The 56,332-nt window shown below is 68.4% G+C and carries 54 protein-coding genes (2 of these 54 cut by a window edge); 28 read left to right on the top strand and 26 right to left on the bottom strand.

The window, feature by feature from the left end:
* The 3 genes from SB771_RS17455 to SB771_RS17445 all read right to left on the bottom strand — a co-directional run.
* Positions 1–983, bottom strand: the 5' portion of a protein-coding gene (locus SB771_RS17455) for an aldehyde dehydrogenase family protein (RefSeq protein WP_175658982.1). It extends 520 nt beyond the left edge of the window; the window shows 983 of its 1,503 coding nt (coding positions 1–983); it begins with the start codon at positions 981–983; its stop codon lies off the left edge, out of view.
* Positions 984–1,304: 321 nt separating this feature from the next.
* Complete coding sequence (locus tag SB771_RS17450) at positions 1,305–2,036, bottom strand: helix-turn-helix transcriptional regulator (RefSeq protein ID WP_175658981.1); 732 nt, start codon at positions 2,034–2,036, stop codon at positions 1,305–1,307.
* Positions 2,037–2,193: 157 nt separating this feature from the next.
* Entirely contained in the window at positions 2,194–3,069 is an 876-nt protein-coding gene (locus tag SB771_RS17445; RefSeq protein ID WP_011659158.1) for a neutral zinc metallopeptidase, read from the bottom strand.
* A 436-nt stretch (positions 3,070–3,505) separates the two neighbouring features.
* On the opposite strand from SB771_RS17445, the gene SB771_RS17440 reads away from it, so the two are divergent.
* The 5 genes from SB771_RS17440 to SB771_RS17420 all read left to right on the top strand — a co-directional run bounded on the left by SB771_RS17440 (position 3,506) and on the right by SB771_RS17420 (position 8,504).
* The gene (locus SB771_RS17440; protein ID WP_175658980.1) at positions 3,506–4,297 is read left to right on the top strand and encodes an SDR family NAD(P)-dependent oxidoreductase; all 792 of its coding nucleotides are present in this window, start codon (positions 3,506–3,508) and stop codon (positions 4,295–4,297) included.
* A 206-nt stretch (positions 4,298–4,503) separates the two neighbouring features.
* Positions 4,504–5,553: a LysR family transcriptional regulator gene (locus SB771_RS17435; RefSeq protein WP_175658979.1), complete on the top strand. Its 1,050-nt coding sequence runs from the start codon at positions 4,504–4,506 to the stop codon at positions 5,551–5,553.
* Between the two features lie 99 nt (positions 5,554–5,652).
* A complete protein-coding gene (locus tag SB771_RS17430; protein ID WP_175658978.1) occupies positions 5,653–6,330 on the top strand; it encodes a DUF4286 family protein in 678 nt (225 codons plus the stop codon).
* 90 nt (positions 6,331–6,420) lie between these two features.
* The gene (locus SB771_RS17425; protein ID WP_175658977.1) at positions 6,421–7,740 is read left to right on the top strand and encodes an MFS transporter; all 1,320 of its coding nucleotides are present in this window, start codon (positions 6,421–6,423) and stop codon (positions 7,738–7,740) included.
* 62 nt (positions 7,741–7,802) lie between these two features.
* On the top strand, positions 7,803–8,504 hold the full coding sequence (locus SB771_RS17420) for a DUF2848 domain-containing protein (RefSeq protein ID WP_175658976.1): 702 nt from the start codon (positions 7,803–7,805) through the stop codon (positions 8,502–8,504).
* Positions 8,505–8,580: 76 nt separating this feature from the next.
* Here the strand turns inward: SB771_RS17420 and SB771_RS17415 are convergent, their stop codons facing one another.
* A complete protein-coding gene (locus SB771_RS17415) occupies positions 8,581–9,561 on the bottom strand; it encodes an NAD-dependent epimerase/dehydratase family protein (protein ID WP_175658975.1) in 981 nt (326 codons plus the stop codon).
* 99 nt (positions 9,562–9,660) lie between these two features.
* Between SB771_RS17415 and SB771_RS17410 the strand changes: the two genes are divergently transcribed.
* Positions 9,661–10,560, top strand: a complete 900-nt coding sequence (locus SB771_RS17410) for a LysR family transcriptional regulator (protein ID WP_175658974.1) — start codon at positions 9,661–9,663, stop codon at positions 10,558–10,560.
* A gap of 37 nt (positions 10,561–10,597) precedes the next feature.
* Here SB771_RS17410 and SB771_RS17405 read toward each other — a convergent pair whose 3' ends face one another.
* Positions 10,598–11,470, bottom strand: coding sequence for a LysR family transcriptional regulator (locus SB771_RS17405; RefSeq protein ID WP_006755162.1), 873 nt, complete (start codon positions 11,468–11,470; stop codon positions 10,598–10,600).
* Between the two features lie 156 nt (positions 11,471–11,626).
* On the opposite strand from SB771_RS17405, the gene SB771_RS17400 reads away from it, so the two are divergent.
* Positions 11,627–13,087, top strand: a complete 1,461-nt coding sequence (locus SB771_RS17400) for an MFS transporter (protein ID WP_175658973.1) — start codon at positions 11,627–11,629, stop codon at positions 13,085–13,087.
* Positions 13,088–13,162: 75 nt separating this feature from the next.
* Here SB771_RS17400 and SB771_RS17395 read toward each other — a convergent pair whose 3' ends face one another.
* Entirely contained in the window at positions 13,163–13,360 is a 198-nt protein-coding gene (locus SB771_RS17395) for an oxidoreductase-like domain-containing protein (protein ID WP_041491497.1), read from the bottom strand.
* Between the two features lie 124 nt (positions 13,361–13,484).
* Between SB771_RS17395 and SB771_RS17390 the strand changes: the two genes are divergently transcribed.
* Positions 13,485–13,895 carry a RidA family protein gene (locus SB771_RS17390; protein WP_175658972.1) on the top strand — a complete coding sequence of 137 codons (411 nt, stop codon included), beginning with the start codon at positions 13,485–13,487 and terminating at the stop codon, positions 13,893–13,895.
* A gap of 32 nt (positions 13,896–13,927) precedes the next feature.
* On the opposite strand, the gene SB771_RS17385 is transcribed toward SB771_RS17390, so the two are convergent.
* On the bottom strand, positions 13,928–14,641 hold the full coding sequence (locus SB771_RS17385) for an SDR family NAD(P)-dependent oxidoreductase (protein ID WP_165753451.1): 714 nt from the start codon (positions 14,639–14,641) through the stop codon (positions 13,928–13,930).
* Positions 14,642–14,946: 305 nt separating this feature from the next.
* Between SB771_RS17385 and SB771_RS17380 the strand changes: the two genes are divergently transcribed.
* Complete coding sequence (locus SB771_RS17380) at positions 14,947–15,687, top strand: dihydrodipicolinate reductase C-terminal domain-containing protein (RefSeq protein WP_175658971.1); 741 nt, start codon at positions 14,947–14,949, stop codon at positions 15,685–15,687.
* 90 nt (positions 15,688–15,777) lie between these two features.
* Here SB771_RS17380 and SB771_RS17375 read toward each other — a convergent pair whose 3' ends face one another.
* On the bottom strand, positions 15,778–16,587 hold the full coding sequence (locus SB771_RS17375; RefSeq protein WP_175658970.1) for an SDR family oxidoreductase: 810 nt from the start codon (positions 16,585–16,587) through the stop codon (positions 15,778–15,780).
* Positions 16,584–17,417 (bottom strand): molybdenum cofactor biosynthesis F family protein, encoded by an 834-nt coding sequence (locus SB771_RS17370; RefSeq protein WP_175659736.1) that lies wholly within the window; start codon positions 17,415–17,417, stop codon positions 16,584–16,586. The genes SB771_RS17375 and SB771_RS17370 overlap by 4 nt, the downstream gene beginning before the upstream one ends.
* 170 nt (positions 17,418–17,587) lie before the next feature.
* On the opposite strand from SB771_RS17370, the gene SB771_RS17365 reads away from it, so the two are divergent.
* From SB771_RS17365 to SB771_RS17355, 3 genes are all read left to right on the top strand, one after another.
* The gene (locus SB771_RS17365; protein ID WP_175658969.1) at positions 17,588–18,382 is read left to right on the top strand and encodes a helix-turn-helix transcriptional regulator; all 795 of its coding nucleotides are present in this window, start codon (positions 17,588–17,590) and stop codon (positions 18,380–18,382) included.
* A gap of 323 nt (positions 18,383–18,705) precedes the next feature.
* Positions 18,706–19,665, top strand: coding sequence for a DMT family transporter (locus SB771_RS17360; protein ID WP_175658968.1), 960 nt, complete (start codon positions 18,706–18,708; stop codon positions 19,663–19,665).
* A 125-nt stretch (positions 19,666–19,790) separates the two neighbouring features.
* Positions 19,791–20,363, top strand: coding sequence for a permease (locus tag SB771_RS17355; RefSeq protein ID WP_175658967.1), 573 nt, complete (start codon positions 19,791–19,793; stop codon positions 20,361–20,363).
* A gap of 99 nt (positions 20,364–20,462) precedes the next feature.
* Here SB771_RS17355 and SB771_RS17350 read toward each other — a convergent pair whose 3' ends face one another.
* Positions 20,463–20,597 carry an entericidin A/B family lipoprotein gene (locus SB771_RS17350; protein ID WP_011659177.1) on the bottom strand — a complete coding sequence of 45 codons (135 nt, stop codon included), beginning with the start codon at positions 20,595–20,597 and terminating at the stop codon, positions 20,463–20,465.
* A gap of 235 nt (positions 20,598–20,832) precedes the next feature.
* Here SB771_RS17350 and SB771_RS17345 point away from each other — a divergent pair, with 235 nt between their 5' ends.
* Positions 20,833–22,128, top strand: coding sequence for an aspartate carbamoyltransferase (locus SB771_RS17345; RefSeq protein WP_011659178.1), 1,296 nt, complete (start codon positions 20,833–20,835; stop codon positions 22,126–22,128).
* Between the two features lie 136 nt (positions 22,129–22,264).
* On the opposite strand, the gene SB771_RS17340 is transcribed toward SB771_RS17345, so the two are convergent.
* A complete protein-coding gene (locus SB771_RS17340; protein ID WP_165753457.1) occupies positions 22,265–22,684 on the bottom strand; it encodes a type II toxin-antitoxin system VapC family toxin in 420 nt (139 codons plus the stop codon).
* Complete coding sequence (locus tag SB771_RS17335) at positions 22,681–22,920, bottom strand: FitA-like ribbon-helix-helix domain-containing protein (protein WP_175659735.1); 240 nt, start codon at positions 22,918–22,920, stop codon at positions 22,681–22,683. The genes SB771_RS17340 and SB771_RS17335 overlap by 4 nt, the downstream gene beginning before the upstream one ends.
* A gap of 322 nt (positions 22,921–23,242) precedes the next feature.
* Here SB771_RS17335 and SB771_RS17330 point away from each other — a divergent pair, with 322 nt between their 5' ends.
* The 7 genes from SB771_RS17330 to SB771_RS17300 all read left to right on the top strand — a co-directional run bounded on the left by SB771_RS17330 (position 23,243) and on the right by SB771_RS17300 (position 28,956).
* On the top strand, positions 23,243–25,486 hold the full coding sequence (locus SB771_RS17330; RefSeq protein ID WP_175658966.1) for a TonB-dependent receptor: 2,244 nt from the start codon (positions 23,243–23,245) through the stop codon (positions 25,484–25,486).
* 3 nt (positions 25,487–25,489) lie between these two features.
* Positions 25,490–26,245: a tetratricopeptide repeat protein gene (locus tag SB771_RS17325; protein ID WP_175658965.1), complete on the top strand. Its 756-nt coding sequence runs from the start codon at positions 25,490–25,492 to the stop codon at positions 26,243–26,245.
* Complete coding sequence (locus SB771_RS17320; protein WP_175658964.1) at positions 26,242–26,925, top strand: Fe2+-dependent dioxygenase; 684 nt, start codon at positions 26,242–26,244, stop codon at positions 26,923–26,925. Before SB771_RS17325 ends, SB771_RS17320 begins: the two co-directional genes overlap by 4 nt.
* A 101-nt stretch (positions 26,926–27,026) precedes the next feature.
* Positions 27,027–27,266 (top strand): type II toxin-antitoxin system Phd/YefM family antitoxin, encoded by a 240-nt coding sequence (locus SB771_RS17315; RefSeq protein ID WP_105830428.1) that lies wholly within the window; start codon positions 27,027–27,029, stop codon positions 27,264–27,266.
* Positions 27,263–27,658: a type II toxin-antitoxin system VapC family toxin gene (locus SB771_RS17310; protein WP_012366464.1), complete on the top strand. Its 396-nt coding sequence runs from the start codon at positions 27,263–27,265 to the stop codon at positions 27,656–27,658. The genes SB771_RS17315 and SB771_RS17310 overlap by 4 nt, the downstream gene beginning before the upstream one ends.
* Positions 27,659–28,026: 368 nt before the next feature.
* The gene (locus SB771_RS17305) at positions 28,027–28,611 is read left to right on the top strand and encodes an NTP transferase domain-containing protein (protein ID WP_175658963.1); all 585 of its coding nucleotides are present in this window, start codon (positions 28,027–28,029) and stop codon (positions 28,609–28,611) included.
* 201 nt (positions 28,612–28,812) lie between these two features.
* Positions 28,813–28,956, top strand: coding sequence for a hypothetical protein (locus SB771_RS17300; protein WP_006752960.1), 144 nt, complete (start codon positions 28,813–28,815; stop codon positions 28,954–28,956).
* A 132-nt stretch (positions 28,957–29,088) separates the two neighbouring features.
* On the opposite strand, the gene SB771_RS17295 is transcribed toward SB771_RS17300, so the two are convergent.
* The 8 genes from SB771_RS17295 to panE form a co-directional block, all read right to left on the bottom strand.
* Positions 29,089–29,847 carry an SDR family oxidoreductase gene (locus tag SB771_RS17295; protein WP_175658962.1) on the bottom strand — a complete coding sequence of 253 codons (759 nt, stop codon included), beginning with the start codon at positions 29,845–29,847 and terminating at the stop codon, positions 29,089–29,091.
* Complete coding sequence (locus SB771_RS17290) at positions 29,844–31,391, bottom strand: FGGY-family carbohydrate kinase (protein ID WP_175658961.1); 1,548 nt, start codon at positions 31,389–31,391, stop codon at positions 29,844–29,846. The genes SB771_RS17295 and SB771_RS17290 overlap by 4 nt, the downstream gene beginning before the upstream one ends.
* 31 nt (positions 31,392–31,422) lie before the next feature.
* Positions 31,423–32,511, bottom strand: a complete 1,089-nt coding sequence (locus tag SB771_RS17285; RefSeq protein WP_175658960.1) for an alcohol dehydrogenase catalytic domain-containing protein — start codon at positions 32,509–32,511, stop codon at positions 31,423–31,425.
* Between the two features lie 49 nt (positions 32,512–32,560).
* Positions 32,561–33,568 carry an ABC transporter permease gene (locus SB771_RS17280; RefSeq protein ID WP_175658959.1) on the bottom strand — a complete coding sequence of 336 codons (1,008 nt, stop codon included), beginning with the start codon at positions 33,566–33,568 and terminating at the stop codon, positions 32,561–32,563.
* A complete protein-coding gene (locus SB771_RS17275; RefSeq protein WP_175659734.1) occupies positions 33,555–35,075 on the bottom strand; it encodes a sugar ABC transporter ATP-binding protein in 1,521 nt (506 codons plus the stop codon). The genes SB771_RS17280 and SB771_RS17275 overlap by 14 nt, the downstream gene beginning before the upstream one ends.
* Positions 35,076–35,137: 62 nt before the next feature.
* On the bottom strand, positions 35,138–36,091 hold the full coding sequence (locus SB771_RS17270; RefSeq protein ID WP_165753467.1) for a substrate-binding domain-containing protein: 954 nt from the start codon (positions 36,089–36,091) through the stop codon (positions 35,138–35,140).
* A gap of 116 nt (positions 36,092–36,207) precedes the next feature.
* Positions 36,208–37,167, bottom strand: coding sequence for an AraC family transcriptional regulator (locus tag SB771_RS17265; RefSeq protein ID WP_175658958.1), 960 nt, complete (start codon positions 37,165–37,167; stop codon positions 36,208–36,210).
* Positions 37,168–37,416: 249 nt separating this feature from the next.
* Positions 37,417–38,364, bottom strand: a complete 948-nt coding sequence (gene panE, locus SB771_RS17260) for a 2-dehydropantoate 2-reductase (RefSeq protein ID WP_126225713.1) — start codon at positions 38,362–38,364, stop codon at positions 37,417–37,419.
* Between the two features lie 258 nt (positions 38,365–38,622).
* On the opposite strand from panE, the gene SB771_RS17255 reads away from it, so the two are divergent.
* Entirely contained in the window at positions 38,623–40,176 is a 1,554-nt protein-coding gene (locus tag SB771_RS17255; protein WP_175658957.1) for a methyl-accepting chemotaxis protein, read from the top strand.
* Positions 40,177–40,431: 255 nt separating this feature from the next.
* Here SB771_RS17255 and SB771_RS17250 read toward each other — a convergent pair whose 3' ends face one another.
* Entirely contained in the window at positions 40,432–41,109 is a 678-nt protein-coding gene (locus SB771_RS17250) for a response regulator transcription factor (protein ID WP_175658956.1), read from the bottom strand.
* A gap of 359 nt (positions 41,110–41,468) precedes the next feature.
* On the opposite strand from SB771_RS17250, the gene SB771_RS17245 reads away from it, so the two are divergent.
* Entirely contained in the window at positions 41,469–41,960 is a 492-nt protein-coding gene (locus SB771_RS17245) for a hypothetical protein (protein ID WP_011659197.1), read from the top strand.
* A gap of 349 nt (positions 41,961–42,309) precedes the next feature.
* On the opposite strand, the gene SB771_RS17240 is transcribed toward SB771_RS17245, so the two are convergent.
* Both SB771_RS17240 and SB771_RS17235 read right to left on the bottom strand, forming a co-directional pair.
* On the bottom strand, positions 42,310–43,683 hold the full coding sequence (locus SB771_RS17240) for a sigma-54 dependent transcriptional regulator (RefSeq protein WP_244096775.1): 1,374 nt from the start codon (positions 43,681–43,683) through the stop codon (positions 42,310–42,312).
* A gap of 1,007 nt (positions 43,684–44,690) precedes the next feature.
* The gene (locus tag SB771_RS17235; RefSeq protein WP_011659200.1) at positions 44,691–45,617 is read right to left on the bottom strand and encodes an AraC family transcriptional regulator; all 927 of its coding nucleotides are present in this window, start codon (positions 45,615–45,617) and stop codon (positions 44,691–44,693) included.
* Between the two features lie 181 nt (positions 45,618–45,798).
* Between SB771_RS17235 and SB771_RS17230 the strand changes: the two genes are divergently transcribed.
* The 6 genes from SB771_RS17230 (at position 45,799) to SB771_RS17205 (ending at position 52,490) form a co-directional block, all read left to right on the top strand.
* Positions 45,799–46,260 (top strand): (2Fe-2S)-binding protein, encoded by a 462-nt coding sequence (locus SB771_RS17230; RefSeq protein WP_012366480.1) that lies wholly within the window; start codon positions 45,799–45,801, stop codon positions 46,258–46,260.
* A gap of 2 nt (positions 46,261–46,262) precedes the next feature.
* Complete coding sequence (locus SB771_RS17225) at positions 46,263–48,473, top strand: xanthine dehydrogenase family protein molybdopterin-binding subunit (RefSeq protein ID WP_175658954.1); 2,211 nt, start codon at positions 46,263–46,265, stop codon at positions 48,471–48,473.
* A gap of 629 nt (positions 48,474–49,102) precedes the next feature.
* On the top strand, positions 49,103–49,501 hold the full coding sequence (locus tag SB771_RS17220) for a winged helix-turn-helix domain-containing protein (RefSeq protein ID WP_006754334.1): 399 nt from the start codon (positions 49,103–49,105) through the stop codon (positions 49,499–49,501).
* A gap of 365 nt (positions 49,502–49,866) precedes the next feature.
* Complete coding sequence (gene sctQ / locus SB771_RS17215; RefSeq protein WP_175658953.1) at positions 49,867–51,012, top strand: type III secretion system cytoplasmic ring protein SctQ; 1,146 nt, start codon at positions 49,867–49,869, stop codon at positions 51,010–51,012.
* 3 nt (positions 51,013–51,015) lie between these two features.
* Entirely contained in the window at positions 51,016–51,690 is a 675-nt protein-coding gene (gene sctR / locus SB771_RS17210; RefSeq protein ID WP_006755970.1) for a type III secretion system export apparatus subunit SctR, read from the top strand.
* Positions 51,687–52,490: a lytic transglycosylase domain-containing protein gene (locus tag SB771_RS17205; RefSeq protein ID WP_175658952.1), complete on the top strand. Its 804-nt coding sequence runs from the start codon at positions 51,687–51,689 to the stop codon at positions 52,488–52,490. The genes sctR and SB771_RS17205 overlap by 4 nt, the downstream gene beginning before the upstream one ends.
* Before the next feature lie 72 nt (positions 52,491–52,562).
* Here SB771_RS17205 and asnB read toward each other — a convergent pair whose 3' ends face one another.
* The 3 genes from asnB to sctT all read right to left on the bottom strand — a co-directional run.
* Positions 52,563–54,530, bottom strand: coding sequence for an asparagine synthase (glutamine-hydrolyzing) (gene asnB / locus SB771_RS17200; RefSeq protein WP_011659205.1), 1,968 nt, complete (start codon positions 54,528–54,530; stop codon positions 52,563–52,565).
* A gap of 245 nt (positions 54,531–54,775) precedes the next feature.
* Positions 54,776–55,807 carry an EscU/YscU/HrcU family type III secretion system export apparatus switch protein gene (locus SB771_RS17195; protein ID WP_175705321.1) on the bottom strand — a complete coding sequence of 344 codons (1,032 nt, stop codon included), beginning with the start codon at positions 55,805–55,807 and terminating at the stop codon, positions 54,776–54,778.
* Between the two features lie 24 nt (positions 55,808–55,831).
* Positions 55,832–56,332, bottom strand: the 3' portion of a protein-coding gene (gene sctT, locus SB771_RS17190; protein ID WP_006754499.1) for a type III secretion system export apparatus subunit SctT. It continues 309 nt past the right edge of the window; the window shows 501 of its 810 coding nt (coding positions 310–810); the start codon falls outside the window, past its right edge — the gene reads right to left on this strand; its stop codon occupies positions 55,832–55,834.

Raw genomic sequence — 56,332 nt, 5'->3', positions numbered from 1 at the left:
CCCGCGAGGCCGTCCGCGAGCTGCGCGAACTTGCTGCGGTGCACGTAGATGCGTGATGCGGCCGCGCACACTTGCCCCTGGTTGAAGAACGCGCCGGCGGCGACGCCGTCGAGCGCCTGCGCGACGTCGACGTCGTCGAGCATCACGATCGGATTCTTGCCGCCGAGTTCGAGCGAGAAGCGCGTCATGTTCTGCACGGCCGCCGCGCCGACCAGCTTGCCGGTCGCGGTCGAACCGGTGAACGAGATTTTCGCGATCGACGGGTGGCTCGACAGCGCGGCGCCGCACGTGCGGCCGCCGGTGACGACGTTGAACGCGCCGGGCGGCACGCCCGCGTCGCGGGCGAGTTCGGCGAGGCGCAGCGCGGTGAGCGGCGTTTCCGGCGACGGCTTGAGCACGATCGTGCAGCCGGCCGCGAGCGCCGGAATCAGCTTCCACACCGCGATCATCAGCGGGAAATTCCACGGCACGATCGCGGCGACCACGCCGACGGGCTCCTTGCGCGTATAGGCCGTATAGCGCGCGCCGGGCGGGAACGGGATCGATACGTCGAGCGTCTGGCCGGTGATCTTGGTCGCCCAGCCGGCCATGTAGCGCACGTATTCGACGCTCGCGCCGACCTCGATCGCGCGCGACACGTGGATCGACTTGCCCTGGTTCAGCGTTTCGAGCTGCGCGAGCGTCTCGGCGTCGGCTTCGATCAGGTCGGCGAGTTTCAGCAGGATGCGTTCGCGGTCCGCCGGGCGCAGGCCGCTCCACACGCGGGTGTCGAACGCGTGTTTCGCGCTCGCGACCGCGCGATCGACGTCGTGCGCGTCGGCATCCGCGACCGTCGCGAGCCGCTCGCCGGTGGCCGGGTCGTACACGTCGAGCCGCGCGGCCGAGTGCGCGGGCTGCATCGCGCCGTCGATGAAAAGGCCGAAGTCGCGTGCGACGAAGGTGCGCACGGTGTCGCTGACGGCGACGAAGTTCGTGGTGCTCATGGGCGTCTTCTCGATGTTTATCGTGGCTGGGCCGCGTGCGCGCGGGCATGCGGGCGTCGAACCACTGTATCGACGGGGGATCGCGCCCGGTGAGCGCAAATTGGCAGCGCGTGGGGGATCGAAACGCGTGGGGCTCGGGAATGGGGAAACGGCGGCGTGGGAATGCCGCGCTATCGTCGGATGAATTGTGCGGCGTGAAGGCGTGAAGGCGGAAGGTGGAACGCGGAGGCGAAAGCGAAAGCGAAAGCGGAAGCGGAAGCGGAAGCGGAAGCGGAAGCGGAAGCGGAAGCGGAAGCGGAAGCGGAAGCGGAAGCGGAAAAATTACAGGAACAGCGCCCCGACCAGCTCCGTGCGGTTCGACACGCCGAGCTTCCGGTACATGCGCATCAGATGCGTCTTGATGGTCGGCTGCCCGAGCGCGAGATCGCGTGCGATCTCCTTGTTCGAGCGGCCGTCGCGCACGAGGCGTGCGATCTGCTCTTCGCGGTAGGTCAGCCGCTCCTCGCAGTCGATGCGGTGGATCCCGCGCCGCGCACGCAGCAGCGGAGCGAGCGCCGCTTCGGCGACGGGCTGCAGCCGCGCCAGCGCGTCGACCTCGCCCGGCGCGAACCGGCCCGCCGTGCTGTTGCCTGCCGCGTCGCCTTTTCCGAAGCGCAGCAGCGAAAACGCGCCGACGGTGCGGCCCGCGTCGTCGCGCAGCCAGATCTCGACGACATCGGCGACATCGTGCTGCCGCAGGAAACGCGTCCAGTACGCGGACGCGGCACGTCTTTCGTCAGGCAATTGCGAAGCGAGCGTCACGACCGCGCGCGTGCCCGCCGCGCAGCGCGACGGATGCAGCGGATCGAGCATCCGGTAGCGCGCGAGGTACGTGCGATGCATCGACTCCGGCATCCCGAACAGCTCGAAATCGGCCGGCTCGCCGCTCAGGTCGAGCCGGTAGAACACAATCGCGGACGGGCTCGCGAATGCATCGAACGCAGCGACGCACGCATGCAGCGCGCGCTGCCAATCGGCGGCTTCGTGGTCGGCGGGAACGGATGGGGTCGGCATGATGGGAGCGGCCGGCGGCCGAACGCGTCGAAGTTCGGGCCAGCCTACCGGGGCCGAAATGGGCCGGTGAGCACAAATCGGCAAATCGTCCCGGTTCGGCTGGTGCAGCCGATTCGATCGGGACGATGCGCTCGCGCGACGGGGCGCGCGCCGACTTTCAATGCGCGTTCGAGGCGAACGTGTCGCAGGCGCTCACTTCACCGGCTTCCATCCCGCGCCGCAGCCAGTACATGCGCTGTTCGCTCGTGCCATGCGTGAAGCTTTCCGGCACGACGTAGCCCTGGCCTTGCTGCTGCAGCCGATCGTCGCCGATCGCGGCCGCCGCCTTCAGCCCCTCCTCGAAATCGCCGGGTTCCATCAGCCGCTGGTTCGCGCGCTCCGCGTTGTTCGCCCATACGCCGGCGAAGCAGTCGGCCTGCAGTTCCATCCGCACCGACAGCGCGTTCGAGCGCGCCTGGCTCGACCGGCGGCGCGCGGCATCGACCTTGTCGGAAATGCCGAGCAGGTTCTGCACGTGGTGGCCGACTTCGTGCGCGATCACGTAGGCCTGCGCGAAATCGCCGCCCGCGCCGAACCGCTTGCGCAATTCGTCATAGAAACCGAGATCGATATACACCTTGTGGTCGGCCGGACAGTAGAACGGCCCCATCGCGGTCTGGCCGGTGCCGCATGCGGTCGGCGTCGAGTTCGTGAACATCACGAGCTTCGGCGCCTCGTACTGCGCATGCAACTGGGTGTTGAACACGCCCGTCCACGTGCGCTCGATATTGCCGAGCACCTTGCGCGTGAACACCGCGCCGGGATCGTTCGCCGGCGCGCCCTGGTGCTGCGTGGGCGCGGGCTGCGCCTGCTGCTGCCGGCCCTGCAGCGCCGATGCGCCTTCGAGCACGACGCGGGGGTCGATCCCGAAGAAATACGATGCGGCCAGCGCCACCACGATCGTGCCGATGCCGATCGTCGCGCGCCCGCCGAACCCGCCGCCGCCGCGTCGATCCTCGACGTTCGCGCTTTCTGTTTCGTCGTCCAGCCTCATTGCCGGCTCCTCCCTGCTCTTGTCGATGGTCCGGCCGCGCGATGCGCAACCGGGCGATCCGCCGCCGCGACAGGCGCGATCGGCGAACGCGATGGATCCGTATTCGTATCTGGCGCACGCTCGCGCCGATATCGCCGCCTGCCGTTCCGCTTGCACGACGGAATCGGCCGGCGCGCCGCGCCGGTGCGCGGGCTCGCCCGCGCTACGCCCGTACTATTTTGCCGGGCTTTTGCGACTTATCGCAAAAATACGGAGGATAGAGCGATTCGGCGCCGACGATCGTCAGCCTTTGCAAAATGGCCGGGAACCTGCCGGCTGGCCCGGTGCCGCGCAATCCTCGGCCGTCCGGCCGATAGATGTTCATCCTTTCGGCGGATACCGGCGTGCGTCGACGCCACCTAAAGTGACCGGAAACGACACCCTTCCGGAGAATGACATGACGCACCCGCAACCCCGAACGATCGCGATCACCGGTGCAGGCACCGGCATCGGCGCCGCGTGCGCGCGCCGCTTCGCCGCCCGCGGCGAGCGCGTCGTGTTGATCGGACGACGCCGGCCACCGCTCGACGCGCTCGCCGCCGAGACGGGCGGGCTCGCCCTCGCCGGCGACGCCGCGAGCACGGCCGACTGGGCCTGCTTCCTGCCGGAGATCGCCGGACGGTTCGGCCCCGTCGACGCGCTCGTCGCGTGCGCGGGCGGCCACGGCCTCGGCCGCGCGGACGAAACCGACGACGCGCAATGGCGCGACGCGATGCACGCGAATCTCGACACCGCATTCGTCAGCGCACGCGCGTGCCTGCCCGACCTGATCGCGCAGCGCGGCAGCATCGTGCTGGTCGCGTCGATCGCCGCGCTCGCGGCCGGGCCGGGCGTGTGCGGCTATACGGTCGGCAAGCATGCGCTGCTCGGGCTCGCGCGGTCGCTCGCACGCGACTACGGGCCGCACGGCGTGCGTGCGAACGCGGTGTGCCCGGGCTGGGTCCGCACGCCGATGGCCGATGCGGAAATGGCGCCGCTGATGTCCGCGCATGGCGACACGCTCGACGGCGCGTATGCGCGCGTGAGCGCCGACGTGCCGCTGCGGCGCGCGGCCGATCCGGACGAAATCGCGGCCGTGTGCGCATTCCTCGCATCGCCCGACGCGTCGTTCGTGACGGGCGCGACGCTCGTCGCCGACGGCGGCGCGATGGTCGTCGATGTGCCGACGCTCGCGTTCGACAAGCTTTGACTTCGGGGGCGAAGCGTCCGCACGATGCGTTCCCGAATGCGAGCGCGCGACGTGCCCGTGCCGCACACGTCGTCTGGCACGGCCTCGCCCGCCCCCGGCCCTGCGCACGCGCTGCACGCGCCCCGCTCGTTTCCCGCCCCGGAAATCCGCTAACATCGACCGATCCCGCCGCCTTCGTGCGGCACCGCCTCACCGTTCGGAATTCGATGAACATCCGGTTTCTTGAAACCTTCGTCTGGCTCGCGAAGCTGGAGAACTTCCGGCTCACCGCCGAGAAACTGCACACGACGCAGGCGGCCGTGTCGAGCCGCATCGCGTCGCTCGAAGAGGCGTTCGACGTGCGGCTGTTCGACCGCAACACGCGCTCGGCCACGCTCACGCCCGCGGGCCGGCGCATGCTTGCGTACGCGGAGCGGATCGTGCGGCTCGACGGCGAGATGCGGCGCGACATCGACGCGGCGAGCGACGCGGGCCTGATCCGGATCGGCGTGATCGAGTCGATCGTGCACAGCTGTTTTCCGGCGCTGATGGCGCAATTGCGCGAGCGCTATCCGCGCCTCGACGTCGAGATCACGAGCGACACGACGCTGCACCTGATCCGCCTGCTCAGCACCGACGGCGTCGACCTGATCCTGCAGACCGACCCGGTGCCCGGCCCCGACTTCACGAACCTGCCGCTGTGCGAATTCCCGGTGCGCTGGGCGGCGAGCCCGCGTCTCGGGCTCGGCGGCGAACGGCTCGACGTCGCGCGGCTTGCCGCGTACCCGATCATCAGCTTCTCGCGCCACTCGGGGCCGCACGCGACGATCGAGCGGCTGTTCGCCGCCGTCGAGCGGCCGGCCAGCATCAACTGCATCACGTCGGTCGCCGCGATGATCCGGCTCGTCGCCGACGGTTTCGGCGTGGCCGCGCTGCCGCCCGCGATCATCGGGCGCGAACTGCAGGAAGGCGCACTCGAACTGCTCGACGTGGAACCCGAATTCCCCGCGCTGCCGCTCGTCGCGTCGTATCGCACGCAGGGCCAGCCGGTCGCCGCGCGCATCGCGGAGTTGGCGAGCGAAGTCGCGCGCGCAATGCCTGCCGCCGCGAGCCATGCGAAGCCGGTCGCATCGGCAAAGGCCGACGCCGAGGCCGATTCCGTCGGCAAGGCCGCCGCTGTCCGGCCCGCGACAAAAACCGGCACCGCGGCGGCAAAACGCACGCCGAAATCCACGCCGCCCGCTGCTGCGGCGAAACGCCGTCCGCGCCGCTCATAAGAAAACCTGTTCACCGCGAATTTGTTTTCTTGTTGGACGGGCGCGGCCCGTCTTCGGGACACTGCGGTTCCTGACACCCCCCGTCACGAGGAACCCGCAATGACCCGCCTTTCCCTTCCGCACGGCCAGCTCTGCGTCTGGACGGATATCGACCCCGCGCACGAAGCCGATTTCAACGCGTGGTACGACCGCGAGCACATGCAGGAGCGTGTCGCGATTCCCGGCTTCACGCATGCGCGGCGGTTTCGCGCGACCGACGGTGGCCCGCGCAAGTATCTCGCGCTGTACGTGACGGACACGCTCGACGTGTTCCGCGGCGACGCCTACCGGCGCGCGTTCACGCAGCAGACCGCATGGTCGCTCGCGAACTTCGAACGCATGACGGGCACGCAGCGGCGGGTCGGCGACCTGACGATCGAGGCCGGCGATGGCGAAGGCATGCATCTCGCGCTGTTCGTGCTGCCGCCCGAACGCATCGACGTGCCGCATCTGCGCGAGCGCTTCGACGTGGCGCTGCGCGAACCCGGCATCCATGCGGCACGCCTGTTCCGCACCGCGCCGGACCTGTCCGCGCCGATCGGCGCCGATGCGGCCGCGCGTCCGGCCGCCGACGCGCTCGTGCTGATCGAAGGCAGCGACGCCGCGGCCACGCGCCAGGTTGCCGCCGCCATCGCCGGTCACGACGACGTGCGCACCTTCGATCTGATGTGGCGCGCCGCCGCGCCGCTGCCGGTGGCACGCGCCGAAACGCAGCCGGCCGCCGCCCTGCCTGCCTGAACGCCGGCTTCGCCACCGGCCGCGGCGTCAGTCATCCGTACACGGCCGGCGCATCGGCCCGCACGCGTCACCCCCGTCATCCTTCACGACATGCCCGACACCATGAGCACTCTCGCCCAGCCCGCCGCCCACGCGCCCCGCCGTGTCCGCAACAGCCGACTCGCGTCCGCGAGCATGATCGGCACGTCGCTCGAGTGGTACGACTTCACGATCTACAACACGCTCGCCGCGCTCGTCTTCAACCACCTGTTCTTTCCGTCGGTCGACCCGCTGGCGGGCACGATCCTCGCGTTCTCGACCTATGCGGTCGGCTATGTGTCGCGCCCGCTCGGCGGCTTCGTGTTCGGCAACCTCGGCGACCGCATCGGCCGCCGCGCGGTGCTGATGCTCACGCTCGTGCTGATGGGCGTGACGACGGCACTGATGGGCGCGCTGCCGACCTATGCGCAGGCGGGCATCCTGAGCCCGATCCTGCTCGTCGCGCTGCGCTTCGTGCAGGGCGTCGCGCTCGGCGGCGAATGGGCCGGCGCGGTGCTGCTGTCGGTCGAGCACGGCGACCAGAAGCGGCGCGGGCTGTCCGCGTCGTGGACGCAAATGGGCCCGTCGTTCGGCACGCTGCTCGGCACCGGCTGCATCGCGCTCGTGACGCTGTCCACCACGTCGGGAGACTTCCTGTCGTGGGGCTGGCGCGTGCCGTTCGCGGCCAGCGCGCTGCTCGTCGTGTTCGGCTTCTGGCTGCGTCGCGGCGTCGACGAAACGCCGCAGTTCGAGCAGCTCGCCGAGTCGCACGCGACCGCCGAAGTCCCCGTCGCCGAAGTGCTGAAATGCCACTGGCGGCGCCTGCTGATCGCCGGCGGCTCGCGCATCGGCTCCGACGTGCTGTATGCGCTGATCGTCGTGTTCACGCTGACCTACGTGACGACCGTGCTGCACCTGTCGCGCCCCGTCGCGCTGACGGCGGTGATGGTCGGCACGGCGTGCAACGCGCTCGCGGTGCCGTTCTTCGGCGCGCTGTCGGACCGCTTCGGGCGCCGGCCGGTGTACCTCGCCGGCGCGATCGCCGGCATCGTGTGGGCGTTCGTGTTCTTCACGATGCTCGACACCGCGCGGCCGGGTGCGATCGTCGCGGCCGTCGCCATCGGCCTCGTGATCCACGCGGTGATGTACGGCCCGCAAGGCGCGTTCGTCACCGAGCAGTTCCCGACACGCGTCCGTTATGCGGGCTCGTCACTGGCGTACACGCTCGCCGGCATCGTCGGCGGCGGCTTCGCGCCGCTCGTGATCGCGACGCTGTTCCGCCAGACGGGGACGACGACGGCCGTGTCGCTGTACGTGACCGCGGCGCTCGTCGTGACGTCGATCGCGCTGCTCGCCGCGCGCGAGACCGCGCACCGTCCGCTCGCGGACTGAGCGCTACGGTCGACCACCTCATTCATTCGCCTCATTCATTCGCACTTCAAACGGATACCCGCATGCAAGCCCTGTCGTTCAACGTGATATCCCTGCAACACGCACCGGCACAGGTCGACGTCGAGATCGAACGCGTCGTGATCGCCGGCTGGGCAGGCCGCGATCCGGAAGCGATCCGCGCGCACATCGACGAACTCGCGGCGCTCGGCGTCGCGCCGCCGTCGACCACGCCGTGTTTCTATCGCGTGGCGTCCGCGCTGCTCACGCAGGCGCCGTCGATCGGCGTGCTCGGCGCGCGTTCGGGCGGCGAGATCGAGTGCGTGCTGATCGACAGCCCGGCCGGCACGCTGGTGACGGTCGGTTCCGATCATACGGATCGGGAAGTCGAGGCTTACGGCGTCGCGGTGTCGAAACAGGTATGCGCGAAGCCGCTCGGCCGCGATGCGTGGCGCCATGCGGACATCGCCGATCACTGGGACGCGATCGAGATGCGTTCGTGGCTGGTCGGGCCCGGCGACGAACGCGTCGCGTATCAGCATGGCACGCTCAGCGCGCTGCTCGCGCCGGATGTGCTGTGGCAGCGCTTCGACGACCGGCGCACGATGCCCGCACGCTGCGCGATGTTCGGCGGTACCGTCGCCGTGCACGGCACGATCGCGGCGATGGGCGACGGTGATGCGTTCGAGATGGAACTGCACGATCCGGTGCTCGGACGCAGCCTGCGGCACCGGTATGCAATCGAGGCGTTGCCGGTCGTGGCGTGACGAAGCGTGCCGAGTGCGCCGGCAATGAAGGGCATCAACCGCATGCGAGCCTGCCACTCGCCATCGCCGCCCGCCGTCATCGCAAGCACCCGAGCCCCGTCAGCGCCGCCTCCACCGCCGTATCGAGCGGCGTCACCGGCTCGCGGCCCAGTACCGCCGTCACACGCGCATTGTCCATCCGGAGCGGCTCGCGCCACAGATAACGCATCTCGATCATCTCGCGCATCGTCGTGACGAACGGCGCGGCCGCCCACACGAGCCACCACGGGAAACGCCGCACCGTCGGCCGCATCCCGTGCCGCTGCGCGACGCGGCGCACGGCCTGCGCCATCTGCGTGCCGTCCGCGTCCCAGTGACCGCCGAGATGAAAGCGCGCGAACGGCTCCAGCGTGTCGCGCCGCTCGATCAGTTCGACCATCGTGCGCGCGACGTCCGGCACGTACGCCCATTGATGGCCGACGCCCGGCCGGCCCGGCACGCTGATGGATGCAACCGGCCGCCCTGCCTTGACGAGCCCCTGCCCGAACCAGTTGTTGCCCGCGTGCGCGCCGAAGAAATCGCCGGCCCGCACGATGATCGTGCGCACGCCCTGCGCGGTCGCCGCCTGCAACCGCTGCTCCAGCTCAACCCGGATCGCGCCCTTGCGCGTCGTCGGATGCTGCGGAGCCTCTTCGCGCAATACCGGAAACGCGTCGGGACCGTAGTTGTAGATAGTCCCCGGCAGCACGACGGTCGCCTGCGCCGCCGTCGCCGCCGCGATCGTGTTGTCGATCATCGGCAGCACCTGCCCGCTCCAGTTCCGGTAGCCGGGCGGGTTCACCGCATGCACGATCACGCTGCAGCCGCGCGCCGCGCGGACCACCGTCTCGCGGTCGAGCGCGTCGCCGCGTATCCATGCAATCCCGTCGCGCTCCACCGTCGCGACGTCGAGCCCGCGCTTGAGCGCGCGCACCTGCCAGCCGGCATCGCGCAGCTGACGCGCGACCTCGCCGCCGATGCCACCGCTCGCGCCGAGCACGAGTGCCGTTCGTTGCGTCCCGCCTGCGTTCGCCGTCATTGCCGTTCTCCGTGTATGAACCGTTGACAGCACGCATTCTGGCGCCCGGCCGCCTAATAAGGAATTGCCGAACCTAATGGATCAGCTATACATTTATGCATGACCATCGATCTGAACTGGGAACGCTACCGCACCTTCCTGGCCGTGCTGACGGAAGGCTCGCTGTCGGGCGCGGCGCGCGCGCTCGGTATCACGCAGCCGACGGCCGGCCGCCACGTCGCTGCGCTCGAGGCCGCATTCGGCCAGACGCTGTTCACGCGCTCGCCGTCGGGGTTGCTGCCGACCGAGGCGGCCCTCGCGCTGCGCGGCCATGCCGAGGCGCTGCGCAGCGCGGCGGCCGCGTTCGAGCGGGCGGCCGCGAGCCATGGAGCGGGCGTGCGCGGCACCGTGCGGATCTCGGCCAGCGACGTGATCGCGGTCGAGGTGCTGCCGCCGATGCTCGCGCAGTTGCGGCGCGACCATCCGGGGCTCGTGATCGAACTGGTGCCGACCGACCGCATCCAGGATGTACTGAACCGCGAGGCCGACATCGCGGTGCGGATGGCGCCGCCCGCGCAGGACGCGCTCGTCGCGCGGCGCGTCGGCGAGATCGACATCGGGCTGTATGCGCGCGACGACTACCTGGCGCGCAACGGCACACCGTCGACCACCGGCGAACTCGCCCATCACGCGCTGATCGGTTTCGATACGGTCACGCCGTTCATCCGCTCGGCCGGGCGCGGGATGCCGTTGTGGAAGCGCGATGCGTTCGCGCTGCGCACCGACAGCAATCTCGCGCAACTCGCGATGATCCGCGCGGGCTACGGGATCGGCTTCTGCCAGAACGGGCTTGCGAAACGCGATGCGCGGCTCGTGCGCGTGCTGCCGGACGGGCCCACGATGAAACTGGAAACCTGGGTGGTCATGCACGATGATCTGCGCACGAGCCCGCGTTGCCGGGCCGTGTTCGATGCGCTGGCGAACGGGCTGCGCGCGTATGCCGACGGGACGGCCGACTAGGCCGTTCAACCCCGCCGCGCACGCCCCGCTTCACGCTTCACATCAGCAACTGCCGCGACAGCACCTCGCGCGCCTGCGTGACCGTCTCGCGCTCGCCGGGCATCGGCGGCGTCAGCGAGAACACCGCGTCGGGCAGCGCCGGCAGCCGGTATTTCGCGCCGAGCCGCACGAGGCCCTCGCCGATCGCCGACGCGCACAGGCAGCCGACACCGAGCCCCGCCGCGAGCATCGACTGCAGCCCCGCGACGCCCGACGCGCTGTGCACGAGCACGTACGGCGCGTGCTGCTCGTCGAGCGAGCGCACCGCGATCTGATGCATCATGCAGTCGTCCGGCAGCAGCACGAGCGGCAACGGCTCGGGCAACTGCTCGGCGAGCGCCGGCGACGCGACCCACGACAGCGGCTCGCGCCGCAGCACCCAGCGCGTGTCGGCCGACGCGGGCCGGAACGGACCGCTCGACAGGTTCATCACGACGCCGAGGTCGATCTGCCCGCGCGCATGCGCGGCTTCGATCTCCGCACTCTTCATCGCGCTCACGTGCAGGCTCAGTTGCGGGTAGCACTCCCGCAGCCGCGCGAGCAGGCCCGCGACTTCGTGCGTGCGGTAGTAGTCGGTGATCGCGACGCGCAACTCGCCCTTGATCGCCTGTCCGCGCAGCTCGTCGAACGCGGCCTCGTTCAGCGCGACGATGCGCCGTGCATGCTGCAACAGGCGCGTGCCGGCCGGCGTCGGCTCGACGCCGCGCTTGCTGCGCACGAACAGCGGCACGCCGGCGCGCGATTCGAGCTTGCGAACCTGCTCGCTGACCGTCGACTGCGACAGGTGCAGCAGCGGCGCGGCGGCCGTCAGGCTGCCGGCGTCCGCCACCGCCGCGAATGTGCGTAACTGATCCAGGTCGAAACCGCGCATCGCTCTCTCCATCCATCTGATAACCCGATGGATGCTACCACCAATTCCCGCTTTTCCGAATCCTCGACCGTCCCCAGAATATCGGTTCACCGGGAGCCTGAGTTTCCTTTTCGACGGGATTCAGGAGGCAGCCCTCATTCTTTCGGACTTGCGTTTATGAGCGACAACACCCTTGCCCCTTGCACCCCGGCCGGGGCGGCCGCCGCGGCACCGCCGCGCAGCCATCACGGCTGGGCGCTCGTGGTCCTGCTGGTCGGCGCCATTCTGCCGCCGCTCGACTACTTCATCGTGAATCTCGCGCTGCCGGCCATCCGCGACGGCATCGGTGCGCGCCCGGCCGAGCTGCAGCTCGTCGTGTCGGCCTACGCGTGCGCGAACGCGGTCGTGCAGATCACCGGCGGGCGGCTGGGCGACCTGTACGGCCGTAAGCGGATGTTCATGGTCGGGATGGCCGGCTTCGTCGTCGCGTCGGCGCTGTGCGGGCTCGCCGGCAGCGGAGCGGTGCTGGTCGGCGGCCGCGTGTTGCAGGGCCTGTTCGCCGCGATTCTCGCGCCGCAGGTGCTCGCGACGATTCGCAGCGTGTTTACGCCGCAGGAGCAGGTGCGCGTGATGGGCTTCTACGGTTTCGTGTTCGGGCTCGCGGCCGTGATCGGCCAGCTCGGCGGCGGTGCGCTGATCAGCCTGCATCCGTTCGGGCTCGGCTGGCGCGCGATCTTCCTGGTCAATGTGCCGATCGGCATCCTCGCGCTGCTCGGCAGCTGGCGCTTCATCCCCGAGAGTCGGCCGCCGCGCGGCCAGCGCATCGACGTGCCCGGCACGGTACTGCTGTCGCTGTTCCTGCTGATGCTCGTCTATCCGCTCACGCACGGGCGCGAGGCGGGCTGGCCGCTGTGGATGGTCGCGTGCATCGTTGGCGCGCTGCCGATGCTCGGCGCGCTGCTGGCGGTCGAAGCGCGCCGGCTCGCCGGCGGCCGCGATGCGCTGCTCGACGTGCGCCTGCTGCGCAATCCGGTGGTCGCGCTCGGGCTCACGCTCGCGTTCCTGTTTTATATGCTGAGCGCGTTCTTCCTGAGCTACGGGATCTATCTGCAGGGCTGCCTGAACTGGTCGCCGCTTGCGTCGGGGCTCGCGATCCTGCCGCTCGGCATCGGCTTCCTCGCCAGCCCGTTGCTGATGCCGCGCCTCGTCGCCCGGTTCGGCGGTTATCGCGTGCTCACGCTCGGCTTCGCGCTGCTCACCGTCGGCGTCGCGACCGCCGCCGCGCTCGCCGGCGAACATGCGCCCGGCGCGGGCTTCTATGCGGGCATCGCGGCGATCGGCGTCGGCCAAGGGCTCGTGCTGCCGTCGGTCGTGCGGATCGTGCTCGCGGAAGTCGATGCGGCGCGCGCCGGGGTCGCGTCCGGCATGGTCACCGCGATGCTGCAGATCGGCGCGGCCGTCGGTGCGGCGACGCTCGGCGGGTTATTCTTCGCGCGGCTCGGCGCGCAGCCGGCGGCGCTCGACTACGTGCAGGGATTCAGGACGGCGATGTGGGCGCTGACGGTCGTGCTGCTCGGGTGCGTCGCGCTGTCGGCCGCGTTGGGGCCGATGCATCGGCGGGCGCATGCCGGCGCGTGACGGCGGCGGGCGCGTCGCCCATCGCCGGCGGCAACACGGAAACGGTGCATGCGCGACCGCTCGCCGGCATCGGGCTCACGGGTGATGCTTGCGCGACGCGTGGCGCGCTTCCCATTCGGCCAGTTCGACGCGATAGCGCGCCAGCGCTTCGTCGTACAGGTCGAAAACGCACGGCGAGCAGCCGCTGTTGCAGCAGTCTTCCAGTTCAGGTTGTTCGGGCGGGGTGGGACGCGGATCGTCGTCCGGCGTATCCGCGGTGGCAGGCTTGGTCACGTCGTCATTCGGTCACATGATGCTGAACGAACAGTATACGGTGATGGACTGCGACATGCAGGCACCCCGCCCCGCACGGGACCCTGCGTTCGCGCGTCGACGACCGACCAACAGGAGCCGCGTCATGGCCGAAGCAGTGAATCCGCCGGAACTCTGGGCGCCGTTCGGCGCGTTCTCGATGGCCGTGGTCCAGGGTGACGGCCGGATCGTCCACCTGAAGGGACAGGTCGCACTCGATAAGGACGGACACGTCGTCGGTGCCGCCGACATGCGCGCTCAGGTCCGGCAAACGCTCGGCAACATTCGCGACGTGCTCGCCGCGATGGGCGGACAGATGCAGGATGTGATCTCGCTGGTTCACTACGCGACCGACATCGACGCGTTCCTGCAGGCCGGCGACATCCGCGAGACGTTCTTCGCCGAACCCTATCCGGTGACGACGACCGTCCAGGTCGAACGTCTGTACCGCCCCGACCTGCTGATCGAAATCGCGGCGATCGCGGAAATTCCGCGCGCGCGATTCCGCATGCGTTGACGTCGTGCGCGGGCGCGACAGCCTGCCACCCGCTACGCCACGCGCCCGCTCACCGGAATCGAGGCGCCGGTGATCGCCTGCGCATCGGTCGACAGCAGGAACCCGATCGTCGCCGCGAGCTGTTCGGGACGGACCCAGCGCGAGAAGTCCGCGTCGGGCATGTCCGCACGGTTCGGCGGCGTGTCGATGATGCTCGGCAGCAGCGCGTTCACGGTCACGCCGCGATCGAGCAACTCCGCCGCCAGCGCCTCGGTGAGCCGGGCGACGCCCGCCTTCGCCGCCGCATACGCGCCCATTCCCGCGCCGGCCTTGAATGCCGCGCCGGCCCCGATGTTGACGATACGGCCGGCCGGACTCGCCACCAGATACGGCAGCGCGGCCTTCGACGCGTTCAGCGCCGTCTTCACGTTCAGTTCGTACATGCGGTCCCACGTGGCTGCGTCGCCGTCGGCGATCGTCTGCCAAGTGAACGCGCCCGCGATGTTCAGCAGCGCGTCGACCCGGCCGAATTCGCGATTCACGGTGTCGAGCGCGCGCGCGGCCGCCTGCGGATCGACGAGGTCGATACCGCCGATGCGCAGCGCATCGGCCGGCACGCCGGGCAACGCCTGCGCGTCCGGCGCCGCGCCCCGGCCGATCAGCGCGACGCGGGCGCCGCGTTGGCCGAGCCATGCGGCCGTGGCGACGCCGAGATGACCGAATCCGCCGGTGATCGCGACTGCCTTGCCGTTCAGGTCGTGTTCCATCGATGTGCTCTCCTTGGGTCCAGGGATGATTGATGATGCGTAGTTAGGGGGCAATGCCGGACGCGCCCGGCCCGGCCGGCGTTTCGACAGCGTAGCGCCGTTCACGCATGCGTGGGCACTACGACGCATGCTTGGATACGGGCCACGTCAGCGAGCCGACACGCCGGCACTGCATGCATGCGCCGCACTCGGGCGGCATAATGCCCGATCACGGTCCGCCGCGCGATGAATCATGATCGCGCCGGCCCGTTGAGCGGCCTGCGCCGTTTCCGTATCGAAACCCCGAACCTCAACCCGTCTATCCCATGCAAGTAATCGTCGTTGGCACCGGCAAGCTGGCAACCGAACTGCTCGGCTCGCACCGGCTCGATCCGTCAACCTGTCACGTGATCGCCTGGTCCGAACATGCACGCACCGAGCTGCAACGTAGCGATGACGCCGGACGTAGCGACGCCCGACGTATCGACGCCCGGCGTATCGACGCCCAATCGATCGTCGTACACGCCGGGTCCGGCCGCGAACTGCCCGCCGCGATCGCATTCTGCCAGGCAACCGGTTCGCCGCTCGTCGAGCTGTCCACCGGATCCGACCTCGAAACCGGATCGCACGAATTTCCCATCGTGCTCTGTCCGAATACGAACATCCTGATGCTCAAGTTCATGAGCATGCTGGAAACCAGCGGCCATCTGTTTCGCGACTGCCGCATCAGCGTGACGGAGTCGCACCAGGCCAGCAAGACATCCGTGCCCGGCACCGCGGTCGGCATCGGTCAATCGCTCGGCATTCCAGCGCAGGACATCCGCTCCGTACGCGACCCGAACGAGCAGCGCGACGCCTTGCAGATTCCCGACGATCAGCTCGGCCGCCACGCGTTCCACCGGATCCGCATCGAGGACGACGCGTGCAGCCTGCAGTTCGAATCCCGCGTGTACGGCGCGGCGCCTTACGCGGACGGCGTGTCGCGGATCGTCGAGGCCGTCCGGCAGCACGCGCTCGAACCTCGCCGGTATTCGATCGTCGAGTTCATTCACAACGGCTGGCTGTAGACGCTGCACGCGCGACGACGTGCAGGCCGACCACCGACGCGCCTGCCGGCCCGCGCGACGGCCGCAATCGCGCCATCGTCGACGCTCGCGTTACGCGTCCCCCAGCACGACCCCGCTCTCGGGCAACGTCGCGCCGCCATCGACGACGATCGTCTGCCCGGTGATGTACGCCGCGTCGGCCGACGCGAGAAACAGCATCGCATTCGCGATGTCCTCCGGCTCGCCCATCCGCGCGAGCGGAATGTCGCGCGCGATCTGGGCGGCGACCGACGCATCGCCGAGATTGCCGGCCGCCGGCGTGCGGATCATTCCCGGCTCGACGCCGTTGACCGTCACGTTGCGGCGCGCGAGTTCAAGCGCCGCCGCGCGGATGAAGCCGTTCACGCCGGCCTTCGACGCCGCGTAGTGCGCGAGCCCCGGATAGACGACGCGCGGCCCAGTCACCGACGACGTGGTGAGCAGCCGCCCCGCCCCCACGCGCTCGAACGCCGGCAGCGCGGCCTGCGCGAGCCAGAACAGCGCCGACAGGTTGACCGACAGCGTCTGCGCGAGCGTCGGCTCGTCGATCTGCGCAAACGGCGTGAGCGGAAAATACGCGGCGTTGTGGACGACGACGTCGAGCCGGCCGCCATCGCGTTCGACCGCCGCGACGAGTGCACAGAGTTCATCGCGACTCGCGGCGTCGACGCGATACGCGCGCGCCTCGCCGCCCATGCAGACGAGCGCGTCTGCCTGCGCGGCAGCCGCATCGGCGTTGAGATCGGCGAGCGCGACGAACGCATCGGATTGCGCGAAACGACGCGCGATCGCGGCGCCGATTCCCTGCGCGGCGCCCGTGACCAGCACGACTCGTCCGCTGAAATCGGCACGCAGGCGGCCGCTGCCCGGCACGGGGTTCATCGCTGCGCCCCGCCGCCGAGCGGATGCACGGTTTCGTTCAGTACCTGCGCATGCGCGCCGACCGGGAAGTTCGACAGCGTGCCGAAATCGCCGCCCTGATAGCCGAAGATCTTGCCGTCGGTCTTGCGTTGCGCGAGGTCGATCAGCACGACGCCGAGCGTCGGCACCACCTTCTCGCGCCACACGAACAGATACAGTTCATCGGCGATCCTGAAGTAATGGCAGCGGTCCACGTCGGCGAGCCCGTCTTCGACGCCCTGCAGGCATTGCCATGCGTAGAAGTTCTCGTTCAGGTAGATGTGCTCGTAGCATTCGGTCGGGCTGTAGCGATACATCGTCCGCTTGCCGATCAGTTCGCGCGTGGGGCCGTGCAGCGGGCCCGGCTGCGCGTGGCCGCCGAGCGTGCCGTGCCGGAACGCCGCGTCGACGCCCGTGAGCTGCAGCCCGCGGGCGACGCGCGTGAACGCGTCGATATGCGTGTCGGCCTCGGTCGGCAGCGTGCCGACCACCGACGTCCACACGCCGTTGCCGACGTCGATCACGAGGCTGACCGACGTCGCGCGTGCTGCCGGATCGATGTAATCGACGAAGTACAGCGCGTCGCGCAACCGCGTCACGCGGCACGGTGCGCGGCCGCCCGTATCGGTCGCCGCGTCGCGCCATTGCAGCGCGCCCGCCTCGAACGTATAGACGCGCCATGCGCCGGCTGCGTCGCCGAGGGCCAGCGAGCGCCCGGCGAGTGCGTTCACGGGTGCGAGGATGTTAGCGTCCGGCGCGAAACCGTCCGCGAGCGCGCCAACCTGAATGAATACCGGATCCTGTCGTTCCACCTGCCGTCTCCCGCGCAGCTTCAGGCCCGGCGGGCCATGTACGCTGCTCATGTGCACATGGTGCGGGCTGCGCGCGCCGCGCGGTATCGGCCAAAAGGATGAAGGGCGCGCGGCGCCGGAACGCGCTAGAGTGCACGTGACCCGCGCCGCTGCCGGCGCAAGGAGCGTACATGCATCGCATCACCCACTACCGACGGACCGACGAAGGAATCGAGGCGATCAGCCTCGAGTCCGATCGCGCGTTTCCGCGGCACGCGCATGACGAATTCGGGGTCGGCGTGATCGTCAGCGGCGCGCATCGGTCGTGGAGCGGCCGCGGGCACGTCGACGCGCTGGCCGGCGACGCGATCATGGTCAATCCGGGCGAAATGCACGACGGGATGCCGATCGATGCGGGCACGGGCCGGCGCTGGCGGATGCTGTACCTCGCGCCCGCGCTGGTGGCGGCGGTCGCGAGCGAAGAAGGTCTTGAAGGCGTCGAGCTCACGCATCCGGCCGTGCGCGACGCACGGCTCGCCGCAGCCTTCGGCCGGTTGCATGCGCGGATCGTCGCGGGGGAAATACTGCCGCTCGCCCGCGACGAGGCCCTCGTGACGCTGGTTGCCGGGCTGCTCGCGCGGCATTCGAACCGCGCGCTGCCGGCCGCCGGCGTCGCGCCGGCGATCCGCATGGCCCGCGAGCGGCTCGATGCGGCGCCCGCCGCACCCGTTTCGCTTGCCGAACTGGCCGGCCTGAGCGGCGTGAGCCGTTTCCAACTGCTGCGCGGGTTCGCGCGCGAGCTCGGCATCACGCCGCACGCGTATCTGCTGCAATCGCGCACGCGACTGGCTCGTGCGCTGCTTGCAAGCGGCCGTCCGATCGCGGATGCCGCGGCCGAAGCCGGATTCGCCGACCAGAGCCATCTGACGCGCGCATTCGCGCGCCAGTTCGGCATCACGCCGGGGCGATTCATGCAGGCCGGCTGACGGGGTTGGTTGTCCCGAGGGAACGGTTACGGGGCGATGCTGGCTGCGGCGCGGCGCGGCACGGCATGGCACGGCACGATGCGGCGCGGCACGGCACGGCCCGGCCCGGCATGGCATGGCATGGCATGGCATGGCATGGCACGATGCAACGCGGCACGGATAGCTCCCATTTCGCGGCATTCCCCAGCGGCAGCGCTCGATGTCTGCGTGACCGCCCACCGCGAGACCGTAGACGCAGCCCCCCACCCCGCGCCCTCCCCCCCGCCAGCCTCCCTGCAATTTCGTTCAAGACGCCCGCGCCACCGCACGGCACGATGCGGCGCATGAAGACACGACTGATCGGCTATCTCTATCTCGCCGCCGCGATGGCGGGCGTCGGCAGCACCGTCATCGCGAGCCGTCTCGCGGCCGGCGGCCTGCCGCCGTTCGCGGCCACCGCGCTGCGCTTCGTGATCGCGACCCCGCTGCTGTACGCGCTGATGCGGGCGCAGCGAATGCGATGGCCGCGTATCTGCGCGCGCGACGCCGTCCTGCTGGTGGTCCAGGCGGCGGCGGGCGGAGTCGGCTATACCGTGCTGCTGATCAGCGGCACGAAGCTGTCGTCGCCGATCGATGCCGGCGTGATGCTCGGCACGCTGCCGGCGATGTCGACGCTGATCGCGGCGCTCGTGCTGCGCGAGCGGCAGACGCCGCGCGACTGGGGCGCGGCCGCGCTCGCCACCGCCGGCGTGCTGTTCGTCACGTTCGCGCCCGGCCAGGCCATGCCGTCGCTGCGGACGCTCGCCGGCGACGCGCTGGTGCTGGCCGCCGTCGCATGCGAAGCCGTGTTCATCCTTCTCAACCGGCGGCTGTCGACGCCGTTGCCGCCGCTCGCGCTGTCGACGGCGATGTCGGGCCTCGGCTTCATGCTCGCGCTGGTGCCGGCCGCGTTCGAATGGCACGCGCTGGCGACCGGCTGGACGGTCGGCGCGGTATCGGCGATCGCGTACTACGCGCTGATCCCGACCGTGCTCGGCTATCTCTGCTGGTATGCGGGCTCGGCCCGCACGAGCGGCACCGAAGCCGCGCTGTTCACGGCGGTCGCGCCGGTCTCGGCCGTGCTGTTCGCCGTCGCGCTGTTCGGCGAGACGCTCGGCGGCACGCGGCTGCTCGGCATCGCGCTGGTCGTCACGGGGATGCTGGTCGGTGCGACGCGGCGACGTGAACCGCCACCACGCGAAACGGACGCCCGGTCGACGTTGCCGACGGGGCCGGCGGCATCCACGTCGACCGCCAGCGATTGATCCGCACGAGCGACGACTGTAGGAATGTGTCCGCGCGCGGCAAAACCGTTGCGCACCGTCGCGCAAGATGCAATATTCGCGGGGCCGGGCCATTTGACAACCATCGAACAATAATTCGCATCGCCATGAACAAGAAGGAAGCCAGAACGAGAATCGCCGCGCTGCTGTCCGCGGGCGCAAGGAAGGCCGACGTGCTGGCCGAGCTGGCCGGACAGGGCCTAAAGGATCAAGTACTCGCACGCCTGATCGCGTCGCGGCCCGACCCCGAGCTGTGCAAAAAGAACAAGGTGCACACCTGGATCCTGATCGGGCTCGGCATCGCGCAGTTGGTGATCAGCCTCGCACTCGGCTATTTCATCGCGGCCGCCGCCAGCGAATCCGGCGACACCGGCATGCTCGGCAACGGCCTTGCGGTGCTGTTCCTCGTGCTGACCGTGCCGCTGTCGCTGCTGTTCATCTGGGGCTTCGCGACCCATCGCGTCGGCGCGTATCACGCGTTCATCGCGCTTTCGCTGCTGCAGCTGCCGAAGACCATCGCCGATCTCGCACACGATCCGTCGTCGGCGCTGCCGAGCCTCGGGGTGACGGTCATCCTGATGGGCTACGTCTGGTTCGTCCGCAACCGGATGTTCCCCGACTTCGGCTGGTTCACGCCCCGCAAGATCGACGGCCGCTACGCATTCGTGGAAAGCGCCTGACGCCGCGTCCGCCCGCATCGCAAACCACGAAAAAAGGCGCCGGGCCGCCCCGCAATCGCGGGACGGCCCGGCGCCTTCTGCATTCCGGAACCCGGTGGCTTACTTCGCCTTTTCAGCCGAGTCGCTGATCGCCTGGCCACCCTTCGAAATGTCCTGCCCCACACCCGCAACGGTATTGCAACCGGCGAGCGCGGCAGTCACCACCAGCAGCACTGCAGCAATCGTACGCGTCATTCTCATTCTCCTTCGAATCAACAAGCCCGACCGGGCGAATCGTATGCGGCGTGGCGCCCTGCGGCGCGCAGGACACGGGGCCTGACCTGATTATACGGAGACGGCCGCCGCACGCCAGTAGTGGCTCCAGCCGCTGTCATGCGGGCCACACAGCGGTAGCGCGCAGATTTTCCTTGACTTCGCCGGCTCGCAAACTAATATACGCACCGCGTACATTTTCCATCAGGTGCTGCCGATGACCGTTCCCCAGCAAGCCTTCCTGCGCGACGCGATGCGCCGCCTCAACATGACCCGCGAGGCGTTCGCGAATCGCATCGGCGTAAGCCGTCGCGCGCTCGATACGTGGCTATTACCCGACGACTCGCAGGAATCGCGCGGAATGCCCGAGATCGTCGAGCGCTTCGTATCGGAAATCGTCGAACGCTCGGCCCCGGACGGTGGCGAATATACGCAAAGCGTAGACAAACAAGGGCTCTCGAAGCAATTCCTGTTCGAAGGCAAGCCGCAGCTGATCTCGGTAGACCAGTTCTCGCGCGATTCCGTCGAAGCGCTGTTCCGCGTCGCCGACGTGATGCAGCCGATCGCGCGCCGCCACAAGATTTCGCGCGTGCTCGAAGGCGCCGTGCTCGGCAATCTGTTCTTCGAAGCCAGCACGCGCACCCGCGTGTCGTTCGGCGCGGCCTTCTGCCGGCTGGGCGGCTCGGTATGCGACACGACCGGCTTCACGTTCTCGTCGATGGCCAAGGGCGAATCGATCTACGACACGAGCCGCGTGATGGCCGGCTATGTCGATGCACTCGTGATCCGCCACCCGGAGAAAGGCTCGGTTGCCGAATTCGCCCGCGCGACCAACCTGCCGGTGATCAACGGCGGCGACGGCCCGGGCGAACATCCGAGCCAGGCGCTGCTGGACCTCTATACGATCCAGCGCGAATTCTCGCGACTCGGCAAGATCGTCGACGGCGCGCACATCGCGCTCGTCGGCGACCTGAAATACGGCCGCACTGTGCACTCGCTCGTCAAGCTGCTCGCGCTGTACCGCGGGCTGAAGTTCACGCTCGTATCGCCACCGACGCTCGAAATGCCGGCGTACATCATCGAGCAGATCGCGACGAACGGCCACGCGATCGAGCAGACCAACGACCTCGCGGCCGGGCTGCGCGGCGCGGATGTCGTCTACGCGACGCGGATCCAGAAGGAGCGCTTCACCGACGAGTCGTTCGAAGGCTATACGCCGGATTTCCAGATCAACCAGGCACTCGTCGATTCCGTGTGCAAACCCGACACGCTGATCATGCACCCGCTGCCGCGCGACAGCCGGCCCGGCGCGAACGACCTGTCGGTCGACCTGAACCGCGACCCGCGTCTCGCGATTTTCCGGCAGACCGACAACGGCATTCCGGTGCGGATGGCGATCTTCGCGGTGCTGCTCGGTGTCGAGAATCTCGTCCAGCACTCGATGCGCGACGCGACATGGCGCCCGCCGGCGTACCTTGGGCCGGAGGATGCGGTGTTTCACGGGATCGATTGAACCTCAACCAATGCCGCGCGGCCGCCCTTGATCGCTTCAATTCAGGGGCCGCGCGCCGACATGACGCACGACGCGCCGCCTTGCACGGCGCGTTTTCATTTTCGGCGCGGGTAATGCGCGAGCGGCCGGCACGGCGTTACCCGGCCCACGGATCGATCACGCGCAAGCCCGCCGCTTCGAACGGCGCGACGTCACGCGTCGCCACGATCAAGCCGTTCGCCGCGGCTGTTGCAGCGATAAATCCATCGGCAGACGCCATCGCGTTGCCCGTGGCCCGAGCCTTCGCGCGAAGGCTCGCATAGGCTTTACTGGCCGCATCGTCGAACGGCAGGATCCGGCCGCGAAACAGCGGCACGACGCGCTGCTCGATGCTTTGGTGCAGCCAGTCCCGCCTTCGCCCTTCCGGCAACGCGGCCACGCCGAAACGCATTTCCGCGAGACTGATCGCGGCAAGAAACAGCGTCTCGACATTCTGCGCATCGAGCCATTCGATCACGGCCGCACTCGGCTCGCGCCGCAGCGGCTCGGAAATGACGTTGGTATCGACGAGGATCATTCGAAGCTCATTGGATCGGTTGGCGAGCTCTCGCGCGGATTCTCGAAATCGACACCGCCCGCCTCCCGCCCGATTTCGGCCAGCAGCGACCCCAGCTTCGCCCGCCCGGTGGGCCGAACGGCTTCCTCGAGGATGGCGCGCACCTCCGCTTCGGTACTCCGACCATGTTGCGCCGCACGGATGCGAAGCGCTCGATGCACCTCGTCGGGCAAATTTCGAACGGTAATCACCGGCATGATGCACCCCGCCACAATTGCTTTCAATGCAGTCATGTTATCACCTTGCTGTCACGATGGACGAATGAAAAATGCAACCACTGTAGCCCGGTCGACATGCCCTGCACATTCGGCCATTCGGCCATCTTCCCCGCCCAGCAAACCCCGCCGGCCTCCGTGACATTCGTCAACGTTCTCCCCGCAAATGCGAACAAGAACGCTTCTCATTCACCTGAAAATTACATAGAATGCCCGGCTGAAAACAAATCGTAATAATTCCGGGCAGCATGCACGTTTGCGTAACGCGCCGTTCCCGGGCCACACCGCGAGGTCGAAGCGCACCATGAAGTCCCGTCCTGACGAGTTGAAGCTCGGCAAATTCACCACCCTGTGCAGCGTGCTCGCCGCGAGCCCCGCGTTCGCCGACGGCACGCCGCCGCCCGCCCCGGTCAGCACCGAAGGCCACCTCGCACCGATCGAGATCCAGGGCAAGACCGAGCACAGCTACAAGGCCGACTTTTCCGCCTCCGCGAAATTCACCGCGCCGCTCGTCGACACGCCGAAGTCGGTGACCGTGATCCCACAGGAACTGATTCAGAACAGCGGTGCGGCGACGCTGACCGAAGCGCTGCGCACCGTGCCCGGCATCACGTTCGGCGCGGGCGAAGGCGGCAACCCGCTCGGCGATCGTCCGTTCATCCGCGGCTACGACTCGCAGGGCAGCATGTTCGTCGACGGGATGCGCGACACGGGCGCGACCACCCGCGAGATCTTCAACACCGAGCGCGTCGAGATCACCAAGGGTTCCGACGGCGCGTACGGCGGCCGCGGCGGCGCGGGCGGCAGCATCAACCTGATCACCAAGGCCCCGCACCTCGGCACGACGGCCGCCGCGAGCGCGGGCCTCGGCACCGACCGCTATCGCCGCTTCACGGCCGACGGCAACTGGCAGTTCGCCGATCACGCCGCGTTCCGCCTGAACCTGATGAGCCACAACAACGACGTCGCCGGCCGCGACGTCGTCAACAACGAGCGCTGGGGCGTCGCGCCGTCGATCGCCTTCGGTCTCGGCACGCCGACGCGCGTGACCGCGAGCTACTACCACCTGTCGACCGACGACATGCCCGACGGCGGCATTCCGTACTTCTACACGACGTCGAACAAGCCCGCGAACGTCGACACGATCTATCCGGCGCCCGTCGACCGCCACAACTTCTACGGCCTGATCGACCGCGACTTCCGCAAGACCACGTCCGACATCAGCACGATCAGGATCGAGCACGACATCACGCCGGGGCTGACGGTGCGCAACACCACGCGCTATACGGAATCGACGCAGGACTACATCTGGACGCAGCCCGACGACAGCCAGGGTAACGTGGTGAACGGCAAGGTCTGGCGCCGCAACAACAACCGCGACAGCTCGATCAACAGCCTCGCGAACCTGACCGAATTGTTCGGCGAATTCCGTACCGGCCCGTTCAAGCACAGTTTCACGACCGGCATCGAACTGTCGCGCGAATGGGGCAAGCGCGATTCGTACACGGTGGAGACCGACACCGGCAAGATCTGCCAGAAGGGCATCGGCGCCGCATCGGGCTACAACTGCACGAGCCTCTGGTCGCCGAACCCGAACGATCCGTGGGCCGGCTCGGTCACGCGCAACAACGATTACGCGCATGCGCGCACCACGACGAAATCGATCTACGGCTTCGACACGATCGAGATCACGCCGCGCTGGCAGGTGAACGCCGGCGTGCGCGTCGACGACTACTCGACCCGCTTTACCGACACCAAGGCCAACGGCGGCAAGACCTACACGCGCGACGACACGCTCTTCAACTGGCAGGCCGGCCTCGTGTTCAAGCCCGCGCAAAACGGCAGCATCTACGCGTCGTATGCGACGTCGTCGACGCCGGCCGGCATGCTGCTCGGCGAAGGCAGCGAAACGCAGTCGCTCACGCCGGGCCGCGGCGGCGTCGGGCCGAACGCCGACCAGATGGCGCCCGAAAAGAACCGCAGCATCGAGCTCGGCACGAAGTGGAACGTGCTGAACGACCAGCTCGCGCTCACCGCCGCGCTGTTCCAGATCGATACGACGAATGCGCGCGTGACGCTGCCGAACAACCAGTACGCGATGGTCGGCAACAAGCGCGTGCAGGGTCTCGAGCTTGGCGTCGCCGGGCAGATCACGAAGCAATGGCAGGTGTTCGGCGGCTACACGTACATGAAAAGCGAGTTGCGCGACAACGGCAAGGACGCCGCGAACGACGGCCACCGCTTCCCGAACACCCCGAAGCACAGCCTGACGATGTGGTCGAACTACGACGTGACGCCGAAGTTCACCGTCGGCGGCGGCGCGTTCTACATGTCGGAAGTGTTCGGCGATCCGGCGAACCTGCGCGCGGTGCCGTCGTACTGGCGCTTCGACGCGATGGCACAGTACCGGATCAACAAGAAGCTCGACCTGCAGTTGAACGTCAACAACCTGTTCAACCGCACGTACTTCGATCAGGCGTATCCGGCGCACTACGCGTCGATCGCGCCGGGCCGCTCGGCGTTCATCACGCTGAACGCGCGCTACTGATCGATGGAAGCCGTCTCGCTGAAGGCGCTCGCGTCGGTGTCGCCGCGGGCGTTCGCCGACATCCTGGCCGGGCCGCCCGAGCGCGCCGCCGCGTGGGTCGCGGCGGCGGCCGAGCACGGGATCGTCGACGCGCAGGCCGTCTACGGACAGTATCTGCTCGACGGACACGGCGTCGCGCGCGATCCGGGCGCCGCGTTCGGCTGGTTCGGGCATGCGGCGCGGGCCGGCCATCCGATGGCGATGAACATGCTCGGGCGCTGCTACGAGTTCGGCTGGGGCACGGCCGCGTGCGCGCCGGTGGCCGTGTATTGGTACCGGCTCGCCGCACAGGCAGGGCTCGACTGGGGCATGTACAACTACGCGACGGCGCTCGCGCTCGGCAACGGCATCGACGAGAACCGCGCCGACGCGCTCGACTGGTTTCGCCGCGCGGCCGCGCTCGGCCATGCGAAGTCGATCAACCTGATCGGCGGCTTCTACGAGGATGGCTGGGTCGTGCCCGCCGATGTCGACACCGCGTTAGATCACTATCGCCGCGCCGCCGAGGCCGGCGACTTCCGCGGCCAGTTCAACTATGCGCGGCTGCTCGCCGAGCGCGGGCGCATCGACGACGCACTCGTCTGGCTCGCGCGCGTGCCGGCCACCGCTACGCCGGCGTTCGTCGCGAAGATGCGTGCGTATCTTGCGTCGTCGCCGCTCGCGGCGTTGCGCGCGGCGGCGCGGCGGCTGCCGTCTCACGGCATGGAATTCGAATCATGATGCTTCATATCCCCGGCGTGCTGACCAACGCACAGGTCGCTCAATGCCGCGAGCTGCTCGATGCTGCCCACTGGGTCGACGGCAATGCGACGTCCGGCGCGCAGTCGGCGCTCGCGAAACGCAACCGGCAGTTGCCGGAAGGATCGCCGGTCGCACGTGCGGTCGGTGATGCGATCCAGGATGCGCTCGCGCGCCATGCGCTGTTCTTTTCCGCAGCGTTGCCGCTGAAGGTGTTTCCGCCGCTGTTCAATCGTTATGCAGGCGGCGAGACGTTCGGCACGCATGTGGACAACGCGATCCGGCTGCTGCGCGGCACGGATTTCCGCGTGCGCAGCGATCTGTCGGCGACGCTGTTTCTCGAGGAGCCCGATGCGTACGACGGCGGCGAGCTGTGCGTGGAAGATACGTACGGCGTGCATCGCGCGAAGCTGCCGGCCGGCGATCTCGTGCTGTATCCGGCGTCGAGCCTGCATCACGTGACGCCTGTTACCCGTGGCGAACGCGTTGCGTCGTTCTTCTGGATTCAGAGCATGGTGCGCGACGATGGGGACCGCACGCTGCTGTTTCAGCTCGATACGCAGATTCAGGCGTTGTCTGCGGAAAAAGGCGCGAAGGATCCGGTGGTCATTGCGTTGACGGGGATTTATCACAACCTGTTGCGGAAGTGGGCGGATGCGTAGGGGGTAATGCGTTCGCGCTGTCGATCGCGTCCCGCCCGTCGCTTGCATCAGGTCGCCACGCCGTTCTAAAATGACCATCGTCAAATGACCATGCTCATATCATGATGCCGCACGCTCCCGTATCGAAATCCGAATTCAAGGCTCGCGCACTCGAATACTTCCGGCTCGTCGAGGCGTCGGGCGAGAGCCTCATCGTCACCGACCACGGCAAGCCGACGCTCGAAATCCGGCCGTACCACGCGCCCGAAGCCCAGCCATTGGACATATTGCGCGGCTCGGTCATGCGCTACGACAATCCTCTCGATCCGATTGCGGAAGATGATTGGGAGGCGTCGCGGTGATCGTGCTGGATACGCATGCATTGGTGTGGTGGGTGGCGGGCGATCCGTCGCTCAGCAAGAAGGCCCGCAGCGCGATCGATCGCGCGCGCGGCGAGGGCGCGCTCGCGGCTTCCGCGATCTCCGCATGGGAAATCGCGATGCTCGTGCGCAACGAACGCCTCGCGCTGACGATGGACGTCGATGCGTGGCTCGCGACGGTCGCGCAAATCGACGGCATGCGCTTCGTGCCCGTCGATGCCGACATCGCCGCGAAGTCCACCGCCCTGCCCGGCACGTTTCACAAGGATCCGGCCGACCGCATGATCGTCGCCACCGCGCGGCGGCTCGGCGCGCCGCTCGTCACCCGGGACGAAAAGATTCGTGCGTATGCGCACGTGAAGACGCTTTGGTGACCGTCATCCACCCGTCGGCCGAATCACGACACCGACGGAGCCGGTCTGCGGTCGACAAGCGATTCGTCTGACCGAACCGATCGCGACGCTCGCGCGAAACCGTCAGCTACCGATCGACACGCCGCCCCATACCGGTTCACGCATTACCCATGCGAAGGGTGGCATTGGCAGCGCTACGACCGCCATTGCGTCGTGATGCAAAGCGAATCGCTCGCCCTATCCAGCCCTGTCGAGAAAACCCCGCTCGACAAAACAGCCCGCGGACATTCTTTCCGGCGGCAATGCGCACGTTGTCGGTAACATCGGCACTTGCCGATCCCCGCCCACTCCCGCACAATCGGCCCACCTGCCTTCCTCCCCCCGCGCCGATGTCCTATGCGTCACTCGCCACCGGCGTCCTGCTCGCCGGCGGTCTCGGTCAACGCTTCGATCCAAGCGGTCTGCACAGCAAGCTGCTCGCGCTGCTTCCCGACGGCACGCCGGTTGCGGTCGCGGCCGCCCGTCGTCTCGCGGCTGCCACGGCGGACGTGATCGCCGTCGTGCGCCCCGGCGCCGAAAAACTCGCGATTCTGCTGAACGAAGCCGGCTGCCAGGTCGTCTACGCGCCCGACGCGATGCGCGGCATGGGCGCGAGCCTCGCGGTCGGTGTCCGCACGACGCCCGAAGCGACCGGCTGGCTGGTCGCGCTCGGCGATATGCCGTGGATCGCGGCGTCCACCTACGAAGTGCTCACTCGCGCGCTCGACGCCGACGACGCGTCGATCGTCGCCCCCATGCATCGTGGCGTGCGCGGCCATCCGGTCGGTTTCGCCGCGCACCATTACGATGCACTCGCCGCGCTCGACGGCGATACGGGCGCCCGCGCGCTGTTCGCCAGCGCGCCGGTGAACCTGCTCGACGTCGACGATCCCGGCATCCTGCGCGACGTCGATACGCCGGCGGATCTGCGCTGAGACCGGCGCGCGCCGGCCGCGCAGCGCATTGCCCATACGTGCCACCGCGAGATCCGGGCGCGATACCTGCAGACACTCGACTATCGCCGGCAATCGGGATGCCGCCGTGAGAATCCCGCTGCAAACGCTCGCCCGATTGCCTATAACGAAGACGAGGCGCGCCCGCCGCGCCACCGTCGTCACGCATTGCACGAGCGCTCCATGGACCACACGACCCCGATGCCCGAGCCCCCGGCCGATCCGAACCGCGATCCGGAAGACGACCCGTTGTCGCCACCGCCGCCGGGACATCCGCACGACAACCCGCAGCAGCCCGACGGGCCGCCGAGCAAGGATCCGGTGTAGGCGGCATCGACCCGCGCAGCGCATTCGGCCGCATCATGTCATGCGGCCTGTGCCGGCATGCGCGACGACGTGCGACGACATCGCGACGACGAACGGCAACCCCTCTGTCGCCCAGCGTCACCCGAGCGCCCGCTACCGCGCCGTATACCCGCCATCGATCGCCAGCGACACCCCGCTGATCATCGACGCCGCGTCGCTCAGCAGGAACAGGATCGGCTCGACCACTTCGTCCGGCTCCGCGAAGCGCCCGAGCGGAATCGCCGCGAGCATCGGCGCGCGCTTTTCCGGTTCGCTCCACGCGAATTGCGCCATCGGCGTCAGCGTGACGGTCGGGTTCACACTGTTCACACGAATCCCGTGCGCGCCGAGTTCGATGCACAGCACACGCGTAATCGCGTCAAGCGCCGCCTTCGACGCGCAATAGCTCAGATGCTCGGGCAAGCCGACGAGCGCGGCCTGGCTCGATACGTTGACGATGCTGCCCCGCGCACGCACGGCGCCGCGCCCGTCGCGCGCGATCATCTTCCGCGCGACGGCCCGTGCGACGAGCGCAGCGCCACGCGCATTGACGGCCATCACGCGATCGAAGTGCTCGGCGCTGATCTCGAGCGCCGGCTCGAGCGATGCGATGCCCGCGCAATTGACGAGCGCATCGAACGCGTCGTACGCGGCAAGCGCCGCATCGATCGCCTGTTCATCGCCGCCGATATCGACGCGCAAGGTCTCGCAGGCAATTTCGCCCGCCAGCACGTCGAGCGCGGCCGCATCGCGCCCCGCCGCGACGACCCGTGCGCCCGCATGCGCCAGCGCAATCGCGCATGCGCGCCCGATCCCGCTCGACGCGCCGGTGACGAGCACCCGTGAACCGCTGAAATCGAATCGCATCTTCATGATGACGTGCGCAGTGCGTGCATGATCGGTTTGAGTGCCGGATACAGCGCCGTATAGAGCGCGAAACGCGCCGCATACGCATTCGCGCGCGCCGCATCGGGCCGTGCGCGTTCGACGAGCGTGACCCAGCCGCCCTGCGCGTCGTCGTGCGACACGAGCCCCACCCCGACGCCCGCGAGCAGCGCCGCACCCATCGCGGCTTCGACTTCCTGCTCGATCGTCCATACCGGAAAACCCGTCACGTCCGCGATGATCTGCATCCACAGCGCCGAATGCGCGGCCCCGCCGACGACGATCAACCGGTCGTCCAGCGCCACCGTGCCGCGCCGGCCGGCCTCGATGTTGTGCCGCAGCGCGAACGCGACGCCTTCGAGCACGGCGCGATACAGGTGCGCACGCGTATGCGCGAGACTCAGCCCGACGAACGCGCCGCTCGCCTGCGCATCCCACACGGGGCTGCGTTCGCCCATCAGGTACGGCAGGAACAGCACGCCATCCGCGCCGGGCGGCACGCTCTCGGCCGCCTGCTCGAGCAGCACGTGCGGATCGCCGTGCGGCAGCAACCGCGCCGCATCGATCTCCGCGTGACAGAACTGGTCGCGAAACCACGCGACCGACGCGCCGGCCGTGATCGCGCCACCGAACACGTAAAGGTCGCGCTGCCCGTTGAACACGTGCGGCATGCTGACGAGCCCGTGCCGCGCATCGACGTGCTGGTTCACGTAGCCCCAGCACATGCTGGTACCGATCATCGCGACATGCTGCCCGCCGCGCGTCGCGCCGGCCGCGAAGGTCGCGACGGCCGCGTCGACACCGCCCGCGACGACCGGCGTGCCGGCCGGCAAGCCGAGCTGCTCCGTCCATTGCGACAGCAGCCCGCCGACGATATCGGTCGACTGGACCAGCCGCTCGGGCATCATCGTCGCGGGGATGCCGAGCATGTCGAGCGCGTCGTCGGACCACTCGCGGCGCGCGACGTCATACACGCCGCCGATGTTGCCGGCCGAACTGTGATCGACCGCGACCTCGCCGGTCAGCAGGTAGATCACGTAGGCATTCGGCGGCAGGAAGTAGCGCACGTTCGCCCACACGTCCGGGCGCTGTTCGCGCAGCCACAGCATCTTGGTGAACCCGTAGTAGCTGTCGACGCCGTTGCCGGTGATCGCGCGCAGCCGCTCGACGTTCACGTTGGCGTTCACCCAGTCGACTTCCGCGGTCGCGCGCCGGTCCATCCAGATCAGGCACGGATGGAGCGGCCGCATGTCGCTGTCGACCGGCACGCCGGAGCCGCCGTACAGGCTGCTCACGCACACTGCGCGGATCGCATCGGCCGGCACGCCGTGCGCGCGCGCGCCGCTCACGCAGCCCGCGATGCAGTCGAGCACCGCGTCGAACCACACCTGCGGCCACTGCTCGGCCCACAGCGGGCGCGGCGTATCGGGCTGGTAGGCGGCCGAGCGCCGCGCGACGATCGTGCCGTGCCGGTCGACAAGCAGCGCCTTGGTACTCTGCGTGCCGATGTCGACGCCTATGACGTATTCCATGATGTCTCCGGTGAGGCGCACGCGCCGGCCTTCAACGGGCCGGCTTCAGCAGCACCTTGATCGATTCGGGCGATTTCGCGACGCGGATCGCGTCGTCCCAGTCCTCCAGCGCGAAGCCGTGCGTGACGATGCCCTTCGACGTGACGAGCCCGCGCGCGAGCAGATCGATCGCGATCGGATAACAGTACGGCCCCAGGTGCGCGCCGCGCACGTCGAGCTCCTTGCGATCGCCGATGATCGACCAGTCGGCGGTCGTGTCCTCGCCGAATACGCTGAATTCGACGAAGCGGCCGAGCTTGCGGATCAGTTCCAGCCCCTGGTTCACGCCGACCGGCGCGCCGGTCGTCTCGATGTACACGTCGCAGCCGTAGCCGTCGGTCAGCGCGCGGACGATCTCGCGCGCATCGTCGCGCGTCGGGTTGATCGTCACGTCGGCGCCGTATTGCCGCGCGAGGTCGAGCCGTTCGTCGAGCAGGTCGATCACGACGAGCTTCTTCGGCGTCTTCAGGTGCGCGACCTGCGTCATCATCAGTCCGAGCGGGCCTGCGCCGGCAATCACGACGACATCGTCGAGCTGGATGTCGCCCCGGTTCACGGTATGGATCGCGCACGACAGCGGCTCGATGATCGCGGCATCCTCCAGCGACACGCCGAGCGGAATCTTGTGAACGATCGCGGTCGGTGGAATGCGCATGTACTCGGCCATCCCGCCGTCGGCAACTTCGCGCTGGAAACCGAAGATGTTGTGCACCTCGCACATCCAGTACTGGCCCGACTTGCAGTAGCGGCACTTGCCGCACGGCACGATCTGCTCGGCGATCACGCGGTCGCCCAGCGCGACGCCGAAATGCTCCGCCGCGCCGTCGCCGAGCGCTTCCACGTAGCCGAAGAATTCATGGCCGGGAATCACAGGCGCCTTCACCCAAGGGTTCGGGCCGCCCCAGAACATCTTCGCGCCGGTATAGCACTTGCAGTCGCTCGCGCAGATCCCGCACGCGGCGATGCGGATCACGAGTTCGTTCGCGCCCGCATGCGGCTTCGCGACCTGTTCGACGCGGTAATCCTCGGGGCCGTGGCAAACCACCGCGGTCATGTGCGGCTGGGCTTCGGGTGTCGTCATGAGTTGTCTCTTCCGTTAGTGATGATTCGGATTTCTGATGAATATCCGGTTACCGCGATCGTTCGCGGCTGATATAGATCGCGAGCAGGATGATTCCGCCCTTGATCACGTTCTGCACATACGGGTTCACGCCGATCATGTTCAGTCCGTTGTTGAGCACGCCGAGCAGCAGCGCACCGACGAGCGTGCCGAGAATCGCGCCGCGTCCGCCCGAGATCGACGTGCCGCCCATCACGACGGCCGCGATCGCATCGAGTTCGAAGCCCACGCCCGCGTTCGGCTGGCCGCTCATCAGGCGTCCGGTCAGCACGATCGCCGCGAGCGCGGACGTGAGCCCGGCCAGCGTATAGACGATCAGCTTCACGCGCGCAACGCGCACGCCGGTCAGCCGCGTCGCCTGCTCGTTGCCGCCGATCGCATACACATAGCGGCCGAACGGCATCCGATCGAGCAGCAGCCACGCGATCGCATAGACGATCAGCATGATCAGCACGGGCGCCTGGATACCGAGCACCTTGCCGCTGCCGAAGAACGCGACCCAGTCGGGCAGCCCGTCGATCGGATAGCCGCCCGTATAGATGAGCGCGAGGCCGCGCGCGATGCCCATCGTCGCGAGCGTGACGATGATCGGCGGCATCCCCGCGAACGCGACGAACACGCCGTTCAGGAAGCCGAACCCGAAGCCCACCGCGATACCGATCGCGAGCGCGGCGACGGCGTTGACGCCGGCCACCATCAGCCCGGCCGCGAGCGTGCCGGACAACGCCATCACCGAGCCGACTGACAGGTCGATCCCGCCCGTGAGAATCACGCAGGTCATGCCGACCGCGATGATTGCGTTGATCGAGACCTGGCGCAGCACGTTTTCCAGGTTCGCCGCGGACAGGAAGCTCGGGCTCGCGATCATCATCGCGATGCACACGACGATCAGCCCGACGAGCGGATAGAACAGCGTCGAGCGCCGCAACTGCGTCCACATCGCGCGCGGCGGCGGCGCATCGACGGCAGCCGCCGCGAGCGTCGTGGAAGGCGTGGAAGAAGATTCATGCAGGTTCATGGGTCGCTCCTCGCGTGCCGGCCGTGGCATGGGTCATGACCGTATCGGGATCGATCTCGTCGCCTTCGAGCGTCGCCTCGATGCGGCCCTGCCGGAACACGGCGACGCGATCGCACATGCCGACGATCTCCGGCAGTTCGGACGAGATCATGATGATGGCGTAGCCGCGCGCGGTGAGTTCGCGCATCAGCCCGTAGATTTCCGCTTTGGCGCCGACGTCGATGCCGCGCGTCGGCTCGTCGAAGATCAGCACGCTCGCGTGATGGTTCAGCCAGCGCGCGATCACGACCTTCTGCTGGTTGCCGCCGGACAGCGTGGCCACCTCGGTATGGATCGACGGCGCCTTCACGCCGACGCGCCGCATTACGTCGTGCGTCGTGCGGGCCTCGCCGCGGCGGTCGATCAGCCAGCGCATCGACCGGTACTTGCCGAGGTTGTTCAACGAGATGTTGTCGCGAATCGAAAACGACGTGACGAGCCCTTCCGTCTTGCGGCTTTCCGGCAGGATGCCGATGCCCGCGCGCAGCGCGTCGGCCGGATCGGCAAGCTTCGCCGGCGTGCCGCGCACGCGCACCGTCTTGCGATGCGCGCGCGTCGCACCGATCACCGCGAGCGCGGTCTCGGTGCGGCCCGAGCCGACGAGGCCGGCGAAACCGAGGATCTCGCCCGCATGCAGCGCGAAGCGGTTCACCGGGCCGTCGCGTTCGATCTGCAGCGCGTCGACTTCGAGCACGGCCGGCGCATCGGCCGCCCGCACCGGCTTCGGCGGAAAGCTGCTCTCGAGCCGGCGGCCGACCATCATCCGGACCAGCTGCTCGACGTCCGTGCGCGCGACGTCGGTCGTCGCGACATACTGGCCATCGCGCAACACCGTGATGCGATCGCACACGGCGAAGATTTCGTCGAGATGGTGCGAGATGAAGATCATCGCGACGCCCTGCCGCTTCAGCTCGCGCATGATCGCGAACAGATGTTCGGCCTCGGCCGGCGTGAGCGTGGCGGTCGGCTCGTCGAGGATCAGGATGCGCGCATCGAGCGACAGCGCCTTGCCGATCTCGACGAATTGCTGCTGCGCGACCGACAGCGTGCGCAACGGCGCATCGAGATCGATCGACACGCCGAGCCGCGCGAAGATGCCGGCCGCCGCGCGGCGCATCCGCGCGCGGTCGCGCACGCCCCAGCGCGTACGCAGCTCACGGCCGAGGAACAGGTTGTCGACGGCATCGAGGTGCGGAATCAGGCTGAATTCCTGGAACACGATGCCGACACCGGCCGCGACCGCGTCGTGATAATTCGTGAAATGCCGCGCGGTGCCGTCGATCTCGATCGTGCCCGCATCCGGCTGATGGATCCCGCAGAGGATCTTCATCAGCGTCGACTTGCCGGCGCCGTTCTCGCCGAGCAGCGCGTGAATCTCGCCGCGCGCGATCTCGAGATGAATGTCCGACAGCGCCTTCACGCCCGGAAAGCTTTTCGTGATGTGGCTGAGCTTCAGTATCGTGTCCATCGGCTTCTCCATGCGAAGGGCGCCGGCCGCGCCGCCGCCCTTCACGTCGCGTCGCACGTCGCTCACCAGCTGAATCCCTTCGCGTTGCCGCGATCGACGACCTTCACGTCGACCGGAATCGCCTTCGGCACCGTCGCGCCCCACTTGCGCGCGATCGCGATGCCGAGCGCGATGCGCACCTGGTCGGCCGGAAACTGCGCGGTCGTCTCGATGAACTTCGAGTTCGGCTTCTGGATCGCGGCGATCGCCTCGGGCGCGCCGTCGACGCTCGTCAGCTTGATGTCCTTGCCGGAACCCTCGATCGCAGCCAGCGCGCCCATCGAGCCGCCGTCGTTCACGCTGAAGATGCCCTTCAGGTTCGGATGCGCGGAGATCATGTTTTCGGTCACCGACAGCGCGGTCGCGCGCTCCTGCTTGCCGTTCTGCGTGTCGACGAGCTTCACGTTCGGGAATTTCGCGAGCCCGGCCTTGCAGCCGCGCACGCGTTCGAGAATCGGCACGACCGGAATGCCGTCGAGGATCGCCACCTCGCCGCTGCCGCCGATCGCCTTCGCGAGGTATTCGCACGACATCACGCCGGCGTCGTAGTTCTTCGAGCCGACGAACGAATCGACCGGGCCGTTCGCGTTCGCATCGACGGCCACGACCACCGCGCCGGCCTTCTTCGCCTGCGTGATCGCGGACTGGATGCCGGTCGAGTCGGTCGGGTTCACGAGCAGGATGTCGATCTTCTTCTGCAGCATGTCCTCGACGTCGCTCACCTGCTTGCTGACGTCGTGATGCGCGTCGGTGACGACGACCTGCGCGCCGATCGATGCGGCCGCATCGTTCAGCGCCTTCTGCATCGTCACGAAATACGGGTTGTTCAGCTCCTGGAACGTCATGCCGATGCGCAGCGGCGCGGCATGCGCGACGGCCGGCAGCACGGCCGCGACGGCGAGCGTGACGAGGGCCGCGAGGCGGGCGCCGCGGCGCGGGGAAGAAGCGGGCAATGCGGTAGGCGATGCGTGCGTCATGACGGTGTCTCCGGTTGTGTGTGCAGCTTTTTCGTGGGTGAGCGAGCCCCTCGCGACGCGAACGGCGCGATTGGCTGGGTAAAACGGCGAGAAAAGGTCGGGCGAGCGCCCGGCGATCATCCGGGCTGCGGTACGAGCCCGGGCGCGATGGGTGTCACCACGCGCGGCGGCATCGGGTTGCCGGTGGGCGCGGCGTGCAGCGCGAGTTCGCGGCTGCGCGCGTTCAGGCGCTGGAGCGCGCGAAACTCGGACGGCGCCATCCCCTTCACCGCGCGGAACTGGCGGTTGAAGTTGGACACGTTGTTGAAGCCGGCCTGGAAGCAGATGTCGGTGATGTTCGCGTCGTCGGCGAGCAGCATCTGGCACGCGGATTCGATGCGCAGGCGGTTCACGTACTGGACGAACGGCATGCCCGTATGACGGTGGAACGCGCGCGAGAACGCGCTGACGCTCTGCCCGGTCAGTTGCGCGAGATCCGATTCGCGCAGCTCCGACGCGAGGTTCTTGCCGATGTACGACAGCGCGTGGCTGAGCCGCGTGGGCGTCACGTGCGCCTGGTCGTAGGCGGGGCTCGCGAGCAGCGTGCGTTGCGCCGCGCCGCACAGCCGCTCGAGGATCGTCATGAACAGCGCGATGCGGCGCATGCCGCGCGCGCCCAGCAGCTCGTCGAACAGCGGCGCGATCGCCGCGCTCGTGGCGTCATCGAAGCCGACGCCGCGCCGCGCGTCGTCGAGCAGCGCCTGCGCGTCGCGGCATTCGGGAAACGCGTCCATGCAGCGCCGCACGAACGACGGATCGAACTGGATCACCAGGTTGCGGCGCTCGACGGTTTCGCCTTCCGCCATGTCGCTGACCCAGTTGTGCGGCAGGTTCGGGCCGAGCAGCACGAGATGGCCCGGGCCGAACGAGCCGATATGGTCGCCGACGAAATACTTGCCGCGCGTCGCGACGATCAGGTGCAGTTCGAATTCGGGATGAAAATGCCAGCGGATCGTGCGATACGGATAGCCGTGCGACCAGACCTTGAACGACTCGTCGCGTCGCACTTCGACCACTTCCAGATCGGGGTGCATCATCCTGGCGTCTCCATTCCCATGTGTCGCTGGCCGGGCCGTTCTGCATCGCGACCGGTCGCATGGAAAGCAATGTAGGTCGATCGCGCGCGCGGCTCCACCAACTTTACGCCTGATTTTCGATACTTTTTTGCGGTTTGCGGCCGCAAACGGCGCCGGACGGCAAAATTGTGCAGCGCGCAATGTGTGCCGGCCGGCGGCGGCAACGAACCGCCGCCGTGCGGATCCGGCAATGCGGCTCGACGCCGACGGCTACCGCGACGACGCAGCCGCGCTTTCCCGTGCGACGCGCACTTCGTACGTCTTCAGGTGGTTGTAGGCGATGCGCAGCAGCGACAACGCATCCGCCGCCTGCGGGTCACGGCGCGCGAGCAGGTCGCCGATCACGTGGTCGGCTTCGACCCGCGCGCGGTTCTCGACATCGCGCAGCATCGACGCGGTCAGCGGCGATGGCGTCAGCACCATCCGCTGCATCCGCTCGATCGCGGCCGGATCGGGCCGGTAACCATTGTGCGCGGCGATCGCGCTGCATTCGTCGAGCATCGTCTCGAGCAGACGGCGGCCGTCCGGCGCGGCGAGAATGTCGCCGACCGACCCGCGAAACAGCGACGTGCTTGCCGCGAGCGTCGCGAGGAACACCCACTTGTCCCACATCCGGGCGGCGATGTCGTCGCTGAGCGTCGCATCGAAGCCAGCGCCGCCGAGTACGTCGGCCAGCGCGCGCACCCGCGCCGATTCGCCGCCGGCAAGTTCGCCGAACGACAGCCCGTGCGTATCGTTCAGATGCACGATCCGCTGCTCGCGATCGAGCGTCGCCGCGATCACGCACAGGCCGCCCAGCACCTGCGCGGCGCCGAACCGGTCGCGCAGCACGTCGAGATGGCGCATCCCGTTGAGCATCGGCAGGATCAGCGTCGACGGCCCGACGAACGGCGCGAACGACGCGATCGCATCGTCGAGGCTGTAGGCCTTGCAGCTCAGCAGCACCAGGTCGAACGGCGCGGCCGTATCGCCCGCGCGCACCGTCTGCACGTTCGCGAGCGTCAGGTCGCCGCGCGGGCTGCGGATCACGAGCCCGTCGCGCGCGAGCGCGGCCGCGCGGCCGTCGCGCACCAGGAACGTCACGTCGCGCCCCGCCGCCGCGAGCCGGCCGCCGAAGTATCCGCCGACCGCGCCGGCGCCCACCACCAGAATTCGCATCCGTTGCCTCCTTTCAGGTTCGTTCGACGCCGCGGCCCGAGCCCGACCATCGGGCACGACACGCCACCGTCATCGCCCGACAGTATAGCGACGGGGAATATGTATATGCATAGATGACCGCACCGCGCTCGCTGGTATCGAGCGGCTGCCGTTTCTAAGGGATTTCCCGCCTACGGTCATGCGCGTGGCGTGCCGTCAAAGACTTATCCCGTCACGCCGTTACGGCGCGCTTGTTCGATCGACCGACCTCACTTACCCATGCGCACCCTTTCCCTGAATCAGAAACTCGCCTCGATGATCGTCATTCTGTGGCTCGGCCTGCTCGTGATCGCCGGCATCGGCGCGTGGCAGACGCGCGCGTCGATGATCACGGACCGCCGCGACCAGCTGGCGTCGCTGGTCGCGCAGGCGACGAGCGTGACCGACCACTACTACAAGCTGTCGCAACAGAACGCGTTGCCGGAGGCCGACGCGAAGCAGAAGGCGCTCGAGGCGATCGCCGCGATGCGCCACGGCACCGACGGCTATATCTCGGTCAACGACTCGAAGCCGGTGATCGTAATGCATCCGATCAAGGCCGAACTCAACGGCAAGGACGTGTCGAATTTCGCGGATCCAAACGGCAAGCACCTGTTCGTCGAGATCGTGAAGGCCGGCAACGCGGAAGGCGGCAAGGGCTTCGTCGAGTATCTGTGGCCGAAGCCGGGCGCCGACAAGCCGCAGGACAAGACCAGCGCGGTGCAGCGCTTCGCGCCGTGGGACTGGTATCTCGTGACCGGCATGTACATGGACGACGTGCGTTCGGCGGTGCTCGCGAGCGTCGGCCGCTGGCTCGCGATGACGGCCGTGCTCGGCGCAATCGCGACCGTCGTGATGGTGATGGTGCTGAAAAGCGTGCGCGCGAACCTCGGCGGCGAGCTCGAGGTCGCGCTCGACGCCGCGCAGCGTATCGCCCAGGGCGACCTGACCGCGCGCGTGAACGTCAAACGTGACGACCGGGGCAGCCTGATGCATGCACTGCATACGATGCAGAGCGGGTTGATCGACATGGTGTCGCGCGTGCGGATGGGCACGGAAAACATCAACGTCGGCGCGGGCGAGATCGCGTCGGGCAACACCGACCTGTCGCAGCGCACCGAGGAGCAGGCAGCCGCGCTGGTGCAGACCGCGTCGAGCATGGACCAGATGACCGCGAACGTGAAGCAGAACGCGGACAGCGCGGCCCAGGCCGCGACGCTTGCCGACCAGGCCGCGCAGGTCGCGTCGCGCGGCAGCGAGGTGGTCGACAATGTCGTGCGCACGATGAACGAAATCACCGACCGCTCGCACAAGATCGGCGACATCATCGGCGTGATCGACGGGATCGCGTTCCAGACCAACATCCTCGCGCTGAACGCGGCGGTCGAGGCGGCGCGCGCCGGCGAACAGGGCCGCGGCTTCGCGGTGGTCGCCGCCGAGGTGCGCTCGCTCGCGCAACGCTCGGCGACGGCCGCGAAGGAGATCAAGTCGCTGATCGTGTCGTCGAACGAAACCGTCGAGCACGGCGCGACGCTCGTCACGCACGCGGGCGAGACGATGGCCGAGATCGTGCAGTCGGTGCGGCGCGTGAACGAAATCCTCGACGAGATCAGCCATGCGTCGCGCGAGCAGAGCGCGGGGATCGAGCAGGTCAACCGCGCGGTGGGCGAGATGGATCAGGTCACGCAGCAGAACGCGGCGCTCGTCGAGCAGGCCGCGGCGGCCGCGCATTCGCTGCGCGATCAGGCCGAAGCGCTGCGCGACGCGGTCACGCGATTCGCATTGCCGGCCTGAGGGGGGTGGAAGCGGGCGATTTCGGCGATTCCGGCGATTCCGGCGATTCCGGCGATTTCGGCGATTTCGGCGATTTCGGCGATTTCGGCGATTTCGGCGATTTCGGCGATTTCGGCGATTTCGGCGGTTCCGTCGATTCGGTCGATTCCGGGCGATTCCGTCGATTCAGCAGGTTCCGGCGATTCCCAGCGGTTCCCCCTGACGGCCTGGCGCCCCCGCGGTGCCGGCCCTGCCCAGCCCGCACCGCTTTCGCGCTTACCCCGCGCCGACCGGCTGGCTCGCGCTCCCGCCGCCGCCGAACCCCAGCCCGGCCGCCCGCTGGACCAGCTCGATGTCGTTGGTCACGCCGAGTTTCTTCATCGCGCTGATCTTCTGCGCGCTGACCGTCTGCTTCCCCTTGTTCAGCCGCTGCGCAATCGTCTTGATCGGCACGCCGGCCAGATAGAGGCGAATCACCTCGATTTCGCGCGTCGACAGCTTCACCGGCGGCTGGTCGTGTTCGGCGAGCGCCTCGAGCGCGCGCCGCACGAGCGGCGACAGGTAGCGCCCGCCGCTGTAGCTCGAATGGATCGCGGTGACGATGTGCCCGACGTCGTCGAACTTGCTGACCAGGCTCGCGCCGCCTTGCGCGAGGATCGAGCGGAAGATCACCGGATTCTCGTTCCCGACCAGCGCGACGATGCCAACGTTCGGGCGCGAGCGGCGCAGCCAGTCGAACAGCGCGAGGCCGTCCATCCGCGCGTCCTGGCCGATCGCATAGTCGACCAGCACGATGTCGCAGTCGATGCGGCCGAGCGCGTCGACCAGTTCGTCCGGGGTCCGTGAGACGCCGACGAGATCGATCGCGCACGCGTCGCCGGCAATGTGCTCCATGCCCGCGAGCGTCAGCGGCCAGTCGTACGCGAAAACAGTGCGAATACTGAATTTCCCCATGCGCAATTCCAGAAGGTTCGCCGGGCCGCGCAGCGCGGAATGCGTGCGCGGCCGGATCGGCGTTGAATGACGTGCGAGATATTTTTATCTCGAACGTCATTCTAGGAAGCGGCGCGCGGCCGGGATATCGGACGCTGTATAGATTGGCCTGCGGGAACGTAATACGAGTTTGATATTTGCGTCGGTCCGGCCATTCGGCGGCAGGCTGAGTCGGCCGAATGGCCGACATTGCGGGCGGCGCGGGCCGCACGGACGGCCCGCAGGGTAAAATTGCGGCCTTTGCATGCCACTCCGGGCGACCGGCCGCGGGCAGCGCGCCGCTCCTGGCCGCGCGCCCGCCCGTTCGCCGCGCTTCCTCCATGACCGAATCCGATCTGCAATCCGACGACACCGCCATCCACCAGGACGGCCTCTGGCACGACAACGGCTGGACCGCCCGCATCATCAAGAACGAGGACGACGACGGCTGGGCCGTCGAGATGATCAAGGACGGCGAAGCCGAGCCCGCGCTGGTCGGCCCGTGGACGATGGGCCGCGACAAGAAGAACCCGAAGCCGATGGACGCGAACGCGTTCCGCACGCTGGTGAAGACCGCGACCGAGGTGCTGATGCGTCACGAGCAGCAGCGCCGCGCGATGCTGCACAAGGAAGTGACGGTCCAGGGCGACGACGGGCAGGATGTGTCGGTGACGCTCGACATCGTGCCGGACGAGTTCGAGCCGTATGCGCAACTGAAGGCGTTCGACCCGTACGGCGAGCTGCTGGCAGACGCGAAGGTGTCCGCCGGGTTCAAGCTCAACAAGGCCAGCGCCGCGCGCTGGGTCGAATCGGGCTTCGAACGGCCGGCTTGATGCGCACGGACGGGCGCTGATGGGCTGATGGGCTGATGGGCTGATGGGCTGATGGGCTGATGGGCTGAGGGACTGAGGGACTGAGGGACTGAGGGACTGAGGGGCTGACGGGCTGACGGGCTGACGGGCTGCGGGCTGGCGGGCTGGCGGGCTGGCGGGCTGGCGGGCTGCGGGCTGCGGGCTGCGGGCTGCGGGCTGGCGGCTGCGGGCTGGCGGCTGCGGGCGGGCGACCCGCCGGGCTTAGCGGGCCCACGGGCTAGCGCGCCGATGAGGTAGCGGGCCGATAAGCTGGAGAGCCTACGGCCGCGCGACGCCGCACCGCGCCGCCCCGGACCGAGCCCAACCCGCATCAACCATGCAGGCTATGCAGCCCATGCGCGATCATCAGGCGATACAGCGTCGCGCGCGAAATCCCGAGTTCCGCCGCGACATCGGCATGCTGGTGCCGATGCCGCAACAGCGTTTCCTCGATCGTGCGGCGCTCGGCCTGCCGGCGCGCCTCGGCGAGCGTCGGCGGCCGGTGCGACGTGTACTGGCTCAGCTCGAGATCGACGGCCGAGATCAGCGGGCCGTTCGTCATCACGACCGCGAAGCGGATCCGGTTGATCAGTTCGCGCACGTTGCCCGGCCACGCATGATTGTGGATCGCCTCGATCGCGCATGGCGTGAAGCCGCGAATCCGGTGCGCGCCGTCGTCGCGATAGCGCCGCAGCACATGATCGGCGAGCAGCATGATGTCGCGGCCGCGCGCGCGCAGCGGCGGTTCGTCGATGCGCAGCACGCACAGGCGGTAATACAGGTCCGCACGGAACCGCCCCGCCTGCACCGCGGCCTCGAGATCGACATGGGTCGCGGACACGATCCGCACGTCCACCGGAATCGACACGCGCCCGCCGAGCCGCTCGATCTTGCCCTCCTGCAGGAACCGCAGCAGGCTCGTCTGGCTCTCGAACGGCATGTCGCCGATTTCGTCGAGAAACAGCGTGCCGCCGTGCGCGGCCTCGATGCGGCCGATCTTGCGCTGATGCGCGCCGGTGAACGCGCCGCGTTCATGGCCGAACAGCTCGGCCTGCAGCAGCGTCGACGGGATGGCCGCGCAATTCACGGCGATGAACGGCGCGTCGGCGCGCGACGAATGCTGGTGGATCGCCGCCGCGGTCAACTCCTTGCCGGTCCCGGATTCGCCGGCGATGAACACGGCGGCCTCGGTGTTCGCGACCTTGCGGATGGTCGCGAACAGTCGGCGCATCGCGCCGCATGCGCCGATCATCGCCCCGCCCGGCGGCGCGGCATCGACGGCCGGTTTTTCGCTGTCCACGAGTTTCAGCATCCCGTACGCATGGCCGACGAGATAGCCGATCGTCCTGCAGGCGGTCGCATTGCCCACGTAGTCGAAGCAGCACTGGCGGATCAGGCGCGCGACGGTGGCGTCACGCAGCCGCTCGTCGTCGGCGAGCGCGACCCAGCCGATACGCGGATCGCGCAGCAGCGCCTCGAACGACGCGACGTCGGGTGACGCGAAGCCGTCGAAATCGACGATGCCCGCGTGCAGGCGGTTCGCCTTCACAAGATTGAGTGCGTCCGCAACGGATTTCGCCCGCCATACGTTCCAGCCGCGCGATGCGAGACAGTCGACGAGCCATGCATCGGGATGCTGCGACAGATACACGAGCGGGCGCGTGAGCGCGGCAGGGGGACGCCGGCCCGGGACGAACGGCGGCATGCATGCGGCCCGTTCGCCGTCGTGCGGGCCGGACAGTCTGATCGGGCAGTAATGGTTCACGGCACTCGCCTTCCCGGATCAATCGTTTTCGACATTCACTCCCGTGGCATGCCGGCACACGGCAGCCGCTTCAACGACCGAAAATGCGCGAATAGACGGCGTTCGAGCTAGTCCAGCCAGCGCCGGTATGTGTCCGGCGCAATCGATACGGCCCTGTACGACCGAAGCGGGATCGGCGTCAAGCTGACCGGCACGAACAGCGTGGCCCATCCAGACGAAGGCACCCACCGCGGTCCACAGGTCGTCGTGCGGAACGACAGGCGTTCCAGCATGCGCAACGCACGGATGCCGGGAAAACGGCAGCGATGAACCCGCGCCGCACGCACTGCATCGCGAGTCGTACGACACGCTGCGCGGCTACTCCAAGGGTGCGCAAGGAATGCGCGGATCAAGTCATGGCTTCTGGTCTTCATCATCGTGTCCCCGAGTGCCTATTGACGAGTTGGCCACGCGCCATCCTTGCTGCATCGGATCGACCGCTCGCCGGTGCATCCAATATCGCAAGCGGCATGCCATGCGTGATTCCATCGACGGTTGCGCGTCGCATACCGTCCGCGAGGCCCGACATATCGTCGGGAGTCGCCTGTTTTGTTTCAGGAATGTATCGCGGCAACCGTCGGCAGCTTGCGCCTCGGCTCCGGCAAACCGTCTGCATATCGAAAAAGCGACGGCGCGTTATACGTGCGACGAACATTTCCGAAGTGATATCGGTCGCGCATCCCGTCGCCGAAAACCTATCCGTGCCACGGGAGATCTACGCGGAAGGTCCGTCATTGCGCGATCTTTTTGCGCGACTCGAGCGGTCGGCCTGAATCTGGCCCGTATCCGGCCGGCAATTGCCGCATCCGTCCATCCGCGCACCTGCGGGATACACGCATGAAACCAAAGTTCGTGCGCGACCGGCGAGGCGTCGGGCTCACCGCAACCGCCATGACCGGCGCGGCCGGCTACGTGCCGAGCAACTCCGTCTTGCGCAGATGCACGACGTCGCGCATCGGCGGTGCGCCGAACAGCCGGCTGTATTCGCGGCTGAATTGCGACGCGCTTTCGTAGCCGACGGCCGCGGCCACCGACCCAACGTCGCCGCCCTGCCGCAGCAACAGCCGCCGCGCCTCGTGCAGCCGCAGCTGCTTCTGATACTGCAGCGGGCTCAGCGTGGTCACGTGCTTGAAATGATGGTGCAGCGACGACACGCTCATATTGACCGCCTGCGCGAGCGTATCGACGCGCATCGGCTCCGCGTAGTGATCGCGGATCCACTCGATCGCGCGCGCGATCCGGTGCGTCTGGCTGCCCGCGACGGCCATGTGCCGCAGCCGCGTGCCCTGCCCGCTCGTCATCAGCCGGTACAGCAGTTCCTTCTCGATCAGCGGCGCGACCACCGGAATATCGGCCGGCGTATCGAGCAGCCGCAACAGCCGCAGCGCGGCATCGAGCAGCGGCGGCGTCAGCTCGGCGAGCGCGATGCCCTCGCCTTCGGGGCCCGCTTCGGGTTCCGGCAGCCGCATCTCGGCCGCGAGTTCGACGATCCGCTGCAGATCGAGCGTCAGTGACATGCAGAGATACGGCGCGTCCGGCGATGCCCGCGTGACGCGCGAGAGAATCGGCAAGTCGATCGACGTAATCAGGCAGTTCTGCGTGTCGTATTCGTAAGTCTGGCCGGCCACGATCACGCGCTTCGCGCCCTGCGCGGCGATCACGAGTGCGGCGCGCGACACGCCGCAGCCGAGATCGACCGGATGCGCATGCCGGTGCAGCATCAGCGCCGGCACCGCGGTCGAGTGGGAGCCGTCCGCCGGCGCGAAACGGCCGATCAGCGACGCCAGTTCGCGCCGTCCGGATTCGCGCGACGCCGCGATATCGGTCATGTCCATGACGGATTCCTCGCTTCATTTCCCTGGATCGCGGGAGCATAGCGAATCGCTTGCCGCCGCGCCGGGGATTTGCAGGATTGTTCAATAAATTTGCAGGATTGGGTAGACGTAAAAACCGACCGTTCGCGCACACTGCCACCTGATCCGGTTTATGCCGGGTTTTCCCCACGGAGACAAAAAAATGCCCACCACGTTTGTCCTGAACGGCAAGAGTGTCACGCTCGATGCCGATCCGTCGATGCCCGTCCTCTGGGCGATCCGCGAGCATGCGGGGCTGACCGGCACGAAATTCGGCTGCGGCATGGCGCAGTGCGGCGCCTGCACGGTTCATCTGGAAGGCCAGGCCGTGCGCTCGTGCGTGCTGCCGCTCGCCGGCGTCGCGGGCAAGCACGTCACGACGATCGAAGGCGTGCAGAGCAAGCCCGCGCAGGCCGTGCAGGCCGCCTGGGTGAAACTGCAGGTGCCGCAGTGCGGCTATTGCCAGTCCGGCCAGATCATGTCGGCCACCGCGCTGCTCGAACAGAACCCGAAGCCGACCGACGCGGACATCGACGCCGCGATGAACGGCAACCTCTGCCGCTGTGCGACCTACGCCCGCATCCGGGCCGCGATCCACGACGCCGCAGCGACGCTGGGAGCCTGACCATGACGATCGAACTCGACAACCCCGATTCGGTGCGACCGTCGCGCCGCACCTTTCTGAAGGCCGCGGGCGCCGCGGCCGCCGTCAGCCTGACGATCGGCTTCGAATGGGCCGGCCTCGGCCGCCGCGCGCTCGCCGCGACGGCGCCCGCCGCCGACTTCGCGCCGAACGCATTCCTGCGCATCACGCCCGACGGCAAGGTCACCGTGATCGCCAAGCACGTCGAAATGGGCCAGGGCGCGTATACGGGCATCGCGACGATCGTCGCCGAGGAGCTCGACGCCGACTGGTCGAGCGTGCGCGTCGAAAGCGCGCCGGCCGATGCGAAGCGCTATGCGAACCTCGCGTTCGGCACGATGCAGGGCACGGGCGGCAGCTCGGCCATGTCGAACTCGTGGCAGCAGTTGCGCGAAGCGGGCGGCAAGGCGCGCGCGATGCTCGTGTCGGCCGCGGCGGCCCGCTGGAAGGTGCCGGCCGGCGAGCTGACCACCGCCAACGGCGTCGTCACGCATGCGAAGAGCGGCAAGACGGCCGCGTACGGCACGCTGGTCGCCGATGCATCGAAACTGCCGGTGCCCGACAAGGTCACGCTGAAGCAGCCGGCCGACTTCAAGCTGATCGGCCATCGCATTCCGCGCGTCGACGGGTCGGCCAAATCGAACGGCACCGCGCAATTCACGCTGGACACCACCTTCCCCGGCATGCGCGTCGCGCTGCTGCAGCGCCCGCCGCGCTTCGGCGCGACGGTCAAGTCGTTCGACGCGACGGCCGCGAAGGCCGTGCCGGGCGTGGTTTCGGTCGTGCAGGTGCCTAGCGGCGTCGCGGTCGTCGCGACCGGCTTCTGGGCCGCGAAACAGGGCCGCGACGCGCTGAAAATCGATTGGGACGAAGCGAACGCCGAGAAGCGCGGCTCGGACGAGATCATGCGCGAATACCGGCAGCTCGCCGCGAAGCCCGGCGCGTCGGCGCGCAAGGACGGCGATGCCGACGCAGCAATCGCGGGCGCCGCGCGCAAGATCAGCGCGACCTACGAGTTCCCGTATCTCGCCCATGCGCCGATGGAGCCGCTCGATGCGGTCGTCAAGCTGACGGCGAACAGCTGCGAGATCTGGGCCGGCGACCAGTTCCAGACGGTCGACCAGGGCAATGCCGCCAAGGTCGCGGGCCTGAAGCCCGAGCAGGTGCGGATCCACACGCTGTATGCGGGCGGCAGCTTCGGCCGGCGCGCGAACGCGTGGTCGGACTATGTGGTCGAGGCCGTGTCGATCGCGAAGGCGCTCGGCGCGGACGGCAAGCCGGTCAAGCTGCAGTGGACGCGCGAGGACGACATCCAGGGCGGCTTCTATCGCCCGATGTACTTCCACAAGCTCGATGCAGGGCTGACGAAGGACGGCAAGCTGGTCGGCTGGCGCCACCGGATCGTCGGCCAGTCGATCCTCGCCGGCACGCCGTTCGAAGCGTTCATGGTGAAGAACGGGATCGACGCGACGTCGGTCGAGGGCGCGGCGAACCTGCCGTACGCAGTACCGAACGTGTCGGTCGAGCTCACCACCACCAAGGTCGGCCTGCCCGTGCTGTGGTGGCGCGTGGTCGGCAGCTCGCACACCGCGTATGCGGTCGAGGCATTCGTCGACGAAGCCGCGCACGCGGCGGGCAAGGATCCGTACCTGTTCCGCCGCGACCTGCTCGCGAAGGAGCCGCGGATGCGCGCCGTGCTCGAGCTGGCCGCGCAGAAGGCCGGCTGGGATCCGGCGAAGCCGCTGCCGAAGGGCCGCGGGCGCGGGATCGCGGTGGCCGAGGCGTTCAAGAGCTATGTCGCGCAGGTGGCCGAGGTGTCGGTGGACGCCGACGGCAAGGTGAAGGTCGAGCGCGTGGTGTGCGCGGTCGACTGCGGGATCGCGATCAACCCGGACATCGTCGCCGCGCAGATGGAAGGCGGCATCGGCTTCGGGCTCGGCGCGGCGCTGCACAGCGCGATCACGCTGAAGGACGGCCACGTCGAGCAGCGCAACTTCGACGGCTACCATGTGCTGCGGATGGCGGAGATGCCGAAGGTCGAGGTGCATATCGTGCCGTCGGCGGAGGCGCCGACCGGCGTCGGCGAGCCGGGTGTCGCGCCGATCGGGCCGGCGGTCGCCAACGCGATTTTCGCGGCGACCGGCAAGCGGCATTACGTGCTGCCGTTCGATTCCGGCGATAGCGCGAAGGCTTGACGGGCGGGTGAAAAGCCGGCCGTGCGACGGGAACGTCGCGCGGCCGGTTTTTTTATGCCGCGCTGCCGCCCGCCGCCCGCCGCCCGCGACGCGATCGCCCCGGATCGCTCATTGCTGTTCGACCTCCGGCCAAAGCTTCGGGAACAGAAATCGAAGTGCCGCAAGCGGCAACCCGAAGGAAAGGTCGCCGCGGTGCGAGTCGGGTTTGATGTAGGGTTGAATGTAGGGTTTGATGTCGCCGATTAGTTCGACTTATACCCTTGATTTATATGCGATTTCCATTTCATGGAGGCGGGTCGAATGTAGGGTTCCACGTCGGGTTTGTTTGGCCGAACTTTGCGCAGGCCGAGGACGGCACTGCGGCGACCTCGTCATCGGCTCGTCCCCCACGTTACGCCACCCGTAACGCCCGTAACGTTCCCGCGCGATGCTACGTAACAATCCTTCAATATTGGCCGGGCCCTTCTCGACCCCGCCGCGCGTCCCGCGTTAAAAATTCTTTTAGATTCAACGCCGACGGGCCGCCCGCCCCGCTCCCACCGTCCGTCGCTGCCCCACATGCCCTCCCTGGCCCGGAAGTTGCGGTACATGACCCGCAAACACTCCTTTACGGACATGCGAGGGCCACCATGGATTGCAAATACCTGTACATCGACAACATAAAAATCAACTTCGTGCGCCGCACGATCGAAATCGACAACAAAATCGTCGACGTCACGCCGCGCGAATTCGATGTCGTCGAATTCCTGCTCGACAACATGAACAAGATCGTGCCGCGGCAGGCGATCCAGGAAGCGGTCTGGGGCCGCGAGCTCGGCGTGTCGTCGCGCACGCTCGATACCCATATCTCGCGTATCCGTTCGAAGCTGCAGCTCGATCACGACAAGAACCTGCGGATCATCCCGATCTATGCGGTCGGCTATCGGCTGGTGCTGTTCGGCGCGGCCATGACGCACGTCGAGCGCCACGACGCGGCGCCGATCCTGCGCGCCGCGCCCCAGTCGGCGCTGGCCGCCGACTACGCGTAACACGTAGAGGCTTACCCGCGCGCCGCCATCACGCGGCGCGTCGGCCGTTGCGTGCCGCGCGTGCGACATGCAGCGCCCTGCGGGCCGGCACGCGTCCCTCGCCGCAAAACGAAACGAAACAACACGACCGCCGCCTCCGTGCGGCGGCCGCATTTTGCGCGGGCAACACAGCGCGCGGCCACGCTACCGCGCAGCAGGCTTCGTAGCTCACCGCCGCCCCCACGCCCACCGCACACGTACGACTACGGATTCCGGCACGGCACACGCCCGGCGCCGTCCCTACAATCGACGCAGCAGCCGCGCGCCCCGGCGCCGCCGGCCACAACAACCTGTCGAACCAACGCCGAATCCGCCCTGATCCCGCCGTGCCTGCGCTGTCCCTGACGAATGCCGACGCCGGCGACGCCGCGAACCGGGCTCCGCCCGCCGCCGCCACCCCGGCCGCCGCCGCGGTCGCGCTCGACGCGTCGCCCTATCTGCCGCGCCTGTCCGCCGCCGCCGCGCGCGGGCTGTCGCACGCGTACGGCGCGACGGCCGCGGTTCCGGTCACGCTCGGCGAACACGCGTACGAGGTGCGCTGGCGCGTCGATGCCGAACCGGCCGCCGACGCGCATGCGTACCGCTTCGTCATCGGCCCGGCCGCCGGCACGCTGTGGATCGATCCGCTCGCGGAAAACGAGTGGCTCGGCGACGCAGCCGACCCGGCCGTGCCGGCCGTGATCCGCGCGGCGCTGCTCGCCGATCTCGCCGCGCCGCTCGCCGGCGCGCTGCAGGCCGCGACGCGGCAGCGCGTGGAATTGCTGCCGCCGCCCGCGAGCGTGCCCGCGTGGCGCACCGCGCCGGCCGCGCTGCGCTTCGAGCTGCGTCGCGCCGACGGCGCGTGGCGCTGCCATGGCGCCCTGCTGTTCGATGCGCCGGACGCGCTCGCGGTGTTCTTCGCGACGCCCGCGGCCACGCGAGCCGATACGCGCGCCGCGTATGCGGGCTTGCCGGTGCCGCTGGTATTCGAGATCGGCCGGACCGAGCTGACGATGGCCGAGCTGGCCGACGTCGTCGGCGGCGACATCATCGCGATCGAGCACTGGCGCGCGCACGAGCAGAACCTGCTGTGCGTCGCGCGGGTGCCGGCCGCGCCGGCGTGGGAAATCACCGGACGGCCGTCGGGCAACCGGCTGACCGTCGAACGAATCAGGGAGATGCCTTTGGAACCGACCCGCACCGATACCCCGTCCGCGACCACGCACGACGCATCGGCCGACGATGCGCCGCGCTCGCTCGACAGCCTCGCGGTCGATCTGCGTTTCGAGTTGCCGCCCACGTCGATCCCGCTCGGCGAGCTCGGCACGCTGCAACCCGGCGCGGTGATCGAACTGCAGCAAGGGATCAACCAGAGCGTGATCCATCTCGTCGCGAACGGGATGCTGATCGGCACCGGCCAGCTGATCGCGGTCGGCCAGAAGCTCGGCGTGCGCGTCGTCACGCTGACGCAACCCGCGCCGCGCGAGCGCTGAACGATGGGCAACCTGCCGAATCCGGTCGCGCTGATCGCGGTGATCGCCGCGCTCGGCATCGCGCCGTTCGCGGCGCTGATGGTGACGAGCTATACGAAGCTCGTGGTCGTGCTCGGCCTGCTGCGCTCCGCGCTCGGCATCCAGCAGGTGCCGCCGAACCTCGTGCTGAACGGCATCGCGCTGATCCTGTCGCTGTTCATCATGGCGCCGGTCGGGATGTCGATCCGCGACGCGCTGCAGTCGCGCCACTTCGATGCATCGGGGCAACTGTCGACTTCCGATATCGGCGTACTCGCCGATGCCGCGCTGCCGCCGATCAAGGATTTTCTGGTGTCGCATACGCGGCAGCGCGACCGCGAATTCTTCGTGCGCACCGCGACGTCGGTCTGGCCGAAGAATCGCGCGGACGGCATCAAGGACGACGACCTGCTCGTGCTGGTGCCGAGCTTCACGCTCGCCGAGCTGACCAAGGCGTTCCAGATCGGCTTCGTGATCTATATCGTGTTCATCGTCGTCGACCTGCTGGTTGCGAACATCCTGCTCGCGCTCGGGATGCAGATGATCTCGCCGACGACGATCTCGGTGCCGTTCAAGCTGCTGCTGTTCGTCGCGCTCGACGGCTGGTCGCTGCTCGTGCACGGGCTCGTGCTGTCGTACCGCGTGGCGGGGGCGGGATGAACGCGCGCGGCCCGCGCTCCGCCGTTGCGAGCCTGTGCGCGCTGGTCACGACGCTCGCACTGGCGCTCGCATGGTTGGGCCTGCAGCCGCGCAGCGCGCACGCGGCCGGCAGCGCCGCGGGCTTCGCGCAGCTCGCGCGCGCCTGCGCGCCGAATATCGACCCCGACACGCTCGCCGCGCTGGTGCGCACCGAATCCGGTTTCAATCCGTATGCGATCGGCGTGGTCGGCGGCCATCTGGCGCGCCAGCCCGCGTCGCTCGACGAAGCGCGCGCGACCGTGAGCGAGCTGGCCGCGCGCGGCTTCAGCTACAGCGTCGGCCTTGCGCAGGTGAACGAGCGCAATTTCGCGAAATACGGCCTCGACGACACGACGATGTTCGAGCCATGCCGCAACCTGCGGGCGGGCGGCGCGATCCTGACCGAATGCTTCGCGCGTTCGTCGAACACCGGCCGCCCCGCGCAGGCCGCGCTGCGCGCGGCGCTGTCGTGCTACTACAGCGGCAACTTCACGACCGGTTTCTCGAGCGGCTATGTGAGCCGGGTCGTCGCGAGCGCGCAGCGCAACGCACGCGAAGGCGGCGTCGAGCCGATTCCGGTGGTGCGCGACGTGCCGCCGCCGGCGCGACAGCGACGCATGGATGCGGCCGCCACCACGCCGCCCGAACGCGCGCGCCGGCTCGCGTCGCCCGCGGCATCGGCCGACGCGCCGTCGTGCCATGCACGACCGGTCGTGATGATGTGCCGCGGGTTATCGGCAAGCCAGGCGAAGCGGCTGTGCGTGCGGTGTCTCGATCAGTGAGCGGCGACACGACACAGGCGTGACCCCGGCGTGACGCGCAGGACATGACGCGGCACGCCGCGTCATCGCGCATCATGCGGCGCGCTGTGCCTCCAGCCACGCCTGAAACATCAGCACGGTCCACAGCTGATGCTGCCAGTTCATCCGGCCCGACTGGTGCTGCCGCCACAGCCGCTCGACCGCCTGCGCATCGAAGAAGCCCTCGTCGCGCAGCCGCGACGGCTGCAGCAACGCGTCGGCCCAGTCGCGCAATGCGCCGCGCAGCCAGTGATCGACGGGCGCGCAGAAGCCCTGCTTCGGCCGGTCGATCAGCGACGACGGCACGTACTGGTCCAGCAGCCGGCGCAGCAGCGCCTTCGATTGCCCTTCCGGCAAACGCACCGACGCGGGCACGCGCCACGCGAATTCGACGACGTGATGATCGAGGAACGGCATGCGCGTCTCGAGGCTCACGGCCATCGCCGCGCGGTCGACCTTCGCGAGAATGTCGGTCGGCAGGTACGTGAGCGTGTCGATCGCCATCGCCTGCTCGGCGAAGCTCAGGTGCGCAGGCCATGCGGAGACGGTATCGAGCGGCGTCGGCGGCTCCTTCCCGGCGAGCGCGATGCGCTCCGGATGATGCACCGACGACATCAGCAGCCGGTACAGCCCGATGCGGCTCTCGGCCGTCATCACATGGCCGAGCTTGTGCAGCCGGTCGCCGATGCGGGACGCCGATTCGCGCGCTTCCACGCCGCTCCACGCGCCCTGCGCGACAGCCGCGAGCTGGTCCGCATGATCGGGGCGCAGCGCGTGAAGCGCGGCGGCGATCCGCGCGCGCACGGCCGCCGGCACGCGATGCAGCTTGCGCCACAGGCGCGGCGTCAGGAAGTAGCGCGTATAGCCGCCGAACAGCTCGTCGCCGCCGTCGCCGGACAGGCTCACCTTCACGTGCCGGCGCGTCAGCTCCGACACGAGAAAGGTCGGAATCTGCGACGCATCGGCGAACGGTTCGTCGTAGATTGTCGGCAGTTTCGGCACGACGCCGAGCGCATGGTCGGCCGTCACGTAGAGCTCGGTATGCCGCGTGCCGAGATGGCGCGCGACCGCCTTCGCATAGCCGGCCTCGTCGTAGCCGGCCTCGTGAAAGCCGATCGTGAACGTGTCGACGGGGTTCGTCGACTGCGCCTGCATCAGCGCGACGATCGCCGACGAATCGATGCCGCCCGACAGGAACGCGCCGAGCGGCACGTCGGCTTCCATCTGCCGCGCGACGGCCTGCCGCAGGATCGCGTCGAGCTGCCCGACGGCCTCGTCGGCGTTGCCCTCGAACGGCCGCTCGCGGCCCGCCTCGATCGCCTGCTCGAGCGTCCAGTACGCGCGCACGGGTGGCGTGTCGCGCGCATGCTCGAACTGGATGAAGGTGCCCGGCGGCAGCTTGCTGATGCCGCGATAGATCGTATGCGGCGCGGGCACGCTCGACTGGCGCAGGTACAGGCACAGCGCGTCGCGATCGATCGTGCCGTCGAAGCCCGGATAGCCGCGCAGCGCCTTCAGCTCCGATGCGAACACCAGCGCGTCGCCGATCCGGCCGTAATAGAGCGGCTTCTCGCCGATGCGGTCGCGCGCGAGCGTCAGCACCCGCGACGCGCGATTCCACAGCGCGAACGCGAACATGCCGGTCGCGCGCCGCAGCGTCGCCTCGACGCCCCACGCGACGATCGCCGCGATCAGCACCTCGCTGTCGGAGTGGCCACGCCACGCCGGTGCGCGACCCGCGCGCTCGAGCTCCGCGCGCAACTCGCGATGGTTGTAGATTTCGCCGTTGAAGACCATGACGTAGCGGCCGCACGCGGATGCCATCGGCTGCCGGCCATGGACCGACAGATCGACGATCGCCAGCCGCCGGTGGCCGAGCGCGATACCGGCTTCCGGGTCGACCCAGAGGCCCTGCCCGTCCGGCCCGCGATGCGCAAGGCTCGTCGTCATTCGCGCGAGTGTGCCGCGCGCTGTCTCCTCATCGAAGGCGACGCTATTCAAAAAGCCGTCGATTCCGCACATTTGATTTGTCTACCCCTGTTGACCTGTCCCGTCAGCGGCGGCGCGACTTCGCGGCCCGCCGTCCCACTGACGGTCGAGCCATATTACGAAGAAATAAATCAGCAATAATTCATGGGTGAACGTCAGACGAACCAGGAAAAAAAACGGCGTCAAGTGCCGCGGGCGCGGCCGGCAGGCTGAGAAGTAGGACCACATCGCAGCGAAACGCGCAGGCCGGCGTTCCGGCCCCCGATACACGATCCGCGTCAGGCAGCGCCCGTCGCCCACTTCAGCAACTGCGCGACCTCGCGGAAATGCTGCTGCTGGATCGTGCCCTTTTCAGGAGTGCTGTCGTATAGCGCGTGCGCGAGGCCGGCGTTCGCGAGCGTCGGGCGCAACGCGTCGCGCGCGAGCCGCACGATCCGTTCGGCCGCCTCGCCCTCGCCGCGCGCAAGCACCCACGGCAGCGTGCCGATCCCGCCGTAGTAGAGCGCGACCGCGACGCTCGACGAATAGACGACCACCGACGCGAAGCCGATCCGGTCCTGCAGCGACGAGAACTGCGCTTCACGCGCGAGCTGCCGGCGCTTCGCCTCGATATGCGGGTCGCCTTCGTCTTCCTTGTGCTCGCGACGCACTTCCTCGATCGACATCTTCATCTTCTGATTGAATTCGTGCCGCTGGTGCACGATGTCGATCAGCGCCATCACGATATAGATCAGCGCGGCCCAGCCGAACAGCAGCATCAGCAGCTTCACGATCAGCGCGAGAATCGACATCGGCCGCGTGAAGCCCGACTGCACCGACGGGTCGAGCGACTCGACGATCAGCCAGCCGAGCGTCGCGGCCAGCAGCGTGGTCTTCAGCAGCATCTTCGCGAGGTTCACGAGGTTGCGCATCGACCACATGTTCTTCAGCCCCTCGGCCGGATTGAGCCGCGACAGCTGCGGCACGAGCCGGCTCCACGCCATCACGCCGCCCACCTGCACGAAGCCCGCGAGCAACCCAGCCAGCAAACCGGCCGCGACGATCTGCGCGGACAGCATGGCCCAGTCGCGCGCGGCGCCGTCGATCAGCGCCGCGAGCCGCGCGGACGGGTCCGCCGCGCCCGCCGCGTCGAACACGAGCCGGAACAGCGCCTGCAGCCGCGCGAACAGCGTGCCGAGCCCCACCGCGAGCGCGACGCATACACCGACGAAGAACGCCGACGAGATCGTCTCCGCGCTCTTCGGCACATCGCCCTTCTGGCGTGCGTCGCGCAGGCGCTTCGCGGTCGGCTTCTGGTCCTTTTCGGCCATGGTCGCTCCGGCTCCGGCGGCCCGTCACGCGCCGCCGTGCGCGGCGAACAGCGCACGAAGCAGCGCCATCAACCCGCTGTCGGGGCTCAGCAGCGCATGCAGCGACGCGTATACCACCGGCAGGAACAGCACCATCATCAGGACCGCGAGCGCGCTCTTCACCGGCTGCGCGAACACGAAGATGTTCAGCTGCGGCACCGCGCGGCCGACGAGGCCGATGCCGAGCTCGACGAGCACCAGCACGATGATCACCGGCGCGGCGAGCTTCACCATCCATTCGAAGATCGTGTCGGTCTGCCGCACGACGAAGGTCTCGAGCATCGACGAGAAGTCCGGGCCGAGCGAGCCGATCGGCCACCACGCATACGACTGCGCGAACAGCTGCACGAGCACCTGCAGGCCGCCGGCTGTCACGAACAGCGCGATCGCGACGAAATTGAGGAATCCCGACGTCGGGCCGCCTTCGTGCCCGCCCATCGGATCGAAGAACGCGGCGCTGCCGCTACCGGTCTGGAAATCGATCAG

This window comes from Burkholderia sp. SIMBA_051 (assembly GCF_046534915.1).
Lineage (GTDB): Bacteria > Pseudomonadota > Gammaproteobacteria > Burkholderiales > Burkholderiaceae > Burkholderia > Burkholderia ambifaria.
Note: the sequence above shows the minus strand (reverse complement) of the source record. Positions and strands in the feature narration are given on the sequence as shown.

Coding starts and splice junctions, on each gene's coding strand:
- SB771_RS17220 (WP_006754334.1), top strand. CDS start 49,103: ATGGATTGCAAATACCTGTACATCGACAACATAAAAATCAACTTCGTG.
- SB771_RS17345 (WP_011659178.1), top strand. CDS start 20,833: ATGACCGTTCCCCAGCAAGCCTTCCTGCGCGACGCGATGCGCCGCCTC.
- SB771_RS17440 (WP_175658980.1), top strand. CDS start 3,506: ATGACGCACCCGCAACCCCGAACGATCGCGATCACCGGTGCAGGCACC.
- SB771_RS17230 (WP_012366480.1), top strand. CDS start 45,799: ATGCCCACCACGTTTGTCCTGAACGGCAAGAGTGTCACGCTCGATGCC.
- SB771_RS17425 (WP_175658977.1), top strand. CDS start 6,421: ATGCCCGACACCATGAGCACTCTCGCCCAGCCCGCCGCCCACGCGCCC.
- SB771_RS17280 (WP_175658959.1), bottom strand. CDS start 33,568: ATGAACCTGCATGAATCTTCTTCCACGCCTTCCACGACGCTCGCGGCG.
- SB771_RS17240 (WP_244096775.1), bottom strand. CDS start 43,683: ATGCCGCCGTTCGTCCCGGGCCGGCGTCCCCCTGCCGCGCTCACGCGC.
- SB771_RS17290 (WP_175658961.1), bottom strand. CDS start 31,391: ATGGAATACGTCATAGGCGTCGACATCGGCACGCAGAGTACCAAGGCG.
- SB771_RS17275 (WP_175659734.1), bottom strand. CDS start 35,075: ATGGACACGATACTGAAGCTCAGCCACATCACGAAAAGCTTTCCGGGC.
- panE (WP_126225713.1), bottom strand. CDS start 38,364: ATGCGAATTCTGGTGGTGGGCGCCGGCGCGGTCGGCGGATACTTCGGC.
- SB771_RS17375 (WP_175658970.1), bottom strand. CDS start 16,587: ATGAACCCCGTGCCGGGCAGCGGCCGCCTGCGTGCCGATTTCAGCGGA.
- SB771_RS17295 (WP_175658962.1), bottom strand. CDS start 29,847: ATGAAGATGCGATTCGATTTCAGCGGTTCACGGGTGCTCGTCACCGGC.
- SB771_RS17320 (WP_175658964.1), top strand. CDS start 26,242: ATGATGCTTCATATCCCCGGCGTGCTGACCAACGCACAGGTCGCTCAA.
- SB771_RS17325 (WP_175658965.1), top strand. CDS start 25,490: ATGGAAGCCGTCTCGCTGAAGGCGCTCGCGTCGGTGTCGCCGCGGGCG.
- SB771_RS17445 (WP_011659158.1), bottom strand. CDS start 3,069: ATGAGGCTGGACGACGAAACAGAAAGCGCGAACGTCGAGGATCGACGC.
- SB771_RS17405 (WP_006755162.1), bottom strand. CDS start 11,470: ATGCGCGGTTTCGACCTGGATCAGTTACGCACATTCGCGGCGGTGGCG.
- sctR (WP_006755970.1), top strand. CDS start 51,016: ATGGGCAACCTGCCGAATCCGGTCGCGCTGATCGCGGTGATCGCCGCG.
- SB771_RS17225 (WP_175658954.1), top strand. CDS start 46,263: ATGACGATCGAACTCGACAACCCCGATTCGGTGCGACCGTCGCGCCGC.
- SB771_RS17300 (WP_006752960.1), top strand. CDS start 28,813: ATGGACCACACGACCCCGATGCCCGAGCCCCCGGCCGATCCGAACCGC.
- SB771_RS17330 (WP_175658966.1), top strand. CDS start 23,243: ATGAAGTCCCGTCCTGACGAGTTGAAGCTCGGCAAATTCACCACCCTG.
- SB771_RS17195 (WP_175705321.1), bottom strand. CDS start 55,807: ATGGCCGAAAAGGACCAGAAGCCGACCGCGAAGCGCCTGCGCGACGCA.
- SB771_RS17415 (WP_175658975.1), bottom strand. CDS start 9,561: ATGACGGCGAACGCAGGCGGGACGCAACGAACGGCACTCGTGCTCGGC.
- SB771_RS17315 (WP_105830428.1), top strand. CDS start 27,027: ATGATGCCGCACGCTCCCGTATCGAAATCCGAATTCAAGGCTCGCGCA.
- SB771_RS17265 (WP_175658958.1), bottom strand. CDS start 37,167: ATGATGCACCCCGATCTGGAAGTGGTCGAAGTGCGACGCGACGAGTCG.
- asnB (WP_011659205.1), bottom strand. CDS start 54,530: ATGTGCGGAATCGACGGCTTTTTGAATAGCGTCGCCTTCGATGAGGAG.
- SB771_RS17420 (WP_175658976.1), top strand. CDS start 7,803: ATGCAAGCCCTGTCGTTCAACGTGATATCCCTGCAACACGCACCGGCA.
- SB771_RS17360 (WP_175658968.1), top strand. CDS start 18,706: ATGAAGACACGACTGATCGGCTATCTCTATCTCGCCGCCGCGATGGCG.
- SB771_RS17205 (WP_175658952.1), top strand. CDS start 51,687: ATGAACGCGCGCGGCCCGCGCTCCGCCGTTGCGAGCCTGTGCGCGCTG.
- SB771_RS17335 (WP_175659735.1), bottom strand. CDS start 22,920: ATGCCGGTGATTACCGTTCGAAATTTGCCCGACGAGGTGCATCGAGCG.
- SB771_RS17385 (WP_165753451.1), bottom strand. CDS start 14,641: ATGGAACACGACCTGAACGGCAAGGCAGTCGCGATCACCGGCGGATTC.
- SB771_RS17235 (WP_011659200.1), bottom strand. CDS start 45,617: ATGGACATGACCGATATCGCGGCGTCGCGCGAATCCGGACGGCGCGAA.
- SB771_RS17270 (WP_165753467.1), bottom strand. CDS start 36,091: ATGACGCACGCATCGCCTACCGCATTGCCCGCTTCTTCCCCGCGCCGC.
- SB771_RS17365 (WP_175658969.1), top strand. CDS start 17,588: ATGCATCGCATCACCCACTACCGACGGACCGACGAAGGAATCGAGGCG.
- SB771_RS17340 (WP_165753457.1), bottom strand. CDS start 22,684: ATGATCCTCGTCGATACCAACGTCATTTCCGAGCCGCTGCGGCGCGAG.
- SB771_RS17245 (WP_011659197.1), top strand. CDS start 41,469: ATGACCGAATCCGATCTGCAATCCGACGACACCGCCATCCACCAGGAC.
- SB771_RS17350 (WP_011659177.1), bottom strand. CDS start 20,597: ATGACGCGTACGATTGCTGCAGTGCTGCTGGTGGTGACTGCCGCGCTC.
- SB771_RS17450 (WP_175658981.1), bottom strand. CDS start 2,036: ATGCCGACCCCATCCGTTCCCGCCGACCACGAAGCCGCCGATTGGCAG.
- SB771_RS17285 (WP_175658960.1), bottom strand. CDS start 32,511: ATGACGACACCCGAAGCCCAGCCGCACATGACCGCGGTGGTTTGCCAC.
- SB771_RS17355 (WP_175658967.1), top strand. CDS start 19,791: ATGAACAAGAAGGAAGCCAGAACGAGAATCGCCGCGCTGCTGTCCGCG.
- SB771_RS17390 (WP_175658972.1), top strand. CDS start 13,485: ATGGCCGAAGCAGTGAATCCGCCGGAACTCTGGGCGCCGTTCGGCGCG.
- SB771_RS17380 (WP_175658971.1), top strand. CDS start 14,947: ATGCAAGTAATCGTCGTTGGCACCGGCAAGCTGGCAACCGAACTGCTC.
- SB771_RS17435 (WP_175658979.1), top strand. CDS start 4,504: ATGAACATCCGGTTTCTTGAAACCTTCGTCTGGCTCGCGAAGCTGGAG.
- SB771_RS17400 (WP_175658973.1), top strand. CDS start 11,627: ATGAGCGACAACACCCTTGCCCCTTGCACCCCGGCCGGGGCGGCCGCC.
- SB771_RS17250 (WP_175658956.1), bottom strand. CDS start 41,109: ATGGGGAAATTCAGTATTCGCACTGTTTTCGCGTACGACTGGCCGCTG.
- SB771_RS17410 (WP_175658974.1), top strand. CDS start 9,661: ATGACCATCGATCTGAACTGGGAACGCTACCGCACCTTCCTGGCCGTG.
- SB771_RS17305 (WP_175658963.1), top strand. CDS start 28,027: ATGTCCTATGCGTCACTCGCCACCGGCGTCCTGCTCGCCGGCGGTCTC.
- SB771_RS17430 (WP_175658978.1), top strand. CDS start 5,653: ATGACCCGCCTTTCCCTTCCGCACGGCCAGCTCTGCGTCTGGACGGAT.
- SB771_RS17255 (WP_175658957.1), top strand. CDS start 38,623: ATGCGCACCCTTTCCCTGAATCAGAAACTCGCCTCGATGATCGTCATT.